We start from the raw sequence: 57,671 nt of genomic DNA, 5'->3' as shown, positions 1-57,671 counted from the left end.
ACATCGCCATTGACTGGATAGGCATAGCCTTTTTCTACAAGAGCAGCAATAAAGGCAATGATGTCTTCGATATGATCCATCACACGAGGGTTCATCGTAGCAGGTTTGACGTTCAGCGCTGCGGTATCTTCATTGAAGGCGTTGATAAAACGCTCTGCCACTTCTGGGGCCGTCGTGCCTAATTCTTTTGCCGCACGAATGATTTTATCATCGACATCGGTAAAATTCATCAAATAGTCCACTGTATAGCCGCGGTATTCAAAATAACGGCGCACGGTATCAAACGACACAGTACTGCGGCCATTCCCGATATGGATGTAGTTATAGACGGTGGGTCCGCAAACATACATTTTTACTTTCTTTTCTTCTAATGGCTGAAACACTTCTTTTTCCCGTGTCAGCGTATTATAGATTTTAATCATCGTGGGTAACCTTCTTTCCTTTGATTCGAACGATCTTTGCTGGGATTCCGACAGCAGTTGCTTCTGCGGGGATATCCTTCAAAACCACTGCATTGGCGCCGATCTTTGCACGCTCACCGATCGTGACAGGGCCTAAGATCTGCGCATGGGCTGAGAGAAACGCACCGGTTTTAACCGTGGGATGACGCTTGCCCCGCTCTTTACCGGTTCCCCCTAAGGTGACACCGTGAAACAAGACGACATCATCTTCAATGATCGCCGTTTCCCCGATCACGACGCCCATCCCATGATCGATAAAGACCCCTTGGCCGATCTGCGCACCAGGATGAATCTCGATCCCAGTCAAGAAACGCCAAAACTGGGCCGTCAGTTTTGCCAAAAAATACCAGCGATGCTGAAACAAAAAATGCGACCAACGATGCCAAAACAAGGCATGAAATCCTGGGTATGTGATGATGATCTCCAACGTTGATCGTACCGATGGATCATGTTTTTTTGTTGCCGCAATTGCTTTTTTGAACCAAGTCATCTTCTCACCTACTTTATCCAAACTTCTTGATACGAAAAAAGCGTCTTTCAAATAAGTTACCTTATTCAAAAGACGCTTTTTTGCGTGGTCCCACTTTTGTTCGCAGTTCGGCACTGCCTTCAAGCGGGTAACGTCCGCTGCTTCGTCTTTGACTTGCGCCAAAGCCACTCCTAGGTGCATTTCCTAGCCTTTTTTGACCACTCTCACCTTCCGTGGTCTCTCTGAAAAAAATCGGCTAGTACTTCGTCTATTCGCTGTGTTTATAACACGTTATTCAAATGATCAAGGGCTTTTTCTTTCCCTAATAATTCAACGGTATCTGGTAGTTCTGGTCCGTGGGTTTGGCCTGAGACCGCCACGCGGATCGGCATGAATAAATTCTTGCCTTTGATGCCTGTTTCTTTTTGGATCTCTTTGATGGCTGCTTTGACTGCCGCAGCCTCAACGACTGGCATCGCCTGTAATTTTTCTTTAAAGGCTGTTAAAACCGTCGGTACAGTTTCTCCTGCTAAGACTTCTTTGGCTGCATCATCTAATTCAGGGTGTTCTTCGAAGAACAATTCCGAAAGGTCGACGATTTGTGCCGCAAAACTCATTTGCGGTTGATACAAGGAAACGATTTTTTTCAACCAGGCAGCTTTTTCTTCGGTCAATGTTTCTTCGATGCGACCGGCTTTTACCAAGTAAGGGACGCACATTGCCGTCAATTCATCCAGATCCATTTGTTTCATGTATTGGTTATTGACCCATTCCAACTTCTTGGCATCGAAGGCAGCTGGTGATTTGCTCAACCGTTCAGGATCAAAGATTTTGATCAATTCTTCTTGAGAGAAGATTTCTTCTTCCCCTACTGGTGACCAGCCTAAAAGTGCAATGAAGTTGAACATAGCGTCTGGTAGATAACCCAACTCACGGTATTGCTCGATGAATTGGAGAATCGATTCGTCCCGTTTGCTTAATTTTTTCCCGGTTTCGCTATTGATGATCAACGTCATATGCCCGAATTCTGGTGCTTGCCAGCCAAATGCTTCATAGATCATCAACTGTTTTGGTGTGTTGGCGATGTGGTCATCTCCACGCAGCACATGGGTGATTTTCATATGATGGTCATCGACTGCTACTGCAAAGTTGTAAGTCGGCATACCGTCACGTTTTTGGATGACAAAATCGCCACCGACATTATCTGATTCAAAAACGATCTCGCCTTTGACCATGTCGTGGAATTTGTATTCAGTATTGCGAGAGACACGGAAACGAATCACTGGTTTCAAGCCTTGTGCTTCTTTTTCGGCTTGCTCTTCTGGTGTTAAGTTGGCACATTTCCCTGCATAATGGGGCATTTCGCCACGAGCTCTTTGGCCTTCACGTTCGGCTTCCAGTTCTTCTTCCGTACAATAACACTTATACGCACGATTGCTTGCAAGCAATTGATCGATCAGTGGTTGGTAGATATCGCCGCGTTCTGATTGACGATACGGACCGTATTCTCCTGGATTTTCAGGTGATTCGTCCCAATCCATTCCTAACCATTGCAAGTTTTCAAGCTGGCTTTTTTCACCATCTTCAATGTTTCTTTTTTGATCGGTGTCTTCGATTCGGATAATAAATTCACCGTCATTGTGACGAGCAAACAAATAATTGAATAAAGCCGTCCGAGCATTCCCGATGTGTAAATGTCCTGTTGGACTTGGCGCGTAACGTACACGTACTTTTGTCATTGTTTTCCTCTTCCTTCATCTGATTTCCAAGCCAGCCAAGCTGCTTGGGGCTTATTGTTCAGTTTAGTGGGAAAGACCCGCGTAAAAAACAGAACCCTCAAGTTGAATTGTACAATCAATAACCCAATTAGTAAAGGCAGCTGGCATATTTTACGCCAGCTGCCTAGGATTATTTCTCTGATTTCGATCCTTCTTTGTTGTCGATGCCGCGACCAGAATGGGCTGGTTTGGCAAAAATCATCCGCCCAGCTGCCGTTTGCAAGGCGCTGGTGACGATCACTTCGATGTGTTCATTCATGTAATGCTGGCCATCTTCCACCACGACCATCGTCCCGTCATCTAGATAAGCGACCCCTTGCTGGCGCTCCGTGCCAGCTTTCACCACTAAGACGTGCATGCTTTCTCCTGGAATCACCACTGGTTTGACCGCATTGGCCAACGCATTGATATTCAAGACAGGCACATTTTGAAATTCAGAAACTTTGTTTAGATTGTAATCATTGGTCACGACGACACCATCCAGCATCTTCGCTAACTTGATCAGCTTGCTATCGACTTCGGAAATGTCTTCAAAATCGCCTTCATACATCTCAACTGCGATGCCTTCTTCTTTTTGCAAAGCATTCAAAATATCCAAGCCGCGGCGGCCCCGAACCCGTTTCAAACTATCGCCAGAATCTGCGATGTATTGCAATTCATACAAGACAAAATTCGGGATCAGCAAGACGCCTTCTAAAAAGCCCGTTTTAGCAATGTCATAGATCCGACCATCAATGATCACGCTGGTATCCAAAATTTTGTATTTGTGGAAATGGTCCGCGATTTTTCTTTCCAACATCTGCTGTTCATCTTGCTCTTGGGGCTCTGCCTTTTTGTTTTTCGGGGCAAAGACTTTTTTCCATTCGTCGATCCGTGTCGTCCCGATCTGAAAACCGAGATACCCTAACAGGACCATCACTAAGATTGGGGCGATCCCGTTGATAAAAGGAATATCCCAATTGTAAAAAGGAATCGACACGATCACACCGATCATCAGACCGATGATCGAACCAATTGCGCCAAACAAGAGATACGTTAAGCTCAATTCACTTAGTTTTTCTTCAATTTTGCGAATACCGGCTGCAATATATTTCGCTAATAGTAAAGATAATAAAAAGAAAATAAGGGCTCCAAGCAAACTATTAGTGATGTTATTATTCAGCCATTCATTTTGGGTTTGCCCAATGGCTTGCCATGCGATAGGCATCAGTGAGATCCCCAGACTTGCTCCGGCAAGTACCATTAGTGCGGTAATGACTCGTTTCTGCATACATGTTCCTCCATACTCCAGTAGGTTTCTTTTGTTCAAAAATCCGTGCTGCCAGACAGGCTCCTTCCGCCAGCCAGCGGCTGTCGGTCGGTTGGTTCAACCAAATGAACCAGCAGCGTCAGGGCAAGAGGAGAGGCGATTGCCCCTTGCTCTTGCATTGACTCCACTTTAACGGAAGACTTTCCGCAAGGTTTCGGCTAAGGTAGACACGCCTTCGACTTCGATGCCTTTGGGCGGCTGCCAGCCAGTCAGATTATTTTTCGGCAAATAAACTTTCGTAAAACCTAGTTTTTGCACCTCTTTGACCCGTTGCTCGATCGCGTTGACTCGGCGAATCTCACCCGTCAAGCCAATTTCACCGATAAAACACTCCGTCGGGCTGGTGCCTTTTTCTTTGTAGCTAGACGCGATACTAACAGCGATCGCTAGATCGATCGCGGGTTCATTTAATTTGACCCCGCCGGCTGCTTTTAAGTAGGCATCTTGATTTTGCAGCAGCAAGCCTGCCCGTTTTTCTAAAACCGCCATGATCAGCGAGACGCGGTTGAAGTCTAGCCCCGTCGTCGTGCGTTTGGCATTGCCGAACATCGTTGGCGTGACCAGTGCTTGGATCTCCACCAAGATTGGCCGACTGCCTTCCATTGCCACTACGATCGCCGATCCAGTTGCGCCTTCTAAGCGTTCTTCCAAAAAGACTTGTGACGGATTGGCGACTTCTTTCAACCCGCCTTCTTCCATTTCAAAAATCCCGATCTCATTGGTGGACCCAAAGCGGTTTTTGACGGCCCGCAAAATTCGAAAACTATGGTGCTTTTCGCCTTCGAAATACAAGACGGTATCCACCATATGCTCCAACATCCGCGGTCCTGCGATCGAGCCTTCCTTCGTCACGTGGCCAACGATAAAGATGGCGATGCCATTGGTTTTGGCGATTTTCAGCAATTCTGCGGTCGTTTCTCGCACTTGGCTGACACTGCCTGCCACGCTGGTGATATCCGGTTGGGTCATGGTTTGGATCGAATCGATGATCACATAATCTGGGCGGATGTTTTCGATCGCTTTACTGATCTCTGACATGTCCGTTTCCCCATAGAGATAAAATTCTGTGTCGATGGCGCCTAAGCGCTGCGCCCGCATTTTGATTTGTTCGGCACTTTCTTCTCCTGACACATACAAGACCGTCCCGCCGATCGCTGCTAATTGCTGGGAAACTTGCAAGAGCAGCGTCGATTTTCCGATCCCTGGATCCCCACCGATCAAAATCAAGGAGCCTGGGACCACGCCGCCGCCTAAGACGCGATTCAACTCAGCGAGTTTCGTTTGGACCCGCGGTTCTTTTTTCGGTACGACATCGGCGATTTTCGTCGGCTGCATCTTTTGCCCCGTCAATGTCGTACGTACTCGACGATCGGCGGTTTCTTGGATCACTTCTTCCACCATTGAATTCCAGCTGCCGCAATTGGGGCATTTCCCTAAATATTTAGGGGAACTATACCCACAATTTTGACAGACAAATTGACTTTTTGCTTTTTTTGCCATTGATCTCCTCCACTACTTCTATCAAACAGACCCCCAGGCAGGATTTACTGATTCGAGGAGCCAAAGCCGCCTGTTCGGCTGGCAGTGGTTGTATCTTGATCAGCTTTTAAGAACGGCAAGAAAATTCCTTGGCCGATCCGTTCGCCTTTTTTAATGACGACATCTGTGGGGCCGAAATTGGTAAACTGAAACATGATATGCCCTTCATTATCTGGATTGTCATAGTAATCGCTGTCGATGACGCCGACACCATTCGTCAAGACTAAGAAACGTTTCAAAGGATTGCTGGAACGATTTGTCAGCTGCAAATACTCATCTTCCCCCATATAGGCTTTGATCCCCGTGGGAATCAAGGTTGGCTTCAACTGTTTTGCGGTCTCTTTCGCAAAAAGCGCTTTGACCCCGTCGATCGCGCCCGCTTTCCAAATGCTTGGCACCACGATTTCTTCCGCTGCTTCAAAGTCGTAACCAGCCGCATGATGGGTGGCACGTTGAGGCAAGGTGATGCTTTTTTCTTTATATGCTGTAATAATTTCAAATCCTCGTAATTTCATGGGTTCCTCCAATAATAAAACATATAGCTATTTTAGCATAGGAAGAACTATTTTCTTCATGGAAAACACAATTATCGAAAAGTCTTTACAATTTCTTCGTTTAAAAATAGACCAAAAAGAAAAAAGGACATGACGAAACGCCCGTTTGCGAGTACAATAGAAAAAATATCAAAAAATAGGCGGTGGCATATGCGCGCAGATCTTTCAAACAAAAACCGAATCGTTGTAAAAATCGGCACCAGCTCGTTGATTTATCCCAATGGTGCCATCAATCTAGCTGGCATCGATGAATTAGCCTTTGTCTTAGCAGCTTTGCAAAACCAAGGCAAAGAAATCATCTTAGTTTCTTCTGGTGCGATCGGTGTTGGCATGAACAAGTTGAATTTGAAAGAACGACCCGTGGAGATCCCGCAGCAGCAAGCCGTGGCAGCCGTTGGCCAATCAGAACTGATGACGATCTACAACCAGCGTTTTCAAAGCTATAGCCAGCAGACTGCACAGATCCTGCTGACCAGAGACATCATCGAATTCCCCCAAAGCCGTCAAAACGTTAGCAACACCTTGGAGCAATTACTTACGATGGGGATCATCCCGATCATTAATGAAAACGACACGGTAGCAGTGGATGAATTGGATCATCTCACCAAATTCGGCGACAATGACCAGCTGTCAGCGATCGTCGCTCAGTTGACGAAAGCCGAGCTTTTGATCATGCTTTCTGATATCGACGGCTTTTATTCCGCCAATCCGCTGAATGATCCTGAGGCCGTTTTGTATTCCGAGATCAATGAAATCACCCCAGAACTTTTAGAACAAGCTACGGGAAAAGGCAGTCCTTATGGAACCGGCGGTATGACCAGTAAACTAAAAGCCGCCCAACGTATCTTAGACTTGAACAGTCACATGCTGCTGGCTAACGGCAAGCAGCCGAAAATTATTTTTGACTTGCTCGCAGGGGAACCTGTCGGCACCCACTTTTATCAACGAACGGAGGATGAGCAATGAGCAACTTGCAAACGATCGGTCAACAAGCTCAAGCAAGCGCCCAGACATTAAGCTTACTGAGTGCCAACGAAAAAAACCACCTACTGGCAGCGATGGCCGATGCTTTAGAAAAAGCTGCCGAGACGATTTTAGCTGCTAATCAACAAGATCTAGCCGCCGCAAAAGCCAAAGGAACCAGCCAGACGATGCTGGATCGACTGTTGCTGACAGAACAACGGATCACCGAGATGGCTAACGGCATCCGAGAAGTCGCCCAATTGCCCGACCCAATCGGTGCCGTGGATAAAATGTGGCGCAATGCTGACGATCTTTTGATTGGTCAACAACGAGTGCCTTTAGGGGTCATCGGCATCATCTACGAAGCCCGCCCTAATGTCACCACTGACGCAGCTAGTCTGTGTTTCAAATCAGGAAATGCCGTGATTTTGCGTGGTGGAAAGGAAGCCTTCCACTCCAATCAAGTCCTCGTGACTATTTTACAAGAGGCTTTAGCTGCCAATGGACACTCCCGCCATGCGATCCAGTTTATCGAAGATACGAGCCACGAAACAGCGGCTGAGCTGATGCGGCTGACAGATTACTTGGATGTTTTGATCCCTCGGGGAGGCGCCGGCTTGATTCGTCGTGTCAAAGAGACCGCCACGGTGCCAGTGATCGAAACCGGCACCGGCAACAATCATATCTACATCGACCAAGCAGCCCAGCTGCCGATGGCACTGGCGATCGTCACGAATGCAAAGACTCAACGCCCTTCTGTCTGCAATGCCATCGAAACGATCCTCGTCCATGAAGCAGTGGCAGCGGAGTTTTTGCCTATGGTAGAAAAGCAGTTTGCCGAGCAAGTCGAATTGCGAGGGGATCAAAAAGCATTGGCGTTTTTGAACAATGCACAGCTTGCAACTGAAGAGGACTGGGCAACCGAGTTTTTAGACTATATCTTAGCGATCAAAGTGGTGGCTTCGCTAGAAGAAGCCATTGCTCACATCAATCGCTACAATACGAAGCACTCCGAAGCGATCATCACCGATGATTATTTCGCTTCCCAACGCTTCTTGAAAGAAGTTGATGCGGCGGCGGTTTACGTCAATGCTTCGACCCGTTTCACGGATGGCTTTATGTTTGGCTTTGGTGCCGAGATCGGCATCTCGACGCAAAAACTCCATGCCCGTGGGCCAATGGGGTTAGAAGCACTGACTTCTACCAAATACATTATTTATGGCGAAGGCCAGATCCGTAAATAACGATACGAAAAAACAGCCACTTGCTGTCATGACTTCCAATAGTTAGACTAAAAAGCTAACTTTAAAAGGTCGGTACATGCGCAAGCGGCTTTTTTTCGTCCTCTTATGCTTGTGCAGCCCGCAGAACGAAGGAAATCGGTTCGATGCCAAACAATTCTGTCAGCACTCGATTGGTTGTGGCAAAGACGTCAGCTTCGCAACTCTTTTTCGGACAAGCAATCGTCTGTCCTTTGCTGGAAAACGTATCCTGACGGCTGCCCTCTACGAAAATTACTTCTTGCGTTCCTTTTTGATAGATCAATCCTTCGTCTTCTTCTAATAATAAGCGCGTCTGCCACTGATTGATCTGGGCAATTGGCATCACCAATGCAGCAGCATCCAAGTTTTCTAACGAAAAACTACGACCATCCGGCAGCTGCAGCGTGAAGGTATTGAGTTCATAAGGCAAACAGGCATTGCACCCTCCTTCTGTGATGACTTGGCTCGTGAGAATTTCTGCATTCATTCTTTTTGACTCCTTTCATGATTCATTCATGTTTAGTTTATCACAAACCTATGGCGCACGGCGGAGCAATTATTCCGTCTTAAGTTGGATGTGTTTCTTTTTCTTTCTTGCTATGCTAGGGATAAGAAAAAAAGTCTAGGAGGAGTCACAATGAATACAGAAAGTTTATTAGGAAGAATCGTTACTGTCGTGGCAGTTTTAATCGCAGCATCCCTTGTTTTATCCGTTGTATTAGGCATTATTGGTGGGCTGATCGGATTGGTCTTCCGTTTCGGGATTCCTTTGCTGCTAGCCGTTTTGATCGTTCGCTGGTTAACATCGATTCGCCAAAAGCCAAGAAAATATTATCGTTAATTACAAGTAAATCAAAAACACCTGACTTTTGGAAAGTCAGGTGTTTTTTTATCGATCAGCCTAATGCTACATCTAAAACCATCATTAAGATAAAGCCTAGCATGACGCCAAAGACCGCAAAATGGCGGCGACTAGACAAGGTTTGCTGCGCTTCTGGAATCAATTCTTCCACCACTACATAGATCATAGCACCCGCTGCAAAAGCCAACGCATACGGCAAGACAGCGGACATACTCGTTACTAGCAAAGCTCCGATCACACCGGCGATCGGTTCTACGATCCCTGACGCTTGCCCGTACATAAAGGCTTTGGTTCGGCTTAACCCTTCTTGGCGCAAGGGGATCGAAACGGCTGCGCCTTCTGGAAAATTCTGGATCCCGATCCCGATCGCTACCGAAAGCGCCGCTAAGATCGCTGCTCGCGGATCATCGGCACTAGCCGCCGCCCCAAACGCTACCCCTACCGCCAAGCCTTCTGGGATATTATGCAGCGTGATGGAAAAGACCAGCAAGATCGTTCGCTTCAAATGACTGGGCAAACCTTCTGTTTCATGATTCGGCCCAAAATGCATATGCGGGAGCGTCTTATCTGCTGCATATAGAAACAAACCACCCAAACCAAACCCGATGCTGACCACAAGCCACGGAATGTCGCCATTTTCTTCGGCTCGTGCGATCGCAGGATCTAATAACGACCAGAAACTAGCAGCGATCATCACGCCAGAGGCAAACCCCAGCATCGTATTCAGGACATTTTTATTGATTTCTTTGAAGAAAAAGACTAGCGCTGCCCCAAGCGCCGTCATACCATACGTAAAGATCGTCCCCGCCAACGCTTGCTGCCATGGCGACAATCCAACCAACCAATCCACCATTCGTCTGCTCCTTTGTCTAACTATTCTACCAATACTCTAGCATAGGAAGCCGTCAGGTTCTACTAGGAAGGCAGCAGCAGCCAAAATTTTTCTTTCACCAGCCCTAAGCCTTTCCTGATGAAATCCTCGGCTTTACTTGAAAGTTTCAACATTCATCGCTATAATGCTAGGAGACTCCATGTCAATTTATATAAAGTGAGGAAAAGAATTGATTACAGTAAGTGATGTAAGTTTGCATTTTTCAGACCGCAAACTGTTTGATGATGTTAATATTAAGTTTACGCCTGGTAATTGTTATGGTTTGATTGGTGCAAATGGTGCTGGTAAATCAACTTTTTTAAAAATTTTATCTGGTGAGATCCAACCTTCAACCGGGAATGTGTCTTTAGGTCCTGATGAACGGATGGCTGTCTTGAAGCAGAACCACTATGATTACGAAGAGTTTCCAGTGATCGAAACGGTCATCATGGGCCATAAACGTCTCTACGAAGTGATGAAAGAAAAAGACGCGATCTACATGAAGGAAGACTTTTCTGATGAAGATGGGATTCGTGCCGCCGAACTAGAAGGCGAATTTGCGGAACTTGATGGCTGGGAAGCAGAGCCCGAAGCAGCTGTTCTTTTGCAAGGCTTGAACATTCCCGATGAATTGCATCATGTCTTGATGAAAGATCTAACTGCTGGTCAACGGGTGAAAGTCTTACTGGCACAAGCCCTTTTCGGTAAGCCAGACGTCTTGCTCCTAGATGAGCCTACCAACGGATTGGATATCCAATCTATCAACTGGTTAGAAGAGTTTCTGATCAACTTTGACAACACCGTCATCGTTGTTTCCCATGACCGCCACTTCTTAAATAAAGTTTGTACCCATATGGCCGATCTAGACTTCGGCAAAATCAAATTGTTTGTCGGCAACTATGATTTCTGGTTGGAATCAAGCCAATTAGCTGCGAAATTACAATCCCAATCAAATGCCAAAAAAGAAGAGCAGATCAAAGAACTGCAAGACTTTATCGCACGCTTTAGTGCCAATGCATCAAAATCCAAACAAGCAACATCTCGGAAAAAAATGTTGGATAAAATCACTCTTGATGATATTCAACCTTCGTCTCGCCGCTACCCCTTTGTCGGTTTTAAACCAGAACGTGAAATCGGGAATGACTTGCTGCAAGTCGACAATGTCAGTGTGACGATCGACGGCAAAAAGATTTTAGACAATATCTCTTTCACCTTGAACAAAGACGACAAAGTCGCTTTTGTTGCCAATAGCGATATCACCACCACAACGCTATTCAAAGTCATCATGGGGGAAATCACTCCTGATACAGGTAGTGTTCGTTGGGGCGTGACCACGCAGCATGCGTACTTGCCAAAAGATACGACCAGCGAATTTGATACGGATACCCCGATCGTTGATTGGTTGCGTCAATACGCAAGCAAAGAAGAAGACGACAATACCTTCTTGCGCAGCTTCCTAGGTCGCATGTTGTTCTCTGGTGACGAAGTATTAAAACCCGTCAACGTTCTTTCCGGGGGCGAAAAAGTTCGCTGCATGTTGTCGAAAATGATGCTTTCAAAAGCCAACGTATTGGTATTGGATGATCCAACCAATCACTTGGACTTAGAATCGATCACCGCATTAAACGATGGCTTGATGGCCTTCACCGGCTCATTGTTGTTTGCTTCTCATGACCACCAATTTATTCAAACCCTTGCGAACCGTATCATTGCGGTCTCTAGCAAAGGCGTGGTGGATCGTGCCGAAACGACCTACGATGAATTCTTAGAAAACAAAGATGTCCAAAAACGCGTAGCAGAAATGAATCAATAAGCTGCTTTTGAAAAAAAGAACGCTCCAGTTGCCCGCCACCAAGGCTGCAACTGGAGCGTTTCTTTTATTTTGCCTAGATGCTTCGGGTATTTTTGGCGGGTTACGCTTGTTCTAAACGGGCTTTGCCGAATGAAAACAGCGCCAAGCAGCCGTAGCCGGTATGACTGGAGATCGTTGGACCTAATGGATAATGATGAATAATAATGTCAGGAACTTTTTCGGTCAAACGTTTGATGACTTTCTCCGCTGCTTCGGCATCGCCAGCATTGGCAAAATAAACCGTATTGGTTTTTGATTCGTGAAGATTGGCGATGGTTTGATCCACGATTTTTTGGATCGCTTTGTTGCGTCCCCGCACTCGATCAACGCTGCGTAATTTTCCCGCAGTATCGACGGTAATGATTGGTTTCACGTTCAGCAATCCGCCGATCGCTGCCGCCGTTTTAGAGATTCTGCCGCCGCGTTCCAATTGTTTTAAATCGTCGACGGTGACCCATGAATCTAAACGCAGTTTGTTTTCTTCTACCCATTGGCTGACTTCTAGCAACGAACGTCCTTGGGCTTTTTGTTGGGCTGCTTCAGCCACTAAGAAGCCTTCGCCTAAACTCGCAGAGCGCGTATCGATCAAGGTGATCGCAACTTCTTTGTATTCTTCTTTTAGTAAGGCTACGGCTTGGACGGCACTTTGGAATGAGCCGCTCATTCCTGAAGAAAAACCTAAATAAAGGACCGGTGTGCCCGCTTCGACATACGGCCGAAAATACTCCATATAACGTCCGACATTGATTTGAGAAGTTGTCGGCTGCGCATGTTCTTTTAGTTTTCCTAAAAACCATTCCGTATCAAATTCTTTGCCCATATCATCGATATATTCTTTGCCGTCTAATTCGATCAGCATCGGAATATACGCAACATCTAGCTCCGCTAATCTTGCTGCTGGTAAATCACAGCAGGAATCTGTCATGATTTGAAACATGGTTTCACCCCTCTCGTTACCCCCTATTATAGCAAAAAAAGAACAAGACAGAAGAAATTCTCATCAAAATCAGCCAAACTTATCGTTGACTGCTTTTGACACAGGAAATCTTCGTCTTGTTCTGAAGCTTTTGCGTCAGATTAGATTTGCGCCCAAACACTTTCTAAGATGTTGGTTTGGCTGCGGTCTGGTCCTACCGAGAAGGTCGAAATGCGGACACCGACTAATTCAGAGATGCGGTGAACGTAATTGCGTGCATTTTCTGGCAGATCTGCTAATGTTTTGCAGCCAGTAATGTCTTCAGACCAGCCAGGAAGTTCTTCGTAGACTGGTTTGCAGCGGTTCAACTCTTTCAAGCTTGCTGGGTAATGATAGATCAATTCACCATCTAGTTCATAAGCCGTACAGATCTTCACGGTTTCTAAACCGCTCAAAACATCGATCGAGTTAAGGGATAGGTTTGTAATCCCTGAGACCCGTTTTGAATGGCGCATCACGACGGTATCAAACCAGCCCACACGGCGAGGACGTCCTGTCGTTGTTCCGTATTCACGACCGATCTTACGAATTTGTTCACCTGTTTCATCAAACAGTTCCGTTGGGAAAGGACCATCTCCTACCCGAGAGGTGTAAGCTTTGCAGACACCAACGACTTTGTTGATTTTTGAAGGACCCACACCACTACCGATGGTGACACCTCCAGCAACGGGGTTGGATGATGTCACGAAAGGATAGGTTCCTTGGTCGATATCCAGCATCACGCCTTGTGCCCCTTCAAATAAAACCCGTTTGCCTTCATCTAAGGCATCGTTAAGGATCACCGAAGTATCCGTCACATATTTTTTGATTTGTTGGCCATATTCGTAATACTCTTCAAAAATGTCTTCAAAAGCGATTGGCTCTGCGTCAAACATTTTCACGAATTGACGATTTTTTTCTTCTAAGTTGATACGCAGACGTTCTTCAAAAATTTCTTTGTCTAAAAGATCAGCGATCCGAATGCCGACTCTGGCAGCTTTATCCATATAGGCTGGTCCGATCCCTTTGATCGTGGTACCGATCTTGTTGTCACCTTTGGCATCTTCTTGCAGCTGATCCAAATGGATATGGTAAGGTAAAATAACATGTGCACGATCAGAAATCTTTAAGTTTTCTGTTATTATATTGTTTTCTTTCAAGTATGCTAATTCTTTAACTAATGATTTCGGGTTCACAACGACCCCGTTTCCAATGACACTGATTTTATCTGCATAAAAGATCCCAGAAGGAATCAAATGCAGTTTATAGGTCACACCGTCAAATTTAATCGTATGGCCGGCATTGTCTCCACCTTGATAACGTGCAATGACTTCCGCGTTTTCACTCAAAAAGTCCGTAATCTTTCCTTTACCTTCATCGCCCCATTGTGTACCTACTACTACTACAGATGACATATAATGACCTCTTTCTTTAATTAGTGCATTCCTTAAGTATTGTAACAAGATTCGCAAGCTCTTTCAATCTAAAATCGAATAATCGTTTTAAATTCTCATTTTTCAGGGGTAAAAAACGAACTATTTTCTTCTCAATAATTATTTATACACGTAAAAACGAATAAAGTCAGCACATAAAAAAAGCCCTACTGCCATCAGCGCAATGCAGACGGCAGCAGGAGCCTTGGTTTCTCACATCGTTGGTGTCTTACCCGAACTCTTCTCGCGGCGAGACCGAGGAGAACTTATTGTATTCTTTGATAAATAGAAGTTCGACGGTCCCTCGGGCACCACTCCGGTTTTTCTCGATAATGACTTCGATCACATTGTTGTTTTGTTGTTCTTCTGGTTCATCGTCATCGTCGCCTTCGCTGCGGTAGTAGTCATCTCGGTACAAGAAAGCAACGATATCGGCATCCTGCTCAATCGATCCTGATTCCCGAATATCACTTAAAACAGGACGCTTGTCTTGTCGTTGTTCCACACCCCGAGAAAGCTGAGACAGTGCGATCACTGGCACTTTTAATTCCTTCGCCAGTTTCTTTAATTGGCGAGAGATCTCAGAGACTTCTTGTTGGCGGTTTTCGCGACCCGTTCCTTCAATCAGCTGCAAGTAGTCGATCAAAATCAAGCCGAGATTACCTTTTTCTTGCGCCAGTTTCCGACAACGTGCCCGAATCTCAGAGATCTTGATCCCAGGGGTATCATCGATATAGATATTGGCGTTAGAAAGACTGCCCATGGCAACGATCAAATTCCGCCACTCTTCTTCTGAGAGCTGCCCCGTCCGCAAGTGACTGGCCTCAATCGAGCCTTCCGCACACAGCATCCGATTGACCAATGATTCAGCCCCCATTTCCAGACTAAAGATCGCTACGGAACGATCGGTTTTCGTTCCGACATTTTGCGCGATATTCAAGGCAAACGCGGTTTTCCCTACCGCGGGGCGGGCAGCGAGAATAATCAGCTCTTCTTTTTGCAGCCCCGCCGTCATTTTGTCTAAAGCCGCATAACCCGTAGGTAATCCGGTGATTTCTTCATTGTTTTGCGCCAACTGATCGATCGTTTCGATCGTCCGATTCAAGACTTCCGCTATCGATTGGAAGCCATTGCTATTGCGCTTTTCGGATACTTCTAAAATACTTTTTTCTGCTTGATCAATGATCGACTGCACATCTTCATCTTGTTCAAAGCCTTTGGTTACGATGCGGCTCGCTGTTTGGATCAGATTGCGTAACGTGGCTTTGTCGTCAACGATCTTCGCATAATAAGCAATACTTGCTGCTGATGGTGAAGCTTGACTCAATTCAGTCAGATACGTCAGGCCACCAACATCTTCAAGACTGTTGCTTTTTTCAATTTCTGCTTTCAACGTAATCAAGTCGATCGATTCACTACGGTCGTTCAACTGGATCATTGCTTGAAAAATTATTTGATGGCTGCGGCGATAAAAATCTTCTGGGGCGATTACTTCCATTGCATCGATGATCGCATCGGCATCTAAAAAGACTGCCCCTAGGACCGCTTGTTCCGCTTCAATATCTTGTGGGGGAACTTGATTTTGCCAAACTTCATTCATGCCATTCGCTCCTTCGTCCATTCATTCTACAAGATTCCCATCCAAAGTACAAGATTGCTTGGACGTTTGCCGAAAAAAACCCCAACATGTGACTGTTGGGAGTAATGCTTATTCTTGGATGGTATGAACATTGATCGTTGCTGTTACTTGTGGGTGCAATTTTACAGGTACTTGCGTAAAGCCTAATGCACGGATCGGCTGATCCAATTCGATTTTGCGTTTGTCGATTTTGATTTTGTATTGCTTGTTCAAGGCATCTGCGATTTGTTTTGATGGGATCGAACCGAACAAGCGGCCATCTTCCCCTGCTTTGGCATTGATCTTCACAACGGTTTCTTCTTTTTCAAGAAGTGCTTTTAACTCTTTCGCTTCTGCTAAGACTTCCGCATCTTGTTTTTCTTTGGCTTTTTGTTTGCCTTTTAATTCTGCCATGCTTTCATTGTTGGCAGGTTTGGCTAAGTTGTTTTTGATCAGAAAGTTTTGTGCGTAGCCATTAGGGACTTCCTTGATATCGCCTTTTTTACCTTTGCCTTTGACATCTTGTAAGAAAATAACTTTCATCTTGGTCACTCCTTGTTATTGTTCATTTTTCGTTAATTCCGCTCGCAGCTGGTTTTCTACATCACCAATGCTGCTGTTCTTTATTTGCGTGGCTGCGTTGGTAAAATGTCCGCCGCCGCCTAATGCCTCCATCAAGGTTTGTACATTGACTTTACCAGTGCTTCTAGCACTGATACCGATCAAATCTCCTGGTTGTTTCGTAATGACAAATGCGGCATGGATCCCGTTGATCGATAGCAGAGTATCGGCCGCTTTCGCAACGGTGACACTATCGTACACCCGATCTTCATCCGCTGCAGCAATCACGATATCTTCTCGGAAATGCTGGCTGCGAGAAACCAGTTCACTGATCATCAAATAGGAATCGAGATCCGTACTCAACATGTATTGAACCAATGACGTATCTGCGCCTTGGTTTTTCAAATAACCAGCAATATCAAAGGTCCGACCAGTGGTTCGCACCGTGAAGTTCTTCGTATCCACGTAGATGCCCGCTAATAAAGAAGTCGTAATAAATTTCGGGACTTGCGATCTGCGAGAAGCACGATACTGGATCAATTCTGCTACCAGTTCCGATGCCGAAGACGCGGAAGATTCAATATACGTCAAGAGTGGCTTATCGGGAAACTCATCCCCGCGACGATGGTGATCGATCACTGCGATTTTGTCAAATTCATCATAGACCGCTTGCGAGATCGACATCGATGGCTTATGGTAATCTACCATCACTAAGACACTTTCTTCATTTGATAAATTAACTGCTTCTTCCCCAGTGATCACAAATCGTTCCAGCTCGGGGTATTTTTTCAATTCTTCCAACGCCCGTTGAATGTCTGCGGTGATCTCTTTTGGATTTAAAATGATGTAGCATTCTTTATCGCTCATCATCGCCATGTAAGCCACCCCAAAAGCCGAACCTAAGGCATCCATGTCTGGGTAACGATGACCCATGATAAAGATCCGCTGGTTTTCAGCAAAAATCTTTCTCAACGCCGTACTCATGGCACGAGAACGAACACGCGTTCTCTTGGGTGTGCCGTCTGTATTGCCACCAAAGAATTGCGGTTTTGCTTCTTCTTTGGCTTCTTTTAAAACGACTTGATCACCGCCACGAACTAACGCAATGTCGAGATTGTTTTGTGCCACTTCCCCGATCTCTTCAAAAGACTCTTCCCCATAGGAGATCCCCATACTGATCGTTAATGGCAGATCATTTTTTTCCGCAACTTGCCGTACTCTAGTCAAAAATTGGAATTTTTCTTCCTTCATCCGCTCAATATCTGAATACTTCGCGACGAAAAGAAACCGCTCGGAATTGATTCGTTTGTAAAAAACATGATTCTCACTTGCCCAATCAGAAATCAATGTCGTGATCAGCGAGTTCAAATAAGAAACTTGTTTGTCGTCTTTTTTCTCAATCAAATCATCGTAATTATCAATTGAAATCAACCCAATTGCTGCCATCTTTTTTACCCCTCAATGTATCATCCCATTTTTTTGAAGCTTTGTTCCTTATTTTACCACAAAACAATCAAATAGGCGATTGATGCAAAAAAGTTCCACGTGAAACTTTTTTGGTGAACCAACCAGGGAAAAATTTCTATCATTCGTTATTCTATCTATATATAAAATAACAAGTTACTCTTCGATGGATAAAAAAATTGACAAGCTTCAAAAGAAACTTGTCAATGAAAATCATTCGATTTATTCTTCGCCTACGAATGGAAGTAATCCCATGATACGCGCACGTTTGATTGCAATGGTAAGTTTGCGTTGGTTTTTCGCACCAGTACCAGTTACACGACGTGGTAAGATTTTACCGCGTTCTGAAATGAAACGTTTTAGTAATTCAATATCTTTATAATCGATATGTTCAATATGGTTTGCAGCAATGTAGTCTACTTTACGACGTTTGCGTCCGCCTCTTCTTTGTTGTGCCATCCTATTTCCCTCCTATCAATTTCTTAGAATGGTAAATCATCGTCTGAAATGTCGATTGATGAGTTTCCGAATGGATCGGAGTTGTCTCGATCAAAATTAGGCATTCCTGATGGTTGAGAGGATTGAGTTTGATTTGAGTTATTGTTACCAAATCCAGAAGAACTGTTTGAGTTATACGTATTGTTACTGCCAGATCCGCTATCAGTTGTGCGTCTTTGCTCGGAAGCATTCCGCGACTCTAATAATTGGAAGTTGTCAGCAACGACTTCTGTTACATAAACACGTTGGCCTTGTTGGTTGTCGTATGAACGGGTTTGAATACGTCCAGTAACCCCTAATAAAGTTCCTTTGCGTGCATAGTTTGCTAATGTTTCCGCTGGTTTTCTCCAAATAACACAGTTGATGAAATCAGCTTCGCGCTCTCCACTTTGGTTGGTAAAATTGCGGTTTACCGCCAAGGTAAAGGTTGCGACACCAGTGCCATTAGAAGTGTAACGTAAATCAGGATCTTTGGTTAGTCTTCCTACTAGTACAACATTATTAATCAAAGTTCATCATCTCCTCATCGCTTTTGTTTCATGTGAAACAATATTATGCTTCTTCTTTGACAATCATGTGACGGATAATGTCATCATTGATTTTCGCAAGACGGTCAAACTCGTTGATTGCACTTGCAGTTGTTGAAGAAGAAACTTTAACGATGTGATAGATACCCTCACGGAATCCATCCATTTCATACGCTAGACGGCGTTTTTGCCAATCTTTTGATTCGATAACTTCAGCGCCGTTATCAGTTAAGATTGAGTCAAAACGAGCGATCAATGCGGCTTTTGCTTCTTCATCAATGTTTGGACGAATGATATATAAAATCTCATATTTCGTGTTTTCCATTGATTTTTCACCTCCCTGTGGACTTTGGCCCCTAGTTTTCTAGGAGCAGAGAGAGTGGTCTAATTAGACTACTCACAAATAATTATTATACACTTTTTTCGTCCTTACTGCAAGCTGTTTTTTTGCGTCCCTGCATCTACCCATCACCGCAAACAATCGCTTACACTGATAAATACGTCAGCTGCTGCCGATTTTTTGAAAAAGAGTAAGAAGACAGCAAGCTGCAGGTTCGCAGCTTGCTGTCTTCCTAGAAAAACGTATTGCTTATTCTTGTGTATCCGTGGTGTCTTCCGTTGCTTCTTCCACAACTGGTACGTCTTGTACCGCTGTTTCTTCAGCAGTCGCTAGTTCTTCTTCGACTTCTGGTTCAACCGTTGCCATCGTCACTACTTTGGCATTGTTTTCCATCTTCATCAAACGAACCCCTAAGGTTGCCCGACCAGTTTTGGAAACAGTCGCTACATTGAAACGAATCAAGACGCCTTTATCGGTGATCACCATGATGTCTTCCTCACCGCTGACCGTCGTCAAGCCGGCTAATGGACCGTTTTTCGCCGTAATGTTGGCTGTTTTGATCCCTTTTCCGCCCCGACCTTTGATTGGGTATTCAGAGCCTTTGGTACGCTTGCCATAGCCGTTCTCAGTGATGACCAAGACTTCACTGTCTTCTGTGATCACTGCAGCGCCTACCACGTAGTCTCCGTCTCTTAGACGAATGCCTCGCACACCAGCAGCTGTCCGACCCATATCCCGCACAAGCGCTTCTTTGAAGGTCACAGAGTAGCCATCGTGGGTTCCAATGATCACGACATCTTCGCCATGGGTTTCGATCACGTTGACCAACTCATCATTTTCCCGAAGACCGATCGCAATCAGACCATTGGCACGGATATTTGAAAAGGCCGTCACTGAGGTCCGTTTGACCACACCTAGACGCGTCGTGAAGAACAAGTAGCGTCCTTCTTGAGGCCCACCAGAAGCCGAAATGATCGCTTCGATCCGTTCGCTAGAATCGATCCCTAGGAGATTGATCACAGGGATCCCTTTGGCTGCCCGACCATACTCAGGAATTTCATAGCCTTTGGCTTTATAAACTTTCCCTTTATTGGTGAAGAACAGTAATGTGTCATGAGTCGAACAAGAAACCAACGTCTTCACGAAGTCTTCATCGTGGATCCCCATTCCTTGAACGCCACGTCCGCCGCGGCGTTGTGCACGGAATTCAGACTTAGCTACTCGTTTGATGTACCCATTGTTCGTCAAGGTAATGACGATTTCTTCTTCTTCGATCAAATCTTCATCTTCAAGACTTAAGACTTCCCCAACCAATAATTCAGTCCGGCGATCATCACCAAAGCGTTGGCCTAATTCTTGCAACTCCGTTTGGATGATCTCTAGGACTCGTTGTGGATTTGCTAAAATGTCTGTCAAATCAGCGATAAATTCTAACAAGCCTTGGTACTCGTTTTCGATCTTGTCACGTTCCAAACCAGTCAAGCGACGCAAACGCATATCTAAAATCGCTTGCGCTTGGCGATCGGACAATTTGAAGCGCTCCATCATGCTATTTTTCGCTTCATCATCAGAATTTGATGCCCGGATCAAAGCAATGATCTCATCGATATGATCCAATGCGATCCGTAATCCTTCCAAGATGTGGGCACGAGCTTCTGCTTTGTTTTTATCAAACTGTGTCCGACGAGTCACCACTTCTTGTTGGTGCTCGATGTAGTTTTCTAAAATTCGTTTCAAGCTCAAAATCTTCGGCACGCCTTTTTCAATGGCTAACATATTAAAGCCAAAAGAAGATTGCAGTGCAGTCATTTTGTAGAGATTGTTTAAGATCACCGACGCACTGACGTCGCGACGAACATCGATCACGATCCGCATGCCTTCACGAGATGATTCATCCCGCAGATCGGTGATTCCTTCGATCCGCTTGTCACGGTGCAGCTCAGAGATCCGTTCGATCAACTTCGCTTTATTGACCATATATGGCAATTCAGTCACTAAGATCCGTTCTTTGCCGTTGGGCATTTCAGTCACTTCGACTTTTCCGCGAACAGTGATCGACCCTTTCCCTGTTTCATAGGCACGGCGAATACCGGATTTTCCCATCACGATCCCGCCAGTTGGGAAGTCTGGTCCTGGTAGGACTTCCATCAATTCACTCGTTGTGACTTCTGGATTTTCCATCAATAGATCGATGGCTGCAATGACTTCATTCAAGTTATGAGGCGGGATATTGGTCGCCATCCCAACAGCGATCCCAGTCGTCCCGTTGACCAAAAGGTTCGGGAAGCGGGCAGGTAATACCGCTGGTTCTCGTTCTGTATCATCATAGTTGCTTTGGAAATCAACGGTATCTTTGTTGATGTCCCGCAGCATCTCCATCGCCAGTTTACTCATGCGGGCTTCGGTATACCGCATCGCAGCGGCACCGTCACCATCGACTGAACCAAAGTTTCCATGGCCATCGACTAGCATGTAGCGATAGCTAAAGGGCTGTGCCATCCGCACCATTGATTCATAGATCGCACTGTCCCCATGGGGATGGTATTTCCCCATGACATCGCCGACGATTCGGGCTGATTTTTTATGGGGCTTGTCTGGTGTGACCCCTAATTCATTCATTCCATATAAAATTCGGCGGTGAACCGGCTTTAAGCCATCCCGCACATCTGGTAAAGCCCTAGCAACAATTACACTCATTGCATAATCGATAAAGGACTCGCGCATTTCACTGGTCAGATTGACGTCATGAATATTTTGTTTTGCTTCTTCACTCAAGCTGTTTCCTCCTCTACGATTGGCTAGATGTCAAGATTTTTCACGTAGTGCGCGTTTTCTTCGATAAAGGCCCGTCTTGGTTCGACGCGATCCCCCATCAGCATTTCAAAAATTTGATCGGCTTCTATGGCATCATCTACGCTGACCCGCAGCATCATCCGATTTTCAGGGTCCATCGTGGTTTCCCATAACTGGTGGTCATCCATTTCCCCTAGACCTTTGTAGCGTTGAACCGTTGGTTTTGGTGTCGCAGGCAGTGATTCAATCGTATTTTTCAAATCTTGTTCGGCATTCTTGCCGGGTTGGATATAGTGGATATTTTTCCCTTGTTTGACACCGTACAATGGCGGTTGTGCGATATAGACATAACCAGCTTCAACGATTGGACGCATATAACGATAGAACAGCGTCAAAAGTAGGGTCCGGATATGGGCACCATCGACATCGGCATCAGTCATGATAACTAGCTTGTGGTAACGGGCTTTTGCTACATCAAAATCAGCACCAAACCCAGTTCCCATTGCCGTAAACAGCGAACGGATCTCTTCGTTTGCTAAGATTTTGTCCATGCTGGCTTTTTCGACATTTAAAATTTTCCCACGGATCGGTAAGATCGCTTGGAATTCGCGACTGCGGCCTTGTTTTGCTGAACCGCCGGCAGAATCTCCTTCGACGATAAACAGTTCGCATTTTTCTGGATCATTACTGGAACAGTCGGCTAATTTCCCAGGTAAGTTACTGATTTCTAACGCACCCTTTCGGCGAGTCATTTCTCGGGCACGTTTGGCTGCTTGACGGGCTTTTGATGCCAAAAGTCCTTTTTCCACGACTTGACGACCCACATTCGGGTTTTCCATCAAGAATTTCGTGAAATGTTCGGAAAAAAGACGATCAGTGACTGTCCGCACTTCGGAATTTCCTAATTTGGTTTTCGTTTGTCCCTCAAACTGAGGATCTGGATGCTTGATAGAGATAACTGCAGTCAATCCTTCCCGAACATCTTCTCCGGTCAGGTTTTCGTCGTTTTCTTTCATCAATTTTGACTTGCGGGCGTAATCGTTGATCACCCGTGTCAAGGCAGTCTTAAACCCAAATTCATGGGTTCCGCCTTCATAGGTATGGATGTTGTTGGCAAAACTCAACAGGTTGCTGTGGTAGCTATCGGTATATTGCATGGAAACTTCAACCGTGATTCCTTGTTGTTCTCCTTCTAAGTAGATCGGATCTGGGAAAATCACTGTCTTACTTGCATTCAAATGCTCCACATAGCTCTTGATCCCGCCATCGTAATGATATTCTTTCAAGACGGGTTTTTCTTCCCGTTTGTCTTCGATCGAGATTTTTAAGCCACGGTTCAAGAAGGCTAATTCCCGAACCCGTGTCGCTAATTTATCAAAATTGAATACGGTTGTTTCCGTAAAGATCTCTGGATCTGGAACAAAGTGGACGGTCGTTCCGTGGCGGTCGGTTTCATCGATCACTTTCAAGTCATCAACGACTGCCCCACGATGGTATTCTTGATAATACACTTTGCCTTCTTTATAGACTTTTACGTCTAAAGTCGTGGATAACGCATTAACGACGGAGGAACCTACTCCGTGCAGTCCACCAGATACTTTGTAGCCGCCACCGCCGAATTTCCCGCCGGCATGCAGGATCGTAAAGACGGTTTCTACCGCTGGACGGCCTGTTTTGGCTTGGATATCAACGGGGATCCCCCGACCGTCATCGACGACCGTAATACTATTATCTGGTTCAATGATCACTTGAATACTTGAGGCAAAGCCTGCTAGTGCTTCATCGATCGAGTTATCGACGATTTCCCATACTAAGTGGTGCAAACCTTCTGAACTGGTAGAACCAATGTACATCCCAGGTCGTTTGCGGACGGCTTCTAGTCCTTCCAACACTTGGATCTGACTGGCATCATAGGCTTTCGCACGTTCAACTAAGCTTTTTTCTTCTTCTGTCATTCAGTCTATTCTCCTTTAATATGTCCTTGCTCTACATAAAAAATCTCTGCTTCCACAGACATTTTGTCTTTCACATGTTCTAATGTCGTCGTTGTCAGAAAGGTCTGAACTTTTCCTTCAATGGTCTCCAATAAATGCAGTTGTCGGGAATCATCCAGCTCACTCATAACGTCATCTAATAAAAGGACGGGATATTCCCCCGTTTCTTCTTTCATCAAATCGATTTCTGCCAATTTAACACTTAAGGCGGTCGTTCGCTGCTGTCCTTGCGAACCAAAGGTCTGAACATTTTTCTCATTGATCAAAAAATCCAGATCGTCTCGATGCGGACCTGCCAACGTGACTTGCCGAAATCGTTCACGGTCTTTGACTGGTGCCAAGGCTTTGACAAATTGCTGTTGGATCTCCTCCAGCGTACTCGCCTCACCAGGCACATTCGATAAGTAGTCGATCTGCAAGGTTTCTTTTCCTTGGCTGATCTTTTGGTGCAGCTGATTTGCCCAATACGCCAAGCGCTGAACAAATCGTTGTCTGGCTAAAATGATTTTACTGCCGAAAGCCACCAGCTGTTCCGTCAAAACATCTAAATAGATCTCATCGGTCTGTTTTTTTTCATTCAGCTGTTTTAAGTATTGATTGCGCTGTTTCAAAACGGATTGGTATTGAACGAGATCATAGAGATAGATTGGATCGATCTGCCCTATTTCCATATCGAGAAATTTGCGGCGGACTTGGGGACTTCCTTTTACAAGGGAGAGGTCTTCTGGAGCAAATAAAATGACATTCAACTGCCCTATGTAACTACTGAGCTTTTTTTGCTCAATGTGGTTTACTTTCGTTTTTCGTCCTTTTTTTGACAAAAACAGTTCTAACGGGATCGTTGAGCGTCCCCGACTGACACTGCCAGAGATCCGCGCACCTTCTGTGTCCCAGCGGATAAGCTCTTGCTCGCTGGAGGTGCGGTGGCTTTTGGTCATCGCCAATACATAGATACTTTCTAAAATATTGGTTTTTCCTTGCGCGTTTTCGCCTAAAAAAATGACCAGACCTTTCTCAAAAGTCAGTGTCAGCGAATCATAGTTCCGATAATTGCTTAAATGCAACTCATTCAGGCGCATCGGCGTCTTCCTTCTTCACCATAAAAAAAGTACCTTCATCAGGTAGCTCAACACGCATTCCCGCATACAATTTGCGCCCTCGTCGATTTTCTGGCTCGCCGTCGACAAAAACGGTGTGCTCTGCAAGGTACCATTTCGCTTGGCCGCCGCTGCTGATCACACTGACTTCTTTGAGCATTTGTCCAAGTGTCATGTATTCCGTTTCTAACGGTATTTGCATTTTCATAATTCCCCTCAATTCTATCAAAGAGCGTTTAGCTCTATTATACTCTTTTTTTGCCAAGAAAACAAATTCATCGGCATATTTTTCATTCTCAGAAGACTTACTGCTTTTAGACAAAAAAGAAGCCAAAATAGAAAAAAGGGCTTAAAAACGATTTTAAGCCCTTTTAACTCATTTATTCATTTTCAGATGATTGTTTCAACTTTTTTCAAAAGACATGAAAAACTAGTTGGTTCGCACCGGTGTGATCAGCTGGATAAAGCTGCCTTTGCTCTCTGTCGGCTCCAATGTAAAGGGACGGATCGCTGAGATAAAGCGGATCACAATGCTGGTGTCACCAAATGCTCGTAGTGCTGCTTTCATATAGTCAGGATTGAAAGAGATCTCTAATGGGTCGCCGGTCACTTTTTCAAAAGAAAGATCTTCTTCGACTTTCCCGATTTCTGGTGAGTTTCCATATAAGACAACGGCTTCTTCGGAGATCGCCAAACGAACGATGTTGTTACGGCCTTCATGAGAAAGCAATGACGCCCGTTCGATGGCTTGTAACAATTCTGGGACAGAAAATTCAATCTCAGTATTGAAGCTTGAAGGAATCAGACGGTTGGTATCTGGGTAAGTTCCTTCCAATAAACGAGAATAGAATTTCATGGTTTTCGTTTGGAACAATACTTGGTTATCCATAATGCTGATTTGGATCGCTTCTTCTTCATCTGTTAAGGAACGAGAAAGTTCCGTTAAGCTTTTGCCAGGAATCACGATGTTGAAGGCTGTTTCTCCGCTTTCCAATGGAATCACTCGTTGGCTCAAACGGTGTGAGTCCGTCGCAACAGCTAATAATTTTTGATTTTCTAAGACAAAGTGGACCCCAGTCAAGATCGGACGGCTTTCGTGTTGCGAAACCGCAAAGACTGTTTCACTAACGACCTTATTCAATACGTGGGCTGGAATCTCGATCGAATCTTGACTTTCGACAACTGGTAAATGTGGATAACTATCGGCATCCAAGCCGTTGACGGTAAAGTTGGCTTTTCCAGAAGTGATCGCTACTTGATTATTGTCTAAAACTTCTAACGTTAAGGTACTTTCAGGCAAACGACGAACAATTTCGCTGAAGAAACGTGCTTGTAAAACGATCGCTCCTGTTTTTTCGATTTGCATTTGCGCTTTTTCGTTTTCCACACTTAAAAAAGTTTCAATGGAAATATCGGCGTTGCTCCCAGTCATGGTCAATCCTTTTTCGGAAAGGGATAATTTTACTCCAGTTAAGATCGGGATGGTGGTTTTGGTTGAAATCGCCCGTTGGACAGTTTGTAATTCTTGCATGAACTCTGTTCGGTTTAAAGTTAGCTTCATAGCGATACTCCTTTAATTTATAGTTATTAAATAAAAGTAATAGTAGTAATAGGCTTGTTAGTAATGTGGATAACTCGAGAAAAGAGTGATTAGACTAACGAAAATGCCTGTGAATAACTTGTGGACAACTTTTTTGGTTCTTCTTTTCTTATCCACAGATCAGCTGAAGAGGATTTGTTTGATTTCAGCGATCTCATTTTTGATCGTGGGATCTGTTTCGACTAAATGCTGAATTTTTTCATGGGCATGAATGACCGTTGTATGGTCTTTGCCGCCAAATTCGCCGCCGATTTTTGGTAAAGAACTATCGGTCAGTTCTCGAGAGAGATACATCGCGATCTGCCGTGGGACCACGATGCCTTTGACCCGTTTTTTCCCTTTTAGATCATTGACATGAATGTGATAGTATTTTGCGACTTCTTCTTGGATCTGCAAAATCGAAACTTGGGTCGAGCCATGGCTTGATTTCAAGGCTTTGATGGCTTCAGCTGCCAAGCTCGTTGTAATGTCTGAGTTTTGCATCGTAGCAAAAGCTTGCACCCGCACGAGTGCTCCTTCAAGTTCTCGGATATTCGAATCGATCTGCCCAGCGATATAACTTAAGGTATCGTCGGGGATCTCCAAGCGTTCGGCTTCGGCTTTTTTCCGCAAAATCGCAGTCCGCGTCTCTAGATCCGGCGGGGTGATATCAACGGATAAGCCCCAAGCAAAACGGGAAACCAAACGTTCCGGCAAAGTCGGGATCTCATTTGGCAAACGATCACTTGTCAAGACGATCTGTTTATTATTGCGATACAGTTCTTCGAAGGTATTAAAGAATTCTTCTTGGGTTCCTTCTTTATTGACTAAGAATTGAATATCATCCACCAGCAAAAGATCAACATTGCGGTATTCGTTTCGAAAATCTTCCATTTTGTTCTTTTGAATAGAAGTAATGAAATCATTGGTGAAATTTTCACTACTAACGTACTTGATTTTGGCATTGGGACGTTTCAGCAACATTTGATGACCGATCGCGTGCATCAAGTGGGTTTTCCCTAAACCAACGCCACCATAGAAGAACAGCGGATTATAAATAGACCCAGGATCTTCTGCAACAACTAAAGCAGCAGCGTGGGCCATCTGATTGCCTTTCCCGATGACAAAGGTATCAAATGTGTATTTTTCATTTAAGATCGATTTCGGCGGCCGCTCGTTTTCTTCTGCAGCTGTTTGAATAGTAGAAGGGGCTGTTTTTAAAGCTTCTGCTTCTTCGACAGTCACAAAACTAGGAATCAATTCTTCACCAGTTTTCATAAATCCCATTTCAACAATTTTGGCAGCTAGATTTTTTTCCCAATAAGATTTATGAAGATCGCTGGGTACTTCGATCAGCAGCTGATTTTTTTCAAACGACAAGACATTGGCAGTCTCGATCCAAGCACTATAACTGGCCGGATTCAGCTCTTCTTTAAAGGAACGTTGAAGATCTTGCCAAATAGAATCAGCAGATGGCATAAATTGTCCTCCTATAACTAAGAATAGATATAACTAAAATAGCACGGATTGAAAAAGTTTTCCACAGATTACGATAAAAAAGGTTAGAAAAAAATACTTTTCCACAAAACGGGATAAAAGAAAAATGGAAATGCACATGTTCGAAATTCGACTATCCACAGGCAGAAAAAGAATGTGCATAACTGTAAAACAATCTCCTTTATCCACAGATCGATGTGAAGATCACACCTTGATAACACTAGGTTTCGTGGTAGTTATCAACAGTTAAAAAAGTGATTGTGGAAAACTTTTCTACAGGCTGTTTGTTTGTGGAAAAAGCCAAAATAACTCTGGGGAAAAAGTTATCCACAAAAATTGGCTATAAACAGCAAACCCACACAAATCAAAGGGATTGTGGATAAAGAATGCCTGATTTTGAGCAAACTTCTTATTGACAAACTAGTACTTGACTCGTTATACTATCAAAGTATGTCTGTGCGCATAAGCATTATCCTGATGGAGGTGGAAATAAATGAAAAGAACGTATCAACCAAATAAACGTAAACGTCAAAAAGTTCACGGATTCCGTAAACGTATGAGTACAAAAAATGGACGTCGTGTTTTAGCTAGCCGTCGTCGTAAAGGCAGAAAGGTTATTTCTGCGTAAGCCACTGAATGCCAGTGGTTTTTTTTATGCCGTTTTTGCGGAATATAGTGTCTGACTTTTGGCAAATATGGTATTATTGACAGGTGAGTGGTTACGGATTCAATCCGTTTCGCGAAGCTTAATTGAAAGAAGTGAAGGAACCGAAGATGAGAAAATCCTATCGAGTAAAAACAGAGCAAGATTTTCAAAAAGTTTTTCAGGCAGGAAATTCTTTTGCAAATCGGAAGTTCGTGGTGTATGTCTTACCTAAAGAGCAATCACATTTTCGAGTTGGTTTATCTGTAGGGAAAAAAGTCGGTAATGCAGTGAAGCGAAATGAGATCAAGCGCAAGATCCGTGCAAGTTTAACGGAAATGAAGCCGCGAATCGAACCAGCGGTCGATTTCATCGTGATCGCCCGTCCAAGTATCGCCACATGTTCCTCAAAGGAAATCTACTCGAATTTAGAGCATGTCTTAAAACTTGCCAAAATTATTCATTAATGGAAAGGAATTAGTTACGTGAAAAAAGGGAAACGCGTCTTACTATTTTTGGGAGTCCTCTCATTAGTAGTTGTCTTATCTGCCTGCGGTGCAACAGGTGAAGTAAATGCACAAAGTACTGGTCTATGGGACCGTTACATCGTTTATTATTTTGCAGAGGCGATCAAAGCCCTCTCCTTCGGCAATGCCGGGATCGGGATCATCCTCTTTACATTGATCATTCGGGTCATTTTGATGCCGTTGATGCACTTCCAAACCAAAAGCATGCGCAAAACGCAAGAATTACAACCGAAGTTAAAAGCGCTGCAGCAGCAATATGCGTCAAAAGATACAGAAACACAAAGCAAGTTAAAAGAAGAAACACAACGTTTGTATGCGGAAAACAATGTCAATCCCTATGCCGGCTGTCTACCATTATTGGTACAAATGCCGATTTTGATGGCCTTGTGGCAATCGATCTCACGGGTTCCTGCTCTGCAAGAAGGAAAATTCTTATGGCTGCAGCTGGGTGATCGTGACCCATACTTCATCTTGCCGATTTTAGCGGCGCTCTTTACTTTTGCAAGTACTTACTTATCAAGTATGAGCCAAGTGGAATCAAATGCGAGTCTGAAAATCATGAATTTCGCTATGCCGATGATGATCTTACTGATGGGGATCAACATTGCCAGCGGTCTTTCCTTGTACTGGGTCGTTTCCAATGCATTCCAAGTTGTGCAAACAATGATCTTAAATAACCCATTCAAGATTCGCCAAGAAAGAGAAGAAGCTGCCCGCAAAGAACGCGAGCGTGAACGTGCGCTGAAAAAAGCAATGAGTCCTAAAAAGAAACGGAAAAAATAAGAGGAGGTTGCACTGCAATGCCGATTTATGAAAATCTGACAGTAGATGAAGCAATTCAAGAGGGATTGCAAGTCCTTGGTATCACCAAAGATCAAGCAGTAATCGAAGTCCTGGATGAAGGAAAAAAAGGCTTCTTGGGTCTAGGAAAAAAACAAGCACGGGTCTCCATTGAAAAACGAATCGTTGAAGAACCGGCACCCGTTGAAGAAGTACCAGCAAAACCGCTGGTAGAACCAGATCCTGTGACGACAGAGGATGCAAGCAGTGTGATGGAAGCAGCAGCGAGCGAACCTGTTTTGCTGACGGATCTTTCAGATGAGGAAGCGCTGGCTCAGCTGGGACTCTATCTGACAAATATTTCAAAAGCATTGAATGCACCCGCCTTAGTAAAAACCGCTCGTCAAGACGGCGTGATCGTCTTTCATTTAGAAACGCAAAAACAAGGCATTTTGATTGGGAAGCACGGCAAAACCTTGAATGCACTGCAATATTTGGCGCAAGTGTATATTCACCGCATCGCGAAAAACAAATTGTCGATTGTAGTGAATGTCGGAGATTACCGTGAAAAACGTCAAGCGATCTTAGAACGTTTGGCTAGCCGTACTGCTGAAAAAGTCAAACGAACAGGCCGCCCAGTCTTTTTAGAACCGATGCCGGCGTTTGAAAGAAAGCAGATCCATTCAGTTTTGAGTAAAGATGCGTATGTTCAAACTCATTCTGAAGGGGATGAACCGTATCGCTACTTAGTAGTGGAACCTGCGGACAAACGAATTTAATGAAAAAGGGAAAGGCGGTCTGACAAGCCTTTCCCTTTTTTGATGGGAAAAAGCGATTGACAACAAATTTAAAACCAAGTATCCTTGACTAGAAATCATTCTTATCAAAGTCAACATACGTTACGTAGGTCAGCCTTTGGTATCAAAAAAGAGTCCGTATGCCGCGGACTCTTTTTTGTATTTTTCTTTGATGATAGAGGCAATTAGCCGCCGATGGTTGATTGAGTAAATTGAACCACTGTACCATAGGCAAAGATCTCAAGGTAGGTTTTGTCGCCTTCGACGATGCGGTCATGTTCGAAATGACAGTTGATCACTGCATTCGCTCCGTAGCTGTGGGCGGTTTCTTTTAAGCGATAGGTCACATCTGCCAACAGATCGTTCAAATTCACAGATGTATCAAATAGATCTACTTCGATTTTGTCTGCCGCAAAGACGATATCCCGCACGACGTAAGGCCGATTCACGTTTCCTGTCGATAAAATGATTTCTTTAATGCGAGCAGCGCTGTTTGATGATTTGATGGTTTCCATAATAGATCCCTCTTTTCTTATTCTTTGCTTTTATTTTAAAGGTTTTTGCGGACAGATGCAAAATTTAAAAGTTTTTGAAGGAAGCTTGCGACTCACGCAAAAATGTGCTAATCTATTTCCAGAATTTAATTGACAAGCAGTCAAAGTGCTAAGTCTACTCGTTTTTATTGATTTTCAATCAATTTGACGGGTGGAGTGGGCACTTTTTTTATGTGAAAAAATAGGAGGAGCAAGCAACATGGCGAATATAACGCAAGAATTTGATACGATTGCCGCGATTTCCACCCCGCCAGGCGAAGGGGCCATCAGTATTGTGCGATTAAGCGGGGAAGAAGCGATCGCAATTGCGGATCGGATTTTTCAAGCAGGCACTAAAACCCTCGCCCAAGTCCCTAGTCATACGATCCATTATGGTCATATCGTGGACCCAGAAGAAAACCGTTTGATGGATGAAGTGATGCTATCAGTGATGAAAAAGCCGCGGACCTTTACCCGAGAAGATGTCGTCGAGATCAACTGCCACGGCGGGATCGTTGTCGTCAATCAACTCTTGCAGCTGGTTTTACGACAAGGCGCACGGTTGGCTGAGCCGGGAGAATTCACCAAGCGGGCCTTTTTAAACGGACGGGTTGACCTTTCTCAAGCCGAGGCGGTGATGGACTTGATTCGTGCCAAGACCGATAAGGCGATGAATCTCGCTGTCAATCAGCTGGATGGCAATCTTTCCCACTTGATTCGGACTTTACGCCAAGAGATTTTAGAGACGCTGGCACAAGTTGAAGTGAATATCGATTACCCTGAATACGATGATGTGGAAGAATTGACGACCCGCTTATTGTTAGAAAAAGCCACGATGGTCAAAGGGCAGATCCAAGCCTTATTAGCGACTGCCCAACAAGGAAAAATTTTGCGAGAAGGTTTGAGTACCGCGATCATCGGTCGGCCGAATGTCGGTAAATCCAGCTTATTGAACCATTTATTAAGGGAAGAAAAAGCCATCGTGACAGACATTGCTGGTACGACTCGAGATGTCATTGAAGAGTATGTCAATGTTCGCGGGGTACCGTTGAAACTGATCGATACGGCTGGTATCCGCGAAACAGAAGATGTCGTTGAGAAAATCGGGGTCGAACGCAGCCGCAAAGCATTGGCAGAAGCGGAGTTGATTTTGCTGGTTCTCAACCAAAGCGAAGGATTGACCCAGGAAGACAAACAATTGCTGGAGCTGACTGCTGGCAGCCGTCGGATCATCTTATTGAATAAGACCGACCTTGAGCCAAAATTAGCACCCGCTGAGCTAGCGCAGTACGCAGCAGATGAACCGATTTTTTCTGTCTCTGTGTTGACCAACGAAGGCTTAGACCAACTGGAACAAGCCATTGCCGATCTATTCTTTGGGGGCAAGACCACCGATAAGGATGCTTCCTATCTTTCTAATACTCGCCACATTGCCTTATTAGAAAATGCCGTTCAGTCGTTGTCTGAGGTCATCCAAGGGATCGAAGCAGGAATGCCTGTCGACTTGGTTCAAATCGATATGACACGCTGCTGGGACTATCTAGGAGAAGTTGTCGGCGACAGTGTCCAAGATGAGTTGATCACCCAATTGTTCAGTCAGTTTTGTTTAGGAAAATAAAGAATGCGCCACTGGCGTAAAAAGGAGAACACCATGCAAGAATATCAAGCAGAAAGTTATGACGTGATCGTTGTTGGTGCCGGCCATGCCGGATCAGAAGCTGCCTTGGCAGCCAGCCGAATGGGGGCAAAAACCCTCTTGCTGACCATCAACTTAGACATGGTCGCATTCATGCCTTGTAATCCCTCCGTCGGCGGACCAGCAAAAGGCGTCGTGGTGCGCGAAATCGATGCTTTAGGCGGAGAAATGGGCAAAAATATCGACAAAACCTACATCCAAATGCGGATGCTCAATACAGGAAAAGGTCCCGCTGTGCGGGCCTTGCGGGCGCAAGCCGATAAACATGCCTATGCGGCTGAAATGAAACGAACGATCGAAAAAGAAGCCAATCTGACACTGCGCCAAGGAATCGTTGAAAAGCTGATCGTTGAAGAAGGCGAATGCCGTGGCGTCGTGACCTCTACAGGCGCTCGTTACCAAGCCCAAGCTGTAGTGATCACTGCGGGAACAGCGTTGCGAGGAGAGATCATCATTGGAGAGTTGAAGTATTCTTCTGGACCAAACAACTCCCAGCCATCGATTGGACTAGCCGATCATTTGAAAGAGCTTGGCCTAGAGATCGCTCGTTTTAAAACGGGTACACCACCGCGGGTGAAATCCAGCACCATCAACTATGAGGTAACGGAGATCCAGCCTGGCGATGAACAACCGAATCACTTTAGTTACAGCACACCCGATGAAGTCTACAATCAAAACCAAGAACCTTGCTGGTTGACCTATACGAACGAAGGGACGCACCAAATCATCAACCAGAATTTACACCGGGCGCCGATGTTTACAGGGATCGTTGAAGGAGTAGGTGCCCGTTATTGCCCATCTATCGAAGACAAAATCGTGCGTTTTGCAGACAAATCTCGTCACCAACTGTTCTTGGAACCAGAAGGGTTGAACACCGAAGAAGTGTATGTTCAAGGGCTTTCTACTTCTATGCCAGAAGATGTCCAAGTCCAAATGCTGCATTCCATCGCAGGTTTAGAAAAAGCGGAAATGATGCGGACGGGCTACGCCATTGAATATGATGTCGTGGTGCCTCATCAATTGCGTCCAACATTAGAAACCAAAGTCATCGAAAACCTCTTTACGGCAGGACAAACCAACGGAACCAGCGGCTATGAAGAAGCGGCCGGTCAAGGCTTGATCGCAGGCATCAACGCTGCTTTGAAAATTCAAGGCAAAGAACCCTTCATTATGAAACGCAGCGACGGTTATATCGGTGTGATGATCGATGATTTGGTGACCAAAGGAACCAATGAACCTTACCGCTTATTGACCTCTCGTGCCGAATACCGCTTATTGCTGCGTCATGATAATGCGGATCTGCGTTTGACCGAAGTGGGACATCAAATCGGGCTCGTCCCAGAAGCACAATACGAAGCGTATGTAGCGAAAAAAGAAGCTGTTGAAGCAGAAATTAAACGTTTATCTAAGATCCGCATCAAACCAACGCCAGAAGTACAAGCGTATTTGACTGCTAAAGGGACGGCTACCTTGAAAGATGGCGTTTTAGCCAATGAATTCTTGCGTCGGCCTGAAGTGACGTATGCCGAAATGCTACAATTTATCGAAGCCAATGAAGCATTGAAGCCAAAAGAGATCGAACAAGTCGAGATCCAAATCAAATACGAAGGCTATATCAAAAAAGCTCTCGAAAAAGTGGAGAAACTCAAACGGATGGAAGCCAAACGCATTCCTGAAAACATCGACTATTCCGCTATCAATGGCTTGGCAACAGAAGCCAAACAAAAACTGCAAAAAATCCAACCCGAAACCATCGCCCAAGCGAGCCGTATCAGCGGAGTAAACCCAGCTGATATCAGTATTTTGATGGTGTATATCGAGCAAGGGAAGATTGCCAAGGTTAACTAATAAAAGCCAGGATTACAGCCTTTTGGTGTTTAACACCAAAAGGCTATAATTTGTTAAATGCTTATTCGTTAGAAAATTTTAAAATACTTCTAGAACATCGACAATCTAATTTGGACAAAAATAAAGAAGCTCTTTTCTAAAACGTAAATCATGAAAGTTACGGTCTAAGAAAAAGGGCTTCTTTACTTTCGAAAATGTTATTAGTTTAAGAAGGTATCACAACGGCTGGGACACAAATCAACTAAAATTTTTATCGATATATTATGGTTAGCGACACCCAAAAGATAAAACAGGAAAAAGTTTTCTAGCTACATGACTTCTAAACCATAGCATTCAAGGATAACCAAAAAAGCTATATATCGAGTAAAGGTGCTTAGTGTACCTATCAGCCATTTTTGATAAAGTCTTTGAGAAAATGAAAAATCATATAAAAGGCGTATAAAACAAGAGGTATCACAACGACAATTATTAATAATCTAGTGTTAAGTTTCATTTTAATAAAAATAAAAAAGAAAATCTGAAGGGCTCCCACAATAAATGCAATATTCGACGCACCTTTTGCAGCATTTTTCTGAATTTTTATAGGTTTGTCGTTAAAAGTATTTCCAGCAATTAGACGGTACCATTTTCCCCGTCTAAATTGGATGCCTACGCTTATAAGTAGCATCCCTATAAGTAACATAAAAAGCATGTTATCACCTCTACTGAATTTATAATTGGATCACCTTATTTGCTAAATGATCAAAATCATACTCATGTGTAATTAAAAAGTATATTTTGTCATGTTTAGTTTCACAAAGGTATTCTTATAATTTTTTGATAGCTTTCTGATCCAAACCAGCTGTCGGCTCATCTAAAATAATTACTTTCCTATCCCTTACAAAAGCGCTCAATAGATTAATTTTTTGTTTTTCCCCACCAGATAATACCCTGATATTTTTCTTGGTCAAATGTTCATCAATATTAAAAACGCTATGGGGTCAATATTGCATATTTTAAAATCCTCTGTATAGATTTGCCAGTCTTTGTTAAAATTTTGAACCTATCTATACTTACTGAGCAATCTTGATACTCTCCCACCAGATTAATCAATGTGCCAACTGATGATTTTCCACTATTCAATCGTACCATCGAGCAAGGGAAAATTGCAAAAGCTTCAGAAAGGCTTGATAACAAGGTTTTTTTCTTTTTTATTAAGAAGATAAAAAATTTCTTGGTTTTCATTTGAACCATAAAAACATTCATTCGATTGCTTGAATTCTGTATTGAATTTGACAGAAAACTATATAATAAACCATCCCTATGAGACGAATCACATAGGGATGGTTTTGTTCAGAGTTTAAAGTTATTCCACTTTTTCAATCGTAGTGGTTCCCCAATTCATGATGTTGCTGAGATGGACATAGCCATCGTACAAATTCAAGAAAATCGAGAAGGCACAGACGATATAGATCAATACATAAAAATTATTGGCTTTTTTGTTACGCCATAAAACAAAGCCATCTAAGATCAGTCCTAAAGGAAAAAGAAAGGAGCCGATTCCAGCTAACAGTAGCAAGAGCAGACTTTCATCTTTATCTGCTGCCATCGTTCTTTGGAGTAACGACAATTTTTCTTTCTTGTCGTTGATTTCTTGATTGTTGGTTTCGATCCGCTCTTTTAAGGCTTCGTTCTCACGTAAAAGCTCATCGATCGAGACTTGGTAGAGATCGCTCAACAAAATCAAATTCTCAATATCTGGATAGCCGCGCCCATTTTCCCATTTTGAAATCGACTGGCGTGAAATCTGTAATTTTTCTGCGACTGCTGTTTGCGACAATCCTGAAGACTCGCGACAGCTTTTTAATTGTTCTGCTAAAGCCAATGTATGCTCCTATCTGCTATTTAACAACTAGCTTCCCATTTGAGATCGTGGTTACGACACTCCCATTGGTAGTGATTATACCTGCTTTTTGCTTAAACGTACAGGTGGCTTTGGTGGACGTGTGAGTTAATGAACTAGAAGTGATACTTCCTCTGTGAGCAACTAAACTTAAATTCGAAGTGCCTGTAAATTGATTGCGGCTATTGACCGTTACATTATAACTAGCGGTCCAATTACCTGCGGATGTTTTTGACACACGATACGTTCCCGCTGCCAGATTTGCTCGGAATGACGGCAATTTTTCAATGGTCAAAATCACCTCGTTGCCTTCTTCATCTACCGTGATCAGCTGCTCATAGGGACTATCTGATGCTAAGTCATAAACGAGTTCAGGTTCTTCCACTGTCTGGGCGGCAGCTGGGAGAGCAAAGAGGAAACAAAGAAAAATAAACGGCACAAAAAATAATTTTTTCACAAACACCACTCCTTGTACTTTTAATAATTCAAGTATACAAGGTTTATTTAGTTAAAGAAAGCACAAGCTAGTTTACAGGGGTAACGGATGGTTCACAACTGTTGCTAGATCAGCATTTCATAGGCTTATTTTTTAGGATGTCGAGAAATTTTAAAAGTGATGGTTCATTCAAAAGGTCTTCGTTTTTTAGGTTTCTGACAACGAACCGCTGCTTTTTAAAAGAAACGTCAAAGAAACGGTTGCTTTAGTTTTAATCAAACCTAGCTGTGAAAGGAAACAAAAAAGCGAAAGAGTAGGCAACGTTTCGCGCAGCTCAAACGACAAAGGTAAGACCTCCTTCCGCTTTTTTGCAGCCAATTTTATTCTCTCAAATCAATATCCTTTTGATGGTCGCCGTCTTTCTTATAAACGTTCACCACGGATTCTTTGTTTTCGGCGATTTCTTTGGCACGGGCGATGGCATCTGCCTTCTTGTCGAAATGATCACTGGCACGTTTCGCCCCTTTGGAACGGACTTGCCATTGGTCGTCTTCATACACAACTTCTACATCCGCATCCATTAATTTTTCCGCATTCTTATTGGTTTGATGGGCATCGTCTTTTTGCGGATTTTTCTCTTTCTGAAAAGCTTTTTTCTCCTCTTCATCTGCATTGTCATACCATTTTTCTGCTTGACTCGTGGCGATCGGGATCGCCCGATCATCAGAATAGCCATCGGCTAGCAGGGCATTGGCGATATCGATCGCTTTTTTACGAACTAAGGGGTCTAGATTCTTCATTGACGCAGGATAATCACGGACATTCCAAGGCATTGTTTGTTTCCTCCTTTTTCTTGATCCAAGGTCATTTTCTTAGGGGTTCCCTTTTACAGGTACTACCAGTTACTACTTATTAGTTTACCCCCTTCTATAAAAAAGGGAAATTATTTGATTTCTGGTCAAAAATGAGGGCACTTTCTTTTTTCATTTTCTAATAAACGAAGATTTATTTTTGTTAACAAAGCGTTATATTTCCCAAAAAAAAATGAATGGTTTAGAATTTTATTATAGAGAAAAGGAGGACGTAAGAATGAGTGAACCTATTTTGACTGATCCACGGGAACTTTATCACACGGGTAAATACAGCAAACAGGAACAAGATACGCCTGCTTTACAAGAAGAAATGCGACCAAAACCTGATTGTGGTGAAGAATCTTATGAGGGAAGTCAGCAGTTAGAAAACCGGCGAGTACTGATCACCGGTGGGGATTCTGGGATCGGACGTGCAGCAGCGATTGCCTTCGCCCGTGAAGGAGCAGACATTGCCCTACACTTTTTCCCAGGAGAAGAAGAAGATGCCGAAGAAGTTGCAGGGTACATCAAAGAAGCTGGGCGCAAAGTGATCTTGCTCCCCTATGACCTGCGAGACGAAGCGGCACCACAAGAGATCGTTGACAAAGCGGTGGCAGCATTAGGTGGGTTAGATACATTAGTATTGAACGCAGCACAGCAAATCACGCGGCCATCGATTGCAGAATTACCGATTGAACAAGTGAAAGATACCTTTATGGTAAACATTATCTCCATGTTTGCATTAGTCAAAGCTGCTGAGCCGCACTTACCGGCTGGAGGAGCGATCGTGACAACGACTTCTGTCCAAGCCTTTAGTCCAAGTGCCCATTTAATGGATTATGCGGCAACCAAATCGGCTATCGCCAGTTTTACAGTCAGCTTGGCGAAACAATTTGCTGAAAAAGGAATTCGCGTCAATGGGGTAGCCCCAGGACCGATCTGGACACCATTACAGTTAGATCATGGCCAACCGCAAGACCAGCTGCCTGAATTTGGTCAGCAAGCGTTACTTGAGCGGGCAGGACAACCAGCTGAGCTGGCACCTGTCTATGTCTTTTTAGCTTCGAATAAAGCTAGCTATGTGACAGCACAGATTTATGGTGTTACCGGCGGAGAAGCCATCAACTTGTAAGCTTATCGAAAATTGGAGAAAAAGGAGGAGGTGTCCTATGAGTAAAGGGTGGAAAATCGTATCAATCATCGTTTCGTTGATTTTTATCACTGTCTTATTACCAATCGTATTAATGAGTAATCCTTATATGCAGCTGCCATTTGGTTTGGACAGCAGAGGCAATGTCGTCACGTATTTCTTTGACAACTTGTTTATGCGTCAATATATGTTTTGGGTAGCTGTTGTCTTGATCGCCTTATTCTTGATCGTGATCTTAGTCGTGCTTTTTTATCCAAAAACCAAAACGACCTTTGTTTTGAAAGAGGATAAGGGCGCATTGACGATCGATAAGAAAGCAATCGAAGGACTTGTACGTACGAAAGTAAATGAAAAAGAATTTGTTGAAGGACCAAAAGTTCATGTCAAGGCGACCAAAAATCGAATTTTGATTAAAATCAAAGGACGCTTGAAACGGACGTCTGCCTTAGTCGGCAAAACCGAAAACTTAATGGCGGAAATCCAACAAGATGTCCAACGAGTGCTTGGTTCAAGTGAGAAAGTCAAAGTCGAAGTCAACTACGCGAATTTTGAACAAAATGAGACTCCGGAAAACCCGCGAGTAGAATAGGAGGGCTATGATGAACGAACTACAACAATACAAAATCCCATTGATTTTTGGAGCAATCGGCCTTGTTCTGGCTGTGTTGTTTGTAACGATCGGTTTTTTCAAAACATTGCTGATTCTACTCCTAACAGGTTTGGGTTTTGCGTTAGGATTGTATCTCCAACGTACCGGTATCATCGACGAATTTTTTAACCAACAATAACGCATTTTAATAGGAGGAATTTTTAATGAATAACGATAAAAACGAATTAAACAATGATAAAAAAGTCAGCGCACATCCAGATCCAGTGGTTCCTAACACCAATCATCAAGCAAATGAAAATGCGATTCCAATGACTGAAGCACCAGATCCAGTGGTACCAAATGCTGAAAAAGCAGTAGCAGGACAACAAAACGGACCAAAACCAGGGGATCATCCAGCACCAGGAAATCCAAATCCAGCAGGACATCATCCAGCACCGCCAAAACCTGGCCACAACGATTTTGAAGGACCAACTGGCGATGCACCCGTTCATGGTTCATTGACCTATGATGACAAAGTGATCCAAAAAATCATCGGGATCGCATTAGAACACGTGGATGGTCTGTTGACGGTCGATGGTGGTTTCTTCTCTAACATTGCGGAAAAATTAGTCAATACAGACAATGTGACTGCCGGTATCAATACCGAAGTTGGGAAAAAACAAGTAGCCGTTGATTTAGATATCGTGGTTGAATATGACCGCAACATCCCAGAAATCGCTGACCAAGTCAAAGAAGTTATCCAAAAAGAAGTAACAACAATGACCCAATTAGAAGTTATCGAAGTCAACATCAATGTTGTGGATGTAAAAACGATCGCTGAATACGAAGAGGAACAAGAAACGGTTCAAGACAAAGTATCGTCAGCTGCATCTAAAACCGGCGACTTTGCTTCACGTCAAACCAACAAAGCCAAACATGCGGCTTCCCGCGCGTCTGATCGTATCGAAGAATACAACGAGCCCCGGGTGAAATAAAAAAGTTTCATATGAAACAAAAACAAGCATTGATCCTGTGATCAATGCTTGTTTCTTTGAGAAAAAAGCTGACCAGGAGGGTTGGCAGCCTCGCTGGTCAAGGAAAAATGAAAAAAGTTTATTGGATTGAAATGAGTATAATTCCTCTGCCTTAAACCAACCTTAAAGCCCCAGTTAAAAAATGGTAAATTCTCCTAGAAAGCAATGTCTGGCTATTGCATCACATTGCTTTTTGCGTTAAAGTAGGAACTAGTCTGTGAAACATTTTTCTGTTTCACAAAATAGAAAGGATTCGTTATGCTACCTGAAGAATTTCATGAAGAATTACGCAAAAACGGGATCGTTTTAACCGAAGAACAAATGGAAAAATTCGCTGTCTATTTCGAGCGTTTAATCGAATGGAATCAGAAGATGAATCTAACCGCAATCACGGAAAAATCAGAAGTGTATTTGAAGCATTTCTACGATTCTGTTTCCTTAGCTTTTGAAACCGCCTTTGACCCGCAAAGTCATTTGTGTGATGTCGGTTCAGGTGCTGGCTTTCCAAGTATTCCACTAAAAATCGTGTTTCCTGAATTAGAAGTGACGATCGTCGACTCTTTAAATAAGCGCATCACCTTTTTACAAACCCTTGTGACGGATCTACAATTGGAAAATGTCCACTTGTACCATGACCGTGCAGAAACATTTGGTCAAAACCCGCAATTTCGTGGGCAATTCGATTATGTGACTGCTCGTGCGGTTGCCCGTTTGAATGTGTTAACGGAACTCTGTGTGCCATTGGTGAAAAAAGCAGGCTATTTTTATGCGCTCAAAGCTGCCAAAAGCGAGGAAGAACTGGTTGAAGCCAAACCAGCCATCTCACTCTTAGGCGGCAAATTTATTGAAGAAAAAAGCTTTACCTTACCGGTCAGCGGCGATGAACGCCATCTTTTGATCATTCAAAAGAAAAAAGAAACGCCAAAGAAATACCCCCGCAAACCGGGAATGCCAGCGAAACAACCAATTAAATAGGAGGAAAATCAATGGCCCGTATTATTTCTGTTGCAAACCAAAAAGGCGGCGTAGGCAAAACCACCACAACGGTGAACCTAGGTGCGTCCTTAGCATTTGTCGGCAAAAAAGTGTTACTCGTAGATATTGATGCCCAAGGCAACGCCACAAGCGGTGTCGGCATTCGCAAACCAGATGTGGAACAAGACATCTATGATGTATTAGTCAATGAAACACCGATCGTTGAAGCGATTTTACCTAGCAGTCGGGAAAACTTGGATATCGTTCCAGCGACGATCCAATTAGCTGGTGCGGAAATTGAATTGACCTCCATGATGGCACGGGAATCTCGATTGAAATCGGCTTTGAATGAAATCAAAGAACAATACGATTATATCTTTATCGATTGCCCGCCATCTTTAGGTCATTTGACGATCAATGCCTTTACCGCCAGTGATTCGATTTTGATCCCAGTCCAATGTGAGTACTATGCATTAGAAGGGCTGAGCCAACTATTGAATACCGTGCGTTTAGTACAAAAACATTTTAACCCTGAGTTAGAGATCGAAGGGGTCTTACTGACGATGTATGATGCCCGTACGAACTTAGGCGCGGAAGTCGTGGAAGAAGTCCGCCGCTATTTCCAAGAAAAAGTATATGAAACCATTATTCCGCGGAATATCCGGTTGTCTGAAGCACCTAGTCATGGATTGTCGATCATTGATTATGATCCACGCTCAAAAGGAGCCGAAGTCTATCAGACGTTAGCAAAGGAAGTGTTAGCCCGTGAAGAATAAAGGGAAAGGATTAGGGCGTGGGATCGATGCGTTGTTTCAAGACCTGCAAGGGTTAGAAGAAGTCGATATCAAGACAGAAAAAGTCGTTGAACTGCCTTTAAACGAATTAAGACCCAACCCTTATCAACCGCGAAAAACCTTTGATGAGCTTTCATTACAAGAACTGGCCAATTCGATCCAGCATTCGGGGGTCTTTCAACCGATCATCGTGCGGCAATCATCCGTCAAAGGCTATGAGATCATTGCTGGTGAACGCCGGTTTCGAGCATCCAAACTAGCTGGCAAGGAAACGATCCCAGCCATCATCCGCAATTTTGATGAAGAAGCGATGATGCAAGTCGCCGTTTTAGAAAACTTGCAGCGGGAAGATTTGAATCCTTTAGAAGAAGCAGAAGCCTATGACATGCTGATGAAAAACTTGAAATTGACCCAAGCACAAGTCGCTGAACGTTTAGGGAAAAGCCGCCCGTATATCGCCAATTATTTGCGGTTGCTGTCCTTGCCGAAACTCGTCAAAGAAATGGTTCAAGATGACCGTTTGTCTATGGGGCAAGCCCGGACATTATTAGGCTTGAAAAACAAAGAACAGATCTTAAAATTAGCCAATCGTTGTGTCAAAGAAAATCTGACAGTTCGCCAATTAGAACAAATGGTCGCTGAGATGAACGACACGAAGAACGAAAAGAAAAAAGTTCCGCGTCTGATTCGGGAAAAACCGTACTATTTACGAGAAAGCGAAGAACGGTTGATGGATAAATTCGGCACGAATGTTGAGATCCGCGAAAAAGAAGGCAAAGGCAAAATCGAGATCGAATACCTGTCACAAAAAGATTTAACCCGTATTTTAGATTTATTGAACATTCAATTTGATGAAGCTTGAGGTGATAAAGATGTATGATCTTGGGGATATTGTCGAAATGAAAAAACCGCATGCCTGCAAAGCCAATCGTTGGGAAATCATCCGCATGGGGGCAGACATCAAAATAAAGTGTACGAATTGCGGCCACATCGTCATGATGACGCGCCGAGAATTTGATAAAAAGATGAAGAAAATCCTAGAAAAAAAAGAGAAAGAGTGAAGTGAAGCATGGCGTTAACTGCCGGAATCGTTGGATTGCCAAATGTGGGCAAATCTACTTTATTTAATGCAATAACCAAAGCAGGAGCAGAAGCCGCAAACTATCCGTTTGCGACGATCGATCCGAATGTAGGAATGGTGGAAGTGCCAGATTGGCGCTTACAGCGTTTAACAGAATTAGTTCGTCCGAAAAAGACGGTCCCAACCACCTTTGAATTTACGGATATTGCTGGAATCGTCCGCGGTGCCAGCAAAGGGGAAGGATTAGGGAACCAATTTTTGAGCCATATCCGCCAAGTGGATGCGATCTGTCATGTCGTTCGTTGTTTCGACGACGACAACATCACCCACGTGGAAGGCCGCGTGGACCCATTAGCTGATATCGACACCATCAACTTGGAGTTGGTTTTAGCGGATTTAGAATCCGTCAACAAGCGCTATACTCGGGTCGCAAAAATTGCCAAAACCAAAGACAAAGATGCGGTTGCGGAATTGGCCGTTCTTGATAAAATCAAACCGGTCCTAGAAGAAGGGATCTCAGCTCGTTCGATCGAATTTACAGATGAAGAACAGCGCATCGTCAAAAGTTTGTTTTTACTAACGACCAAACCAGTTTTATACGTTGCCAACGTAGCAGAAGAAGACGTGGCAGACTATGAAACCAATGATTATGTCAACAAAGTGAAGGAATTTGCAGCGAGCGAAAATGCGGAAGTGATCGTCATCAGTGCTCGTGCCGAAGAAGAGATCGCTGAGCTGGAAGAAGAAGACAAAGCAGAGTTTTTAGAAGCATTAGGAATTGAAGAATCAGGGTTGGATCAATTGATTCGTGCTGCCTATGATTTACTGGGTCTAGCAACGTACTTTACCGCTGGTGAACAAGAAGTGCGTGCGTGGACGTTCCGTAAAGGCATCAAAGCACCGCAAGCAGCGGGGATCATCCATACGGACTTTGAGCGCGGCTTTATTCGTGCGGAAACTGTTTCCTTTGAAGATCTGAACCAATACGGCACGATGCAAGCGGCCAAAGAAGCCGGTCGGGTACGTTTGGAAGGAAAAGATTATGTCGTGCAAGATGGCGACGTGATGTTGTTCCGTTTTAACGTATAAAGGGCTTTCTTCCCAGTGAATTTGTGGTAAAATGTCCATTGTGAAGAAAACGCAGAAGGGAGAATCAATTCATGGAACCAGAAACTCTGCGAAATTATGTTTCCGAAAATCGTGAATTAGAACAACAATTAACAAAACGAAACCAACAATATATATTTGATTTAAAAAAATCGCTAGAGGCAGCCAACCTTTCTGAAGAAGAAAAAACGATTGCCTTGCATGAGATGCTGCCGGTCTTAGTCAAAGAACAAAAAGGCGGCAAAACGGCGCGCCAATTATTTGGTACAGTGTCTGAACGCACCGAAGCCATCATCAACAAACCCGTTGAGCAAAAAGAATCCGGCCCGTTCTTGATGTGGTTGGATAGCACCTTGCTGATTTTAGGGATTTTTGGCTTGATGTTAGGGGTTATGGGGATCTTTACTAGAGGACAAGCACAACCTTATGGCTTATTGACCCTCTTCTTGATGGCGATGCTTGCTGGTTGGGTCTTCTACTTGATGTACAAATACATGTATCAATATGAACGCCCAGGTGCCGATAAGAGCAAACGGCCGAAGATGTGGAAGATCATTTTGATTTTAGTCGCAGCCTTCATGCTATGGATCGTTGTGATCTCGCTTTCTGCGATGATCCAACCACCATTGAATCCACAAGTGGATCCTGTGATCGAAGCCTTGATCGGGGCAGTGGCATTAGCCGTGAAGTACTACTTGAAACGCAAATACAATATCATCAGCAGTATGTCTGTTCCTAGAGGCTGATGACTACACGTTGATCGTGCGCCTTCTTTTGTTAAAAAAGACCGCACGATCAGCGTGTTTTTTTAGAAAAAATGGCGAATTATGAGATTTGACCAAAGGTTTGAAGAGGATTATTAAGAAAGCTTTCCGAATGGTTGACTTATGAAAAAATCTTTGCTATTTTTTTAAAATACCTAAAAACTTTAAGGAGTGGTTACAAAAATGTCCAACTGGGAAACCAAATTTGTAAAAAAAGGGTTAACGTTTGATGATGTCTTATTGATTCCGGCAGAAAGTCACGTCTTGCCAAATGACGTGGATATGAAAGTGCAGCTTGCCCCGAATATTACACTAAATATTCCAATCATAAGTGCCAGTATGGATACCGTAACTGATAGTAAAATGGCGATCTCAATGGCGCGTCAAGGCGGACTTGGCGTGATTCACAAAAACATGAGTATCGCAGCGCAAGCAGATGAAGTGCGCAAAGTAAAACGTTCTGAAAGCGGCGTGATCATCGATCCGTTTTTCTTAACACCCAGCCACTTAGTTGCTGATGCAGAACATTTGATGAGCAAGTACCGCATCAGCGGGGTACCGATCGTAGAAACGATGGAAAACCGCAAATTAGTCGGTATCATCACGAACCGCGACATGCGTTTTGTCACGGATTATACGATGCCGATCAATGATGTGATGACCAAAGACCAATTGATCACAGCACCTGTCGGTACGTCGTTGAAAGACGCTGAAAAAATCTTACAACAACACAAGATCGAAAAATTACCGATCGTTGATGAAGCAGGGATCTTAAGCGGTTTGATCACTATCAAAGATATTGAAAAAGTGATCGAATTCCCGAATGCAGCCAAAGACACGCATGGACGCCTATTAGTGGCAGCAGCAGTCGGCGTTACCAGCGATACCTTTGAGCGAGCACAAGCTTTATTGGATGCAGGCGTGGACGCGATCGTTATTGATACTGCCCACGGACACAGTGCGGGTGTTTTACGCAAAATCTCTGAAATTCGTGCGCATTTCCCAGAAGCGACATTGATTGCTGGAAATGTTGCCACTGCAGAAGGCACGAAAGCATTGTATGATGCTGGTGTCGATGTCGTAAAAGTCGGGATCGGTCCAGGCTCGATCTGTACCACTCGGGTGGTAGCCGGTGTCGGAGTTCCTCAATTGACCGCGATCTATGATGCAGCCTCTGTAGCACGTCAATACGGAAAAGCAATCATTGCTGATGGTGGGATCAAATACTCTGGGGATATCGTCAAAGCTTTAGCAGCTGGCGGACATGCCGTAATGCTAGGTAGCATGTTGGCAGGAACCGATGAATCACCAGGTGAATTTGAAATCTACCAAGGCCGTCGCTTCAAAACGTACCGCGGAATGGGTTCACTGGGGGCAATGGAAAAAGGCTCCAGCGACCGTTACTTCCAAGGTGGCGTAAACGAAGCCAACAAATTGGTTCCAGAAGGCATTGAAGGGCGTGTCGCTTATAAAGGCAGCGTTTCTGATATCATCTTCCAAATGATCGGCGGGTTGAAATCAGGGATGGGTTATGTCGGTGCTGGCAATCTACAGCAATTACGTGATGAAGCACAATTCATCCAAATGAGCGGCAACGGACTAAAAGAATCACATCCCCACGATGTTCAAATCACGAAAGAAGCACCAAACTACTCTGTAAAATCATAAAATGTTTCACATGAAAACCAACGCCCCCTCTGTTCAAAAGCGGACAGGGGGGATTATTTGTTCAAAAAAGGACGTCACTCTCAGCTATCTAGGCAAGAGTGGCGTCCTTTTCTTTAAAATCACTGCTGGATGATCAGCAAATCGCTTTAGCAGCAGCTTATTCGTTTGATTTCAACGCATCGATCATGTTGACATGAGTCAGCTTTACATGGGTGACGTACATCACGATGATCGTAAAGAGAATCGTCATGCCGCCGGCTAAAGCATAAGCCGGCCAATTGATCACTAATGGAAAGACCATGTTTTCCATCGAAGCTTGGATCAAAATAAAGTCAGTCAAGAAGTAACCTACCACGTAGCCAGCGAGAATCCCAAATAACGTAAAGACGATATTTTCCCGTACGATGTACATGGTGACTTCTTTATTGTAAAACCCTAATACTTTAATAGTAGAAAGCTCGCGAATCCGCTCGGAAACATTGATGTTGGTCAAGTTATACAAGACGACAAAGGCTAATGCCCCTGATAGTACAACTAAGATCAAGACAATGGAGTTCAAGTTGCCCATCGAATCATCCTGCATTTTGATCTGAGTGGAAAGGAACGTCGTGTTTTTGACTTTGTCGGTATCTAACAAGGCTGTTGATAAAGCTTCCTCTTGTTTTTTCGTCATCGTCTTGCTTTTGACTAAGAACGCATTCGGTTCAAAGGCACTGTCGGTGATTTCTTCGTAAAGAGTCGGTGACAGATACAGAGAATTGCCTAAATAGTTTTCTGCGATGCCGCTGATAGGTACTTCAAAAGCTTCTTGATCGCTAGTATAGAAGGTCAATGTATCCCCAACCTGCAGATCATACAATTCTGCGTATTTCATAGTCAGTACGGCGCCTTCTGTTAATGGCAGCTTCTGCCCTTCCGTCGTTTTCAAATGGACATAGTCGGTAAAAGCTTCTTGATCTGCCGGAACCATCAAGGTCAAACTTTGTTTTCCTTGGTTAGCTGGTCGAATCTCGATCGTTTCATTGTAGACTAGCATCGAATGGGTCACAAGAGGATCGTCTGTTAAAACCGTTTCAGCGGCAGCAACGGTTTCTTCCTTCGCATCATTTAAGGTCACGACGGCTTGATAATCCGTAATGGGCCCAAATTGTTTCGCAGTCACAGCACTTAAGGAATCTTTCAACCCAACGCCTGCCACCATCAGTCCCGTACAGCCGGCGATGCCAATGATTGCCATGATCATTCGCGATTTGTAGCGGAAGATGTTACGGAAGCTGACTTTTTGATTGAAGCTTAAACGTGACCATAAGGGTGTAATGGCCTCTAATAAAATCCGTTTCCCAGGTTTTGGCGCCCGAACTTGCAGTAGCTGGGCAGGTTTTTCCCGCAATTCTTTGATCAAAACAAAGAGGCAAGCACCGAGCGTCGCCAGTAAAAAGGCGATCGCGGCCAAAATAATTGGCGACCAGACATAATAGACGCGAATCCCGTCTAAAAGATACCGTTCGCTGGATAGAAAATAAATCAAACGCGGCAACAGTTCCGTCCCTAATACGGCACCACTGATAATGCCAATGGCCGAAGACAGGAGGGCATAAATCAAATATTTAAGGGAGATCTCGACTTTGCCATAGCCCATCGCTTTTAAGGTACCGATCTCTTTGCGGTTTTCTTCTACCATCCGCGTCAGTGTCGTAAAGGTGATCAACGCAGCGATAAAGAAAAAGAAGACAGGGAACACATTGGCGATCGCTGCGATACGATCAGACAGCCCACCATATTCTTGGAAACCGGGGTTGTCTTTGCGTTGATTGTAAAGATACGTAGGTTCTGCCAAGTCTTCGATCTCTGTACGTTTTTCTGCCAGTGTTTGTTGGGCATCGGTTAGTTCTTGTTGCTGTTCCTCTAATTGGGTTTGCTGCTGTGTCAACTCTTCTTCCCCAGCGGTCAATTGGCCTTCGAGGGCTGCTTGTTGTACGGGCGGCAGCTGTGCCAGGGCGGCTTGCTGTTGTTCTAGTTCCGCTTTGGCCTGATCCAGTTGGGCTTGTCCCTCAGCTAACTGTTTTTGTCCATCGCGGACTTCTTTTTCTGCAGGCGCTAATTCATCAAAAGCATCTTGCTGAATTTCTGCTAAGCGTTCTTTAGGGCGATCCGCAAACAGTTCCTCAATCGTTTCTTGATGGGCTGCCATCTTGTCGGTATACGCATCGGAGTATGTTTCAAGGCCTGCGACATCATCAAAGGCGAGATAAAGGATCGATTTGACCTCCATCTTGAACTGTTCTTCCGGTACATAAGCAAAATACGTCACGACACCGCTGCCGACATTCGCATAACCACGTTCGGCAGCACTGATATAAATAGGAGAGGTGGCGAACCCAACGACCGTATAGTCTTTGTCCGACAGATTATCGGCATCATCGATCGTAAAAGTATCCCCTATTTGCCAGCCATAATTTTTTGCTTCGGTGTCCAGCACGATTTCATCGGCTTTTTCTGGCAGTCGGCCGTCCTTCACCAGTAGCTGGTTGAGTTCCTGCGAGGGATCATAAGAGGTCACTTGCACGACTTCATCTGAATTGGCAGCGTAATAAAATTGATAGGCGGCTTCTGTGTGCGCACCGCTTTTTTCCGCCGCATCAATGTCGTCCTCCGTCAATCCCAGCGTGGAAGTGACCTGCAGATCTGCTAAATGCTGACCGTTGACATATTCACTCGCGGAATGGTTCAGGATCGGTCCCGTCGCTTTGACACCGACAAAGAGAAACGTTCCTAAAAAAATGATCAAGGTGATTGCGATAAAGCGGCCTTTTGATTGGCGAATCTCCCGCAAACTTGCTTTAAGATAGGTTTTATTTTTCATCAGATCCTCCTACCAAACGATTTCATCGATCGAGATTGGATGAGGATTCTCTTCAATGGAACGGACAGTGGCATCGTTGATATGGATCACCCGATCGGCGATCGGGGCAATGGCGCTGTTATGGGTAATGATCAACACCGTATTGCCGTTTTTCCGACTGGCGTTTTGCAAAAGCTTCAACACTTGTTTGCCTGTTTCAAAATCCAACGCACCGGTTGGTTCATCGCATAATAGCAATTTCGGGTTTTTGGCTAACGCCCGAGCGATCGATACCCGCTGCTGTTCCCCACCAGAGAGCTGCGAAGGAAAGTTGTTTTTACGGTTTTCTAACCCGACTTGTGCTAAGACTTCATCAGGATCGAGTGCATTCGGTGAGACTTCTGTTGCCAATTCAATGTTTTCTTTCGCTGTCAGGTTCGGCACCAAATTATAAAACTGGAAGACGAACCCGACGTCTTTGCGGCGGTATTCCGTCAGCTGTTTGTCGTTAAACTTCGCGATATCGACATTGTCGATAATGATTTGTCCTTCATCTGGCGAATCCATCCCACCTAAAATATTCAAAACGGTCGATTTTCCTGCACCACTGGGGCCAAGGATCACCACTAATTCGCCTTCTTCAATGGCAAAGGAAAGATCGTTGTTGGCAGTGATGGTGGTTTCGCCCATCTGATAGCGTTTATATTCATTCTTTACTTCAACATAACTCATTAATAAAGCCTCCATTTTTTAAACACGTGTTGATTTAATCACATGGTGTTAGTATACTAAGAAAGAAAAGTAAGAGCAATCCTCAATGCTTACGTATTTGTCATTAAATAGACAAATATTGATCAAATGTACAGAGAAAAGGGGAAACGATATGGTGGGGACTGTGGGGAATCGTCGAACGATCTACTCGAAAAAAGTGATCCGACGCGCCTTTCAGGAGTTATTGTTGGAAAAAGAGTACCGCAAAATCACGATCAAAGAGATTGCGGAACGAGCCGATATCAACCGGGGAACATTTTATAAATATTATAAGGATACGGCCGCGTTGTTGGAGGAAATCGAAGGGGAGCTTGTTGAGCAGATCGCATCGAACTTGCAGCAGGAAAATTTGTCATTGGATCTTTGGTTGGAAAAGCTGTTGACGATTTTGTATGAGAATCCTAGTACGACCCATTTGATTTTGTTAAACAACAGCCATTTGCTGAATCTTTTATTGTCAGAGATCAAACCGGAGACCTTGAAACGGTTTGCCCAATACTTTCAAGATGCTTCCGAGGAAGAATTGGAACTGTGTCTTAGCTTTTTTGTCTGCGGGTCTATCGGGTTGATCGAACGCTGGCTCAAAGATTTCTCAACGATGTCGCCAAAAGCTGTCGCTGAACTGTTGATCCAAATTTTTGTGACTAATGTATATGAGGATAAGAAGGGCTAAAAAAAGAGGGAACGATCCAATAACCAAAAAGGAACGCAGCAAGAGACAATTTGCTGCATTCCTTTTTTTATTTAGTCAACGAGGCGCTCGTCGTTCATCCCAAAGTATTGATGCAATGGTTTTTGCCGTGCTTCTAATAATTGATCGACAGTCACGAATTCGTAGCCTTCGTTTTTGAGCATTTTAATGACTCCCGGTACGGCTTTCACAGATTTCGGGTGAATATCATGGATCAAGATCATGGCACCATTAAAGACATTTTGTTGCACCAAGGCATTGATCTTCTTCGGATCCTTCAATTTCCAGTCTTGAGAATCGATGTCCCATTGAATGATCGGCATGCCAATGGTTTCTGCGCTTTGTTTGTCGATAGCGCCATAAGGGGGCCGTAAATTTCTAGGTAGTAAACCCGTCGCATTATAAATGGCTTTGTTGGTTTTTGTAACTTCTGCCTGCAAATCTTCCGCTGAAAGAGTATTCAGTTGCGGATGAGAGTAAGAATGACTGGCGATCTCGTGTCCAGCTTCTTGGACTTTTTTAGCAGCTTGCGGATATTGCTCTACCATTTGTCCCAGCATAAAGAAGGTCGCTTTAACGTCATTTTCTTGTAAGATGTTCAACAGATCCATGGTGGAGGTATTGTTGGGTCCATCATCAAAGGTCAATGCCACGTATTTTTTATTGGGGTCTAAACTTGGCAAGGCATTGTTGAGTTGGTCAGCAGCCACGAGATCAGGATCAATGAATGGGGCGATCTCGCTATAAGGCAGGGTGATTTCCGTCGCTCCCGTCTGATTTTTTGGCAATTCGATGGTCAGCTTCTCTGGATCGTAAGTAAATTTCGAATCGAAGGTGATCCGCTCCATGGCCAAGACGGCGTCGATGATTTTGGCGGGTTCTTTGGCTTGATCCAGCAGTTTCTGCTGAATGACTTGTTGAATACCTAATAAGCTGCCTTCATCAGGAACCAGTTCTTTCAAAGACAATTCGGTTTGCGTCTTCTCTGATACGAAGATCGGTGCATCCGTTAGGCTGTCCGCATCTTCAAAACGTCCGGTTTCTCGATTCCACACATAGCTGTCGGCTTTCAATGAATAAGTAGACACCTTTGAAGCCGCTGCTTGTGCTTGGATGCGGGCAACGGTGACGACTTCTTTTTTCGTTTGTTTTTTACGCAAGTGATCAGCGGCTTGTGTCAACCGTTCTTTGATATCTTTGATGGGAAACGTATCAAGGTCTTGCGGGCGGTAGATCAATTCTTTGGTTGCGCCTTTGGAGAGCACTTCAGGCGTTGTTTTTAACCCATTTTGACTTTGTTCTGCTTGGATTGATGCCAGTAATTTCTCCGCAGCCGCCTCATATTTTTCTTGGGCTGCGACTTCTTGCTGGTGTAACGTGTAAAGGACTGAGCCAGCCGTCGCGATCAAAACGATCAATAATAACGCGAATAAGGAAAAAATTGCTTTTCGATACGACTTCTTTATCGAGGGTGGTCCTTTCGGTCTTTCTTCAGCTGACGCTGTTCGTTTTTGATTATTGTTTGGTTTCTTGTGCAAGTCACTCCGACGGGCATAGGTCTTTCGTTCGGGCATTGGTGAAGCTCCCTTCATTCCATCCTAAATTATGCCCACGTTACCATAAGTCACAGGTACTTTCAACGATCATGCCCGGTTTCTGATAGAGACTTAAAAAGATAAAGGGATTTTTCTAATTATTCATTTAAAAATTACAGCCTTGTTGCGTTGTTTCTCTTGCAAGAAATGATCAAGGGTGTTAGGGGGTCTTTTGCAACCACTATCTATTAGGTGAACTAGAAACCCCCTTCGTAACAGATCACGTGGAGTGACTGTTACGAAGGGGGTGCAATTAAGGGTGCTAAGGCTTAGGCTTTTTCGATTTTTGTCAGTCCGCCCATGTAAGGAACCAGAACTTCTGGTACCGTTACACTGCCGTCTTCGTTTTGATAATTTTCAAGCACTGCGGCTACCGTCCGACCGACAGCCAGACCAGAACCATTTAGTGTATGCATGTAGTGAATCTTGCCCTCTTGATCGCGGTAACGGATCATGGCACGGCGTGCTTGGAAATCTTCACAGTTTGAGCAAGAGCTGATCTCACGATACATTTCCTGAGCAGGGATCCATACCTCTAAATCATAGGTCTTCGCCGCAGAAAAGCCCATATCTCCTGTACACAAGCTAAGCACTCGGTAAGGTAAGTTGAGTTTTTGCAAAATATCTTCGGCATTAGCCGTCATCTTTTCTAATTCTTCATAAGAATGGTCAGCATCACTGAATTTCACCATTTCAACTTTATTGAATTGGTGCAGACGAATCAAGCCGCGGGTATCACGACCAGCGCTGCCAGCTTCTGAACGAAATGATGGGCTCAAGGCAGTGAAGTAGGCAGGGAGCTGTTCTTGTTCTAAGATCTCCCCTTGATAGTAATTGGTCAAAGGTACTTCAGCAGTTGGAATCAAAGTCAAATCCGTGTCTGCCAATTGGAAAACATCTTCTTTGAACTTTGGAAATTGCCCAGTGCCAAACATTGCTTGGCTATTGACGATATAAGGGGTGATCATCTCGGTATAGCCATGCTCATAGACATGCTGATCCAGCATGAAGTTGTATAAGGCACGTTCCAAACGAGCACCTAAGCCTTTGTAGTAAACAAAGCGGCTGCCAGAAACTTTGGCGCCCCGCTCAAAGTCGAGGATCCCCAACTCTTCAGCGATCTCCCAATGGGGTTTTGGTTCAAAGGTAAAGGCTTTTGGTTCTGCCCAGCGGCGGATTTCTACATTGTCTTCTTCATCCTTGCCCACTGGAACAGAATCATTTGGCAAATTCGGCAATGTCGTGGCGATCTGTTTGATGTCTTCATCAATTTGAGCGATCTCTTCATCCAATTGCTTGATTTGGCTGCCGACTTCTTTCATTTGGGCAATTTTATCTGCCGCGTCTTCTTTTGCCCGTTTCAAGGCAGCGATCTCACCAGAAACATCGTTGCGCAATTTCTTGCGTTCTTCCGTTTGGACTAAGAGTTCTCTGCGACGTTCGTCAAGCGTTAAAAAGCGGTCCAATACTTCTTTTTGCACGCCTCGTGTTGCGAGTTTGCTTTGTACTTCAGCAAAATTTTGGCGAATCATTTTTACATCTAACATAGTGATACATCCTCCTTTGATTTTTCCATAGAAAAAAGGCCATTCCGATCCCGTGTTGCTTGGGACGAAATGACCATTCGCGGTGCCACCCAAGTTCAGCTTGCGCTGCCCTTGCTGCTCGTATCGTGAGCCAACGATTTTTCTTTCGAAAAATACACGTTAAAGAACTGGATTCTATTTTTTCCAACACTGATTTTCACCAACCATCAGCTCTCTTTACTAGATGAAAAAAATATACTAGGTTCTGTGCCTTGATTATTTTCTTTAGCATACCCAAAAAATGTTGGGGCGTCAACCATAGGTTTGTGTGTTGGACAAATTGTTGCGCTTCAACGGGAGATGAATAATAAAGGATGTCCATTCTGGCGTTGATTTGGCATAGATATAGCCGCCATGTAAGGCGACGATGCTTTGAGCGATCGCTAGACCTAAGCCAGTTCCTCCTGTTTCTTGAGAGCGGGATTCTTCCACTCGGTAGAAACGGTCGAATAGAGAATCAAGGGCTTGCTTAGGGATCATCTGCCCATTGTTTTTGACGGTTAAGATCGCTTCGGTTCCGACTTTCTCGACCTCCATGCGGATCTTATCGGCGCCTTTGCCGTATTTCAAGGCATTTGACAGCAGGTTGTTGAAAACTCGCACCAGTTTTTCGGTATCACCATCCATTTCGATATGCTCTGGACGGGTGTAGGTCTCGATCTTGATGCCTTTTCGGCTAGCTTCTAATTCAAAGTCCGCCGCCAATTGTTCAACCAGCTGGGCCATATCGAATTCCATCACATTAATGGGCACGCTAGGCTGACGCACTTTCGTGTATTCAAACAAATCATCGACGAGGGATTTCATTTGTTTGGCTTTGACATACGCCGTATGAGTATATTTCAGCAATTCTTCTTCCGAATGGTATTGTCGATCTTCGATTAGACCTAAGTAGCCGATGATCGAAGTCAATGGTGTCCGAATGTCATGACTGACATTGGTGATCAGCTCATCTTTGGATTGCTCGATCCGCCGTTCATCTTCGATCGCCGCCACCGTACTGTCGACTAAGCCATTAATATTAGAAACGATCCGACTTAAATCGCCCCGTAACTCGAAGGGGATGCGATGATCGTAGTTGCCTTCTGCGATAAAGTGCAGCTCGCTGATAATGTGACGTAGCTGCATTTGATGGTAACGACGAATCAAACGCCAATATAAGACGATCACATCTAATAGGAAGAACATCGGTAGAATGAAGTTGCGACCACTGCGGAAGATATCTGTGTTAAAGGCAGCCGTGAACGCATTCTTTGATTCATAGATCGCTTCGACTAAAACCGGTGAGTTTTCTCGTATTGAGGTCAAGATGACCAAAATAGCGACATTTAATAGAAGTAAAAGAACAATCGTTACAATTCCTTCCGCAAATAACTCACTGATTTCCTTTGAGGTCAACGTGATCCGTTTCTTTTTTTCGATTGGTGTGTTGCGCTTTTTTTCAGTTGGTTTACTTCGCATCTATTTTGTAGCCGACCCCCCATACTGTTTGGATGACTTTTTCACCATCCGTGGCTTCTTCGATCTTATCTCGCAAGTGACTGACATGGACCATCACTGTTTTGGCAGAAACGACACTTTCTTGTTTCCAAACTCGTTCAAAAATCTCATCGGCGCTAAAGACACGGTTCGGATGCGATGCCAATAAGTAGAGGATGCCAAATTCTAATGCGGTCAATTGGATCTCATTGCCATCCACCGTTTTTACTTCATGGGAATCGCGGTTGATGATAAGGGAGCTTACTTCCAGAATCTCTGGTTGATTTGAAGCAGCCTGCATCTTGGTTCTTCTCAATAACGATTTTACCCGTGCCATGACTTCTAATGGATTGAAAGGTTTGGTGACATAATCATCAGCACCGGCGACCAATCCACGAATCTTATCCATATCGGTTGTTTTAGCGGTCAACATAATAATGGGGATTTGGGATTCTTTTCTCAATTCTTTGACGACTTGCATGCCGTCCATTTCAGGCATCATGATATCTAAGATCAATAGCTCGATATCAGAAGTGGTGCGAATCTTGGTCAGTGCTTCTTTTCCATCGTATGCTTTGACCGATTCATAGCCTTCATTGTGTAAGTAAATGCTTAATAGTTCTACGATCTCTTTGTCATCATCTGCTACAAGTATTTTCATACTGGGTCCTCCTAGGAACAATATTCTTTTCTCCATTTTAGCAAATAATCCACAAAATAGATAAAATCATACTTAAATTTATAAGAATGATAGGAATTAAGAAAACACAAAAAGGAAAAAGACGAACGATAGGCAAATAATAACGCGAAAAGTCCTTAAAAAAGGCGAAAATCACGGACTAAAAATCACGAATCATCTTTGGAAACGGAGTAACTAGAAACGTTGGTCTATCAATCATTTTATGGTTGACGAATAGCACAAGTCTTGGTATATTATTACATGTGCCAAATGACTAATTGAATTCCTAAAAAGAATTGAAAAAAGTAGTTGACGCACAGCTCGACAGATGATATTATAACGAAGTCGCAATTTTAAAACAGTTAATTGATGTTGATACATCAACAAAATTAATTAAAAAAAGTTGTTGACAAATAACAAATCATTTGTTATTCTAATTAAGTCGCTGAGACAGCCGCTACGAAGTTGAAAAACAACGAGCGAAAAAAACTTTTAAAAAAGAGTTGACAATCAAATGTCGCTCTGATATGATATAAAAGTTGCTAACACAGCACGGTAGACCTTTGAAAACTGAACAAAGCAAGCAAACGAACCAAT

At 44.0% G+C, this 57,671-nt stretch carries 55 protein-coding genes, 1 pseudogene and 2 other annotated features (1 of these 58 running past the window's edge); of the genes and pseudogenes, 22 read left to right on the top strand and 34 right to left on the bottom strand.

The window, feature by feature from the left end; translation table 11 throughout:
• The 7 genes from cysS to ACI3E5_RS00250 all read right to left on the bottom strand — a co-directional run.
• A protein-coding gene (gene cysS, locus ACI3E5_RS00280; RefSeq protein WP_015508686.1) for a cysteine--tRNA ligase crosses the window boundary here: on the bottom strand, positions 1-422 show its start. 991 nt of this gene lie to the left of the window's left edge; the window shows 422 of its 1,413 coding nt (coding positions 1-422); its start codon is at positions 420-422; its stop codon lies off the left edge, out of view.
• Positions 415-951: a serine O-acetyltransferase EpsC gene (epsC, locus tag ACI3E5_RS00275; RefSeq protein WP_026008130.1), complete on the bottom strand. Its 537-nt coding sequence runs from the start codon at positions 949-951 to the stop codon at positions 415-417. Before epsC ends, cysS begins: the two co-directional genes overlap by 8 nt.
• Positions 952-1,016: 65 nt before the next feature.
• Positions 1,017-1,215 (bottom strand) — a binding site (T-box leader).
• A complete protein-coding gene (gene gltX, locus ACI3E5_RS00270; RefSeq protein WP_016608945.1) occupies positions 1,212-2,669 on the bottom strand; it encodes a glutamate--tRNA ligase in 1,458 nt (485 codons plus the stop codon). Its footprint overlaps the feature before it by 4 nt.
• A gap of 169 nt (positions 2,670-2,838) precedes the next feature.
• Positions 2,839-3,978 carry a PIN/TRAM domain-containing protein gene (locus ACI3E5_RS00265; RefSeq protein WP_005226396.1) on the bottom strand — a complete coding sequence of 380 codons (1,140 nt, stop codon included), beginning with the start codon at positions 3,976-3,978 and terminating at the stop codon, positions 2,839-2,841.
• A gap of 35 nt (positions 3,979-4,013) precedes the next feature.
• The gene (locus tag ACI3E5_RS00260) at positions 4,014-4,145 is read right to left on the bottom strand and encodes a hypothetical protein (protein ID WP_325907255.1); all 132 of its coding nucleotides are present in this window, start codon (positions 4,143-4,145) and stop codon (positions 4,014-4,016) included.
• 1 nt (position 4,146) lies between these two features.
• Positions 4,147-5,517: a DNA repair protein RadA gene (gene radA / locus ACI3E5_RS00255; protein ID WP_005226394.1), complete on the bottom strand. Its 1,371-nt coding sequence runs from the start codon at positions 5,515-5,517 to the stop codon at positions 4,147-4,149.
• A 44-nt stretch (positions 5,518-5,561) separates the two neighbouring features.
• Entirely contained in the window at positions 5,562-6,071 is a 510-nt protein-coding gene (locus ACI3E5_RS00250) for a dCTP deaminase/dUTPase family protein (RefSeq protein ID WP_325844876.1), read from the bottom strand.
• Between the two features lie 189 nt (positions 6,072-6,260).
• On the opposite strand from ACI3E5_RS00250, the gene proB reads away from it, so the two are divergent.
• Together proB and ACI3E5_RS00240 are read left to right on the top strand one after the other, a co-directional pair.
• Entirely contained in the window at positions 6,261-7,076 is an 816-nt protein-coding gene (gene proB / locus ACI3E5_RS00245) for a glutamate 5-kinase (RefSeq protein WP_005226390.1), read from the top strand.
• The gene (locus ACI3E5_RS00240) at positions 7,073-8,317 is read left to right on the top strand and encodes a glutamate-5-semialdehyde dehydrogenase (protein WP_325844877.1); all 1,245 of its coding nucleotides are present in this window, start codon (positions 7,073-7,075) and stop codon (positions 8,315-8,317) included. Before proB ends, ACI3E5_RS00240 begins: the two co-directional genes overlap by 4 nt.
• A gap of 103 nt (positions 8,318-8,420) precedes the next feature.
• Here ACI3E5_RS00240 and ACI3E5_RS00235 read toward each other — a convergent pair whose 3' ends face one another.
• On the bottom strand, positions 8,421-8,822 hold the full coding sequence (locus ACI3E5_RS00235) for a DUF4809 family protein (protein WP_325844878.1): 402 nt from the start codon (positions 8,820-8,822) through the stop codon (positions 8,421-8,423).
• Between the two features lie 150 nt (positions 8,823-8,972).
• Here ACI3E5_RS00235 and ACI3E5_RS00230 point away from each other — a divergent pair, with 150 nt between their 5' ends.
• Positions 8,973-9,176, top strand: a complete 204-nt coding sequence (locus ACI3E5_RS00230; RefSeq protein ID WP_010748476.1) for a hypothetical protein — start codon at positions 8,973-8,975, stop codon at positions 9,174-9,176.
• Between the two features lie 55 nt (positions 9,177-9,231).
• Here the strand turns inward: ACI3E5_RS00230 and ACI3E5_RS00225 are convergent, their stop codons facing one another.
• On the bottom strand, positions 9,232-10,050 hold the full coding sequence (locus tag ACI3E5_RS00225) for a ZIP family metal transporter (protein WP_016608938.1): 819 nt from the start codon (positions 10,048-10,050) through the stop codon (positions 9,232-9,234).
• 208 nt (positions 10,051-10,258) lie between these two features.
• Here ACI3E5_RS00225 and ACI3E5_RS00220 point away from each other — a divergent pair, with 208 nt between their 5' ends.
• Positions 10,259-11,881: an ABC-F family ATP-binding cassette domain-containing protein gene (locus ACI3E5_RS00220; RefSeq protein ID WP_005226380.1), complete on the top strand. Its 1,623-nt coding sequence runs from the start codon at positions 10,259-10,261 to the stop codon at positions 11,879-11,881.
• 100 nt (positions 11,882-11,981) lie between these two features.
• Here the strand turns inward: ACI3E5_RS00220 and ACI3E5_RS00215 are convergent, their stop codons facing one another.
• From ACI3E5_RS00215 to dnaA, 14 genes are all read right to left on the bottom strand, one after another.
• Complete coding sequence (locus tag ACI3E5_RS00215; protein WP_016611673.1) at positions 11,982-12,857, bottom strand: DegV family protein; 876 nt, start codon at positions 12,855-12,857, stop codon at positions 11,982-11,984.
• A gap of 140 nt (positions 12,858-12,997) precedes the next feature.
• Positions 12,998-14,290, bottom strand: coding sequence for an adenylosuccinate synthase (locus ACI3E5_RS00210; protein ID WP_005232916.1), 1,293 nt, complete (start codon positions 14,288-14,290; stop codon positions 12,998-13,000).
• A gap of 247 nt (positions 14,291-14,537) precedes the next feature.
• On the bottom strand, positions 14,538-15,908 hold the full coding sequence (dnaB, locus tag ACI3E5_RS00205; protein ID WP_005226374.1) for a replicative DNA helicase: 1,371 nt from the start codon (positions 15,906-15,908) through the stop codon (positions 14,538-14,540).
• A gap of 108 nt (positions 15,909-16,016) precedes the next feature.
• Entirely contained in the window at positions 16,017-16,469 is a 453-nt protein-coding gene (gene rplI / locus ACI3E5_RS00200; RefSeq protein ID WP_005226371.1) for a 50S ribosomal protein L9, read from the bottom strand.
• Positions 16,470-16,484: 15 nt separating this feature from the next.
• On the bottom strand, positions 16,485-17,933 hold the full coding sequence (locus ACI3E5_RS00195; RefSeq protein ID WP_015508681.1) for a GGDEF domain-containing protein: 1,449 nt from the start codon (positions 17,931-17,933) through the stop codon (positions 16,485-16,487).
• 240 nt (positions 17,934-18,173) lie between these two features.
• Positions 18,174-18,410, bottom strand: coding sequence for a 30S ribosomal protein S18 (rpsR, locus tag ACI3E5_RS00190; protein ID WP_005226367.1), 237 nt, complete (start codon positions 18,408-18,410; stop codon positions 18,174-18,176).
• A 23-nt stretch (positions 18,411-18,433) separates the two neighbouring features.
• A complete protein-coding gene (ssb, locus tag ACI3E5_RS00185; protein WP_005226365.1) occupies positions 18,434-18,958 on the bottom strand; it encodes a single-stranded DNA-binding protein in 525 nt (174 codons plus the stop codon).
• 43 nt (positions 18,959-19,001) lie between these two features.
• Positions 19,002-19,301, bottom strand: a complete 300-nt coding sequence (gene rpsF / locus ACI3E5_RS00180; RefSeq protein WP_005226363.1) for a 30S ribosomal protein S6 — start codon at positions 19,299-19,301, stop codon at positions 19,002-19,004.
• Positions 19,302-19,565: 264 nt separating this feature from the next.
• On the bottom strand, positions 19,566-22,091 hold the full coding sequence (gyrA, locus tag ACI3E5_RS00175) for a DNA gyrase subunit A (protein WP_431394973.1): 2,526 nt from the start codon (positions 22,089-22,091) through the stop codon (positions 19,566-19,568).
• A gap of 23 nt (positions 22,092-22,114) precedes the next feature.
• Entirely contained in the window at positions 22,115-24,064 is a 1,950-nt protein-coding gene (gene gyrB / locus ACI3E5_RS00170) for a DNA topoisomerase (ATP-hydrolyzing) subunit B (protein ID WP_005226359.1), read from the bottom strand.
• Positions 24,065-24,069: 5 nt separating this feature from the next.
• Positions 24,070-25,182 carry a DNA replication/repair protein RecF gene (gene recF / locus ACI3E5_RS00165; RefSeq protein WP_325844881.1) on the bottom strand — a complete coding sequence of 371 codons (1,113 nt, stop codon included), beginning with the start codon at positions 25,180-25,182 and terminating at the stop codon, positions 24,070-24,072.
• A complete protein-coding gene (yaaA, locus tag ACI3E5_RS00160; protein ID WP_015508677.1) occupies positions 25,169-25,408 on the bottom strand; it encodes a S4 domain-containing protein YaaA in 240 nt (79 codons plus the stop codon). The genes recF and yaaA overlap by 14 nt, the downstream gene beginning before the upstream one ends.
• Positions 25,409-25,630: 222 nt before the next feature.
• Positions 25,631-26,761 carry a DNA polymerase III subunit beta gene (gene dnaN / locus ACI3E5_RS00155; protein ID WP_005226354.1) on the bottom strand — a complete coding sequence of 377 codons (1,131 nt, stop codon included), beginning with the start codon at positions 26,759-26,761 and terminating at the stop codon, positions 25,631-25,633.
• A 159-nt stretch (positions 26,762-26,920) separates the two neighbouring features.
• A complete protein-coding gene (dnaA, locus tag ACI3E5_RS00150; RefSeq protein WP_015508676.1) occupies positions 26,921-28,258 on the bottom strand; it encodes a chromosomal replication initiator protein DnaA in 1,338 nt (445 codons plus the stop codon).
• A gap of 511 nt (positions 28,259-28,769) precedes the next feature.
• Here dnaA and rpmH point away from each other — a divergent pair.
• The 4 genes from rpmH (at position 28,770) to jag (ending at position 31,005) form a co-directional block, all read left to right on the top strand.
• Complete coding sequence (gene rpmH, locus ACI3E5_RS00145) at positions 28,770-28,904, top strand: 50S ribosomal protein L34 (RefSeq protein WP_002356012.1); 135 nt, start codon at positions 28,770-28,772, stop codon at positions 28,902-28,904.
• A 146-nt stretch (positions 28,905-29,050) separates the two neighbouring features.
• Entirely contained in the window at positions 29,051-29,386 is a 336-nt protein-coding gene (gene rnpA / locus ACI3E5_RS00140) for a ribonuclease P protein component (protein WP_015510644.1), read from the top strand.
• An 18-nt stretch (positions 29,387-29,404) separates the two neighbouring features.
• The gene (locus ACI3E5_RS00135) at positions 29,405-30,229 is read left to right on the top strand and encodes a YidC/Oxa1 family membrane protein insertase (protein ID WP_010748469.1); all 825 of its coding nucleotides are present in this window, start codon (positions 29,405-29,407) and stop codon (positions 30,227-30,229) included.
• A gap of 17 nt (positions 30,230-30,246) precedes the next feature.
• On the top strand, positions 30,247-31,005 hold the full coding sequence (gene jag / locus ACI3E5_RS00130) for an RNA-binding cell elongation regulator Jag/EloR (RefSeq protein ID WP_081116711.1): 759 nt from the start codon (positions 30,247-30,249) through the stop codon (positions 31,003-31,005).
• A 203-nt stretch (positions 31,006-31,208) separates the two neighbouring features.
• Here the strand turns inward: jag and ACI3E5_RS00125 are convergent, their stop codons facing one another.
• Positions 31,209-31,538, bottom strand: a complete 330-nt coding sequence (locus ACI3E5_RS00125) for a heavy metal-binding domain-containing protein (RefSeq protein ID WP_005226284.1) — start codon at positions 31,536-31,538, stop codon at positions 31,209-31,211.
• Between the two features lie 238 nt (positions 31,539-31,776).
• Here ACI3E5_RS00125 and mnmE point away from each other — a divergent pair, with 238 nt between their 5' ends.
• Both mnmE and mnmG read left to right on the top strand, forming a co-directional pair.
• The gene (gene mnmE / locus ACI3E5_RS00120; RefSeq protein WP_034859087.1) at positions 31,777-33,174 is read left to right on the top strand and encodes a tRNA uridine-5-carboxymethylaminomethyl(34) synthesis GTPase MnmE; all 1,398 of its coding nucleotides are present in this window, start codon (positions 31,777-31,779) and stop codon (positions 33,172-33,174) included.
• A 33-nt stretch (positions 33,175-33,207) separates the two neighbouring features.
• Complete coding sequence (gene mnmG / locus ACI3E5_RS00115) at positions 33,208-35,100, top strand: tRNA uridine-5-carboxymethylaminomethyl(34) synthesis enzyme MnmG (RefSeq protein ID WP_325844882.1); 1,893 nt, start codon at positions 33,208-33,210, stop codon at positions 35,098-35,100.
• A gap of 806 nt (positions 35,101-35,906) precedes the next feature.
• Here the strand turns inward: mnmG and ACI3E5_RS00110 are convergent.
• The 4 genes and pseudogenes from ACI3E5_RS00110 to ACI3E5_RS00095 form a co-directional block, all read right to left on the bottom strand.
• Positions 35,907-36,065, bottom strand: a pseudogene (locus ACI3E5_RS00110) (ATP-binding cassette domain-containing protein); the annotation flags it as partial.
• Between the two features lie 380 nt (positions 36,066-36,445).
• Entirely contained in the window at positions 36,446-36,964 is a 519-nt protein-coding gene (locus ACI3E5_RS00105) for a helix-turn-helix domain-containing protein (protein ID WP_005226263.1), read from the bottom strand.
• 16 nt (positions 36,965-36,980) lie between these two features.
• Positions 36,981-37,448, bottom strand: a complete 468-nt coding sequence (locus ACI3E5_RS00100; protein ID WP_005226262.1) for a DUF5626 family protein — start codon at positions 37,446-37,448, stop codon at positions 36,981-36,983.
• A gap of 350 nt (positions 37,449-37,798) precedes the next feature.
• Entirely contained in the window at positions 37,799-38,251 is a 453-nt protein-coding gene (locus ACI3E5_RS00095) for a DUF2188 domain-containing protein (protein WP_151196092.1), read from the bottom strand.
• A 256-nt stretch (positions 38,252-38,507) separates the two neighbouring features.
• On the opposite strand from ACI3E5_RS00095, the gene ACI3E5_RS00090 reads away from it, so the two are divergent.
• The 11 genes from ACI3E5_RS00090 (at position 38,508) to guaB (ending at position 47,431) form a co-directional block, all read left to right on the top strand.
• On the top strand, positions 38,508-39,401 hold the full coding sequence (locus tag ACI3E5_RS00090) for an SDR family oxidoreductase (protein WP_005226260.1): 894 nt from the start codon (positions 38,508-38,510) through the stop codon (positions 39,399-39,401).
• A gap of 37 nt (positions 39,402-39,438) precedes the next feature.
• On the top strand, positions 39,439-40,008 hold the full coding sequence (gene amaP, locus ACI3E5_RS00085) for an alkaline shock response membrane anchor protein AmaP (RefSeq protein WP_005226259.1): 570 nt from the start codon (positions 39,439-39,441) through the stop codon (positions 40,006-40,008).
• Positions 40,009-40,015: 7 nt separating this feature from the next.
• A complete protein-coding gene (locus ACI3E5_RS00080; RefSeq protein WP_005226258.1) occupies positions 40,016-40,207 on the top strand; it encodes a DUF2273 domain-containing protein in 192 nt (63 codons plus the stop codon).
• A 25-nt stretch (positions 40,208-40,232) separates the two neighbouring features.
• Positions 40,233-41,003: an Asp23/Gls24 family envelope stress response protein gene (locus tag ACI3E5_RS00075; RefSeq protein WP_010748461.1), complete on the top strand. Its 771-nt coding sequence runs from the start codon at positions 40,233-40,235 to the stop codon at positions 41,001-41,003.
• A 297-nt stretch (positions 41,004-41,300) separates the two neighbouring features.
• Positions 41,301-42,017, top strand: a complete 717-nt coding sequence (rsmG, locus tag ACI3E5_RS00070; RefSeq protein WP_325844883.1) for a 16S rRNA (guanine(527)-N(7))-methyltransferase RsmG — start codon at positions 41,301-41,303, stop codon at positions 42,015-42,017.
• A gap of 11 nt (positions 42,018-42,028) precedes the next feature.
• Positions 42,029-42,793 carry a ParA family protein gene (locus tag ACI3E5_RS00065; RefSeq protein ID WP_005226255.1) on the top strand — a complete coding sequence of 255 codons (765 nt, stop codon included), beginning with the start codon at positions 42,029-42,031 and terminating at the stop codon, positions 42,791-42,793.
• Positions 42,783-43,673, top strand: coding sequence for a ParB/RepB/Spo0J family partition protein (locus tag ACI3E5_RS00060; RefSeq protein WP_005226254.1), 891 nt, complete (start codon positions 42,783-42,785; stop codon positions 43,671-43,673). Before ACI3E5_RS00065 ends, ACI3E5_RS00060 begins: the two co-directional genes overlap by 11 nt.
• A gap of 10 nt (positions 43,674-43,683) precedes the next feature.
• On the top strand, positions 43,684-43,872 hold the full coding sequence (locus tag ACI3E5_RS00055) for a DUF951 domain-containing protein (protein WP_005226253.1): 189 nt from the start codon (positions 43,684-43,686) through the stop codon (positions 43,870-43,872).
• Between the two features lie 8 nt (positions 43,873-43,880).
• Positions 43,881-44,981 (top strand): redox-regulated ATPase YchF, encoded by a 1,101-nt coding sequence (gene ychF, locus ACI3E5_RS00050; RefSeq protein ID WP_005226252.1) that lies wholly within the window; start codon positions 43,881-43,883, stop codon positions 44,979-44,981.
• A gap of 71 nt (positions 44,982-45,052) precedes the next feature.
• A complete protein-coding gene (locus ACI3E5_RS00045; protein ID WP_311957797.1) occupies positions 45,053-45,745 on the top strand; it encodes a DUF1129 domain-containing protein in 693 nt (230 codons plus the stop codon).
• 201 nt (positions 45,746-45,946) lie between these two features.
• The gene (gene guaB / locus ACI3E5_RS00040) at positions 45,947-47,431 is read left to right on the top strand and encodes an IMP dehydrogenase (RefSeq protein WP_005226250.1); all 1,485 of its coding nucleotides are present in this window, start codon (positions 45,947-45,949) and stop codon (positions 47,429-47,431) included.
• Between the two features lie 157 nt (positions 47,432-47,588).
• Here the strand turns inward: guaB and ACI3E5_RS00035 are convergent, their stop codons facing one another.
• The gene (locus ACI3E5_RS00035; protein WP_431394971.1) at positions 47,589-50,294 is read right to left on the bottom strand and encodes an ABC transporter permease; all 2,706 of its coding nucleotides are present in this window, start codon (positions 50,292-50,294) and stop codon (positions 47,589-47,591) included.
• Between the two features lie 9 nt (positions 50,295-50,303).
• Positions 50,304-51,005, bottom strand: coding sequence for an ABC transporter ATP-binding protein (locus ACI3E5_RS00030; RefSeq protein ID WP_010748457.1), 702 nt, complete (start codon positions 51,003-51,005; stop codon positions 50,304-50,306).
• Between the two features lie 85 nt (positions 51,006-51,090).
• On the opposite strand from ACI3E5_RS00030, the gene ACI3E5_RS00025 reads away from it, so the two are divergent.
• Entirely contained in the window at positions 51,091-51,717 is a 627-nt protein-coding gene (locus ACI3E5_RS00025) for a TetR/AcrR family transcriptional regulator (protein ID WP_010748456.1), read from the top strand.
• A 71-nt stretch (positions 51,718-51,788) separates the two neighbouring features.
• Here the strand turns inward: ACI3E5_RS00025 and ACI3E5_RS00020 are convergent, their stop codons facing one another.
• From ACI3E5_RS00020 to croR, 4 genes are all read right to left on the bottom strand, one after another.
• The gene (locus ACI3E5_RS00020; protein ID WP_325844888.1) at positions 51,789-53,309 is read right to left on the bottom strand and encodes a polysaccharide deacetylase family protein; all 1,521 of its coding nucleotides are present in this window, start codon (positions 53,307-53,309) and stop codon (positions 51,789-51,791) included.
• A gap of 290 nt (positions 53,310-53,599) precedes the next feature.
• Positions 53,600-54,877 carry a serine--tRNA ligase gene (serS, locus tag ACI3E5_RS00015; protein WP_325844890.1) on the bottom strand — a complete coding sequence of 426 codons (1,278 nt, stop codon included), beginning with the start codon at positions 54,875-54,877 and terminating at the stop codon, positions 53,600-53,602.
• A 57-nt stretch (positions 54,878-54,934) separates the two neighbouring features.
• Positions 54,935-55,133, bottom strand: a binding site (T-box leader).
• A 35-nt stretch (positions 55,134-55,168) separates the two neighbouring features.
• Positions 55,169-56,377, bottom strand: a complete 1,209-nt coding sequence (locus ACI3E5_RS00010) for a sensor histidine kinase (RefSeq protein ID WP_005226244.1) — start codon at positions 56,375-56,377, stop codon at positions 55,169-55,171.
• Positions 56,367-57,056 carry a response regulator transcription factor CroR gene (gene croR, locus ACI3E5_RS00005; RefSeq protein ID WP_008376963.1) on the bottom strand — a complete coding sequence of 230 codons (690 nt, stop codon included), beginning with the start codon at positions 57,054-57,056 and terminating at the stop codon, positions 56,367-56,369. Before croR ends, ACI3E5_RS00010 begins: the two co-directional genes overlap by 11 nt.
• Positions 57,057-57,671: the final 615 nt, after the last annotated feature.

It is taken from the genome of Candidatus Enterococcus avicola (genome assembly GCF_047470845.1).
GTDB classification, from domain to species: domain Bacteria; phylum Bacillota; class Bacilli; order Lactobacillales; family Enterococcaceae; genus Enterococcus_D; species Enterococcus_D casseliflavus.
The sequence above is the reverse complement of the archived record's forward strand: the minus strand, read 5'-3'. Positions and strand labels throughout refer to the sequence as shown.

Excerpts from the sequence above, each read along its gene's own strand:
- ACI3E5_RS00095 (WP_151196092.1), bottom strand. The coding sequence starts at position 38,251 with ATGCCTTGGAATGTCCGTGATTATCCTGCGTCAATGAAGAATCTAGAC.
- ACI3E5_RS00065 (WP_005226255.1), top strand. The coding sequence starts at position 42,029 with ATGGCCCGTATTATTTCTGTTGCAAACCAAAAAGGCGGCGTAGGCAAA.
- ACI3E5_RS00210 (WP_005232916.1), bottom strand. The coding sequence starts at position 14,290 with ATGTCATCTGTAGTAGTAGTAGGTACACAATGGGGCGATGAAGGTAAA.
- rsmG (WP_325844883.1), top strand. The coding sequence starts at position 41,301 with ATGCTACCTGAAGAATTTCATGAAGAATTACGCAAAAACGGGATCGTT.
- gyrB (WP_005226359.1), bottom strand. The coding sequence starts at position 24,064 with ATGACAGAAGAAGAAAAAAGCTTAGTTGAACGTGCGAAAGCCTATGAT.
- ACI3E5_RS00090 (WP_005226260.1), top strand. The coding sequence starts at position 38,508 with ATGAGTGAACCTATTTTGACTGATCCACGGGAACTTTATCACACGGGT.
- rplI (WP_005226371.1), bottom strand. The coding sequence starts at position 16,469 with ATGAAAGTTATTTTCTTACAAGATGTCAAAGGCAAAGGTAAAAAAGGC.
- ACI3E5_RS00215 (WP_016611673.1), bottom strand. The coding sequence starts at position 12,857 with ATGTTTCAAATCATGACAGATTCCTGCTGTGATTTACCAGCAGCAAGA.
- serS (WP_325844890.1), bottom strand. The coding sequence starts at position 54,877 with ATGTTAGATGTAAAAATGATTCGCCAAAATTTTGCTGAAGTACAAAGC.
- croR (WP_008376963.1), bottom strand. The coding sequence starts at position 57,056 with ATGAAAATACTTGTAGCAGATGATGACAAAGAGATCGTAGAACTATTA.
- ACI3E5_RS00225 (WP_016608938.1), bottom strand. The coding sequence starts at position 10,050 with ATGGTGGATTGGTTGGTTGGATTGTCGCCATGGCAGCAAGCGTTGGCG.
- yaaA (WP_015508677.1), bottom strand. The coding sequence starts at position 25,408 with ATGAAAATGCAAATACCGTTAGAAACGGAATACATGACACTTGGACAA.
- ACI3E5_RS00075 (WP_010748461.1), top strand. The coding sequence starts at position 40,233 with ATGAATAACGATAAAAACGAATTAAACAATGATAAAAAAGTCAGCGCA.
- rpsR (WP_005226367.1), bottom strand. The coding sequence starts at position 18,410 with ATGGCACAACAAAGAAGAGGCGGACGCAAACGTCGTAAAGTAGACTAC.
- dnaB (WP_005226374.1), bottom strand. The coding sequence starts at position 15,908 with ATGAATGAAGTTTGGCAAAATCAAGTTCCCCCACAAGATATTGAAGCG.
- ACI3E5_RS00030 (WP_010748457.1), bottom strand. The coding sequence starts at position 51,005 with ATGAGTTATGTTGAAGTAAAGAATGAATATAAACGCTATCAGATGGGC.
- dnaA (WP_015508676.1), bottom strand. The coding sequence starts at position 28,258 with ATGCCATCTGCTGATTCTATTTGGCAAGATCTTCAACGTTCCTTTAAA.
- amaP (WP_005226259.1), top strand. The coding sequence starts at position 39,439 with ATGAGTAAAGGGTGGAAAATCGTATCAATCATCGTTTCGTTGATTTTT.
- rpsF (WP_005226363.1), bottom strand. The coding sequence starts at position 19,301 with ATGGAAAACACGAAATATGAGATTTTATATATCATTCGTCCAAACATT.
- ACI3E5_RS00020 (WP_325844888.1), bottom strand. The coding sequence starts at position 53,309 with ATGCCCGAACGAAAGACCTATGCCCGTCGGAGTGACTTGCACAAGAAA.
- guaB (WP_005226250.1), top strand. The coding sequence starts at position 45,947 with ATGTCCAACTGGGAAACCAAATTTGTAAAAAAAGGGTTAACGTTTGAT.
- ACI3E5_RS00035 (WP_431394971.1), bottom strand. The coding sequence starts at position 50,294 with ATGAAAAATAAAACCTATCTTAAAGCAAGTTTGCGGGAGATTCGCCAA.
- recF (WP_325844881.1), bottom strand. The coding sequence starts at position 25,182 with ATGCGCCTGAATGAGTTGCATTTAAGCAATTATCGGAACTATGATTCG.
- mnmE (WP_034859087.1), top strand. The coding sequence starts at position 31,777 with ATGGCGAATATAACGCAAGAATTTGATACGATTGCCGCGATTTCCACC.
- epsC (WP_026008130.1), bottom strand. The coding sequence starts at position 951 with ATGACTTGGTTCAAAAAAGCAATTGCGGCAACAAAAAAACATGATCCA.
- dnaN (WP_005226354.1), bottom strand. The coding sequence starts at position 26,761 with ATGAAGCTAACTTTAAACCGAACAGAGTTCATGCAAGAATTACAAACT.
- ACI3E5_RS00010 (WP_005226244.1), bottom strand. The coding sequence starts at position 56,377 with ATGCGAAGTAAACCAACTGAAAAAAAGCGCAACACACCAATCGAAAAA.
- radA (WP_005226394.1), bottom strand. The coding sequence starts at position 5,517 with ATGGCAAAAAAAGCAAAAAGTCAATTTGTCTGTCAAAATTGTGGGTAT.
- ACI3E5_RS00025 (WP_010748456.1), top strand. The coding sequence starts at position 51,091 with ATGCTTACGTATTTGTCATTAAATAGACAAATATTGATCAAATGTACA.
- ACI3E5_RS00080 (WP_005226258.1), top strand. The coding sequence starts at position 40,016 with ATGATGAACGAACTACAACAATACAAAATCCCATTGATTTTTGGAGCA.
- proB (WP_005226390.1), top strand. The coding sequence starts at position 6,261 with ATGCGCGCAGATCTTTCAAACAAAAACCGAATCGTTGTAAAAATCGGC.
- ACI3E5_RS00195 (WP_015508681.1), bottom strand. The coding sequence starts at position 17,933 with ATGGCAGCAATTGGGTTGATTTCAATTGATAATTACGATGATTTGATT.
- mnmG (WP_325844882.1), top strand. The coding sequence starts at position 33,208 with ATGCAAGAATATCAAGCAGAAAGTTATGACGTGATCGTTGTTGGTGCC.
- ACI3E5_RS00235 (WP_325844878.1), bottom strand. The coding sequence starts at position 8,822 with ATGAATGCAGAAATTCTCACGAGCCAAGTCATCACAGAAGGAGGGTGC.
- rnpA (WP_015510644.1), top strand. The coding sequence starts at position 29,051 with ATGAGAAAATCCTATCGAGTAAAAACAGAGCAAGATTTTCAAAAAGTT.
- ACI3E5_RS00265 (WP_005226396.1), bottom strand. The coding sequence starts at position 3,978 with ATGCAGAAACGAGTCATTACCGCACTAATGGTACTTGCCGGAGCAAGT.
- ACI3E5_RS00055 (WP_005226253.1), top strand. The coding sequence starts at position 43,684 with ATGTATGATCTTGGGGATATTGTCGAAATGAAAAAACCGCATGCCTGC.
- ychF (WP_005226252.1), top strand. The coding sequence starts at position 43,881 with ATGGCGTTAACTGCCGGAATCGTTGGATTGCCAAATGTGGGCAAATCT.
- jag (WP_081116711.1), top strand. The coding sequence starts at position 30,247 with ATGCCGATTTATGAAAATCTGACAGTAGATGAAGCAATTCAAGAGGGA.
- ACI3E5_RS00125 (WP_005226284.1), bottom strand. The coding sequence starts at position 31,538 with ATGGAAACCATCAAATCATCAAACAGCGCTGCTCGCATTAAAGAAATC.
- gltX (WP_016608945.1), bottom strand. The coding sequence starts at position 2,669 with ATGACAAAAGTACGTGTACGTTACGCGCCAAGTCCAACAGGACATTTA.
- ACI3E5_RS00250 (WP_325844876.1), bottom strand. The coding sequence starts at position 6,071 with ATGAAATTACGAGGATTTGAAATTATTACAGCATATAAAGAAAAAAGC.
- ACI3E5_RS00045 (WP_311957797.1), top strand. The coding sequence starts at position 45,053 with ATGGAACCAGAAACTCTGCGAAATTATGTTTCCGAAAATCGTGAATTA.
- ACI3E5_RS00230 (WP_010748476.1), top strand. The coding sequence starts at position 8,973 with ATGAATACAGAAAGTTTATTAGGAAGAATCGTTACTGTCGTGGCAGTT.
- ACI3E5_RS00240 (WP_325844877.1), top strand. The coding sequence starts at position 7,073 with ATGAGCAACTTGCAAACGATCGGTCAACAAGCTCAAGCAAGCGCCCAG.
- rpmH (WP_002356012.1), top strand. The coding sequence starts at position 28,770 with ATGAAAAGAACGTATCAACCAAATAAACGTAAACGTCAAAAAGTTCAC.